Source organism: Variovorax paradoxus (assembly GCF_902712855.1).
GTDB classification, from domain to species: Bacteria; Pseudomonadota; Gammaproteobacteria; order Burkholderiales; family Burkholderiaceae_C; genus Variovorax; species Variovorax paradoxus_Q.
Genome location: NZ_LR743507.1, coordinates 2,146,559 through 2,201,017, shown reverse-complemented (window position 1 = coordinate 2,201,017; position 54,459 = coordinate 2,146,559). Strand labels below are relative to the sequence as shown.

Sequence of the window (54,459 nt, the reverse complement as noted above, 5' to 3'; positions counted from 1 at the left end):
CGCGCGCCAAGGACGACAAGGGCGTGGAAGACCTCGCCTTCACCTGGAGCGACTGGCAGCGCGGCATCGAGCCCTGGCGCTTCAACGTACCGACCAACCTGCAGGCCGAGCCCGACCGCATCGCCCACACCATCTTCGACCGCACGCTGCTGCGCGCCGGCGAGACCGTGTCGATGAAGAGCCTGATCCGCACGCAGACCAGCAAGGGTTTCGGCCTGCCCGAGAACCGCCCCGACACGCTCGTCATCACCCACACGGGCAGCGGCCAGCGCTTCACCCAGCCGCTGAACTGGCGCAAGACCGCCACCGGCGGCCTGAGCGCGGAGAACAGCTTTGCGATTCCGCCCGCTGCCAAGCTCGGCGTGTACGAGGTGATGCTGCGCACAGGCGGCGGCAAGGACGCCAACGGCGACAACGAAGGTGAAGGCGATGGCGACGAGGGCTACAGCCGCAGCTTCAGCACCGGCATGTTCCGCGTCGAGGAATTCCGCCTGCCCGTGCTCGAAGGCCGCATCTCGCCCACCGAGAAGAAGCCGCTGGTGGCCGCCACCAGCGTGCCCACCGACGTCCAGATCAACTATGTGGCCGGCGGCGGCGCAGCCAACCTGCCGGTGCGCGTGTCGGCCATGGTGCGCGGCAAGAGCCTGAACTTCTCCGACTACGACGCCTTCAGCTTCAACCCGCCGCGCGCCACGCAGGGCGACGGCACCGAGGCCGCCACCGCCGCGGGCGACACCGGCGCCGGCGAGGAAGACCTCAACAGCGTGAACGACACCCGCGTGATCGCCGACAAGCTGCCCGTCACGCTGAACAAGGACGGCGCCGGCAAGGTCACCCTCGACAAGGTGCCCAAGGTGAAGGCCGCGCGCGAACTGCTGCTCGAAGCCACCTACGCCGATCCGAACGGCGAGGTGCAGACCATCCGCAGCACGCAGACGCTGTGGCCGGCTTCCGTCATCGCCGGCATCAAGACCGAAGGCTGGGTCTCCACCAGCCAGAAGCTGAAGTTCCAGGCGCTCGCGCTCGACCTCACGGGCAAGCCCCAGGCCAACGTGACGCTCAACGTGCGCGCCGTGGCGCGCATCACCACCACCAGCCGCAAGCGCATGGTGGGCGGCTTCTACACCTACGACAACAAGACCGAGACCAAGGACATCGGCACCGTCTGCAGCGGCAAGAGCGACGCGCGCGGCCTGCTGCTGTGCGAGTCGGAGCTGAAGGAAGCCGGCGAAGTCGAACTCATCGCCAGCGCCACCGACAGCGACGGCCGCGACGCCAAGGCCGTGAGCTCGGTCTACGTGACCAAGCAGGGCGAGCTGTGGTTCGGCGGCGAGGACAACGACCGCATCGACGTGCTGCCCGAGAAGAAGAGCTACCAGCCCGGCGAGGTCGCCAAGTTCCAGGTGCGCAGCCCGTTCCGCTTCGCCACCGCGCTGGTCGCCGTGGAGCGCGAAGGCATCATCGAGACGCACGTGGTGCAGCTCGACGGCAAGGACCCGACCGTGACCCTGCAGGTCAAGCCCGAATGGGGCCCGAATGCCTACGTGAGCGTGCTCGCGTTGCGCGGACGCCTGCGCGAAGTGCCCTGGTACAGCTTCTTCACCTGGGGCTTCAAGTCGCCGCGCGAGTGGTGGACGGCCTTCTGGTACGAGGGCAAGGAATACGTGGCGCCGACCGCCATGGTCGACCTGAGCAAGCCCGCCTACCGCCTCGGCATGGCCGAGATCCGCGTGGGCACGCAGGCCCACCAGCTCGACGTGAAGGTGACCAGCGACAAGCCCAGCTACCCGATCCGCAGCAAGGCGCAGGTCACCATCAGTGCCAGGCTGCCCGATGGCAAGCCTGCCGCAGGCGCCGAAGTGGCGCTGGCCGCGGTCGACCAGGCGTTGCTGGAGCTGATGCCCAACGACAGCTGGAACCTGCTGAACGCCATGCTGCAACGCCGCAGCTGGGGCGTGAGCACCTCCACCGCGCAGATGGAAATCGTCGGGCGGCGCCACTACGGGCGCAAGGCCGTGCCCGCGGGCGGCGGCGGCGGCAAGGGCCAGACGCGCGAACTGCTCGAGACCCTGCTTGTGTGGAACCCGAAGGTGGTGCTCGACGCCAACGGCCAGGCCGTGGTGACGGTGCCGCTGAACGACGCGCTCACCACCTTCAAGATCGTGGCCGTGGCCGATTCGGGCACGAGCCTGTTCGGCACCGGCCAGACCAGCATCCAGGCCACGCAGGACCTGCAGATCATCAGCGGCCTGCCGCCGCTGGTGCGCGAGGAAGACCAGTTCCGCGCCCAGATCACGCTGCGCAACACCACGCAGAAGCCGATGAAGGTCGAGGCCACGCCACGCGCCACCCTGCTCACGCTGGAGCCGCAGACGGTGGACATCCCGGCCGGCGAAGCACGCGAAGTGGCCTGGACCGTGACCGCGCCTGCGCAGCTCGCGCAGACGCGCGCCGAAGCCATCCTGTGGGAAATCGAAGCCAAGGACACGCTCGGCGGCGCACGCGACGCGCTCAAGGTGCGCCAGCGCATCGTGCCCTCGGTGCCGCTCACGGTGCAGCAGGCCACGCTGGTGCAGGTCGACGGGCCCTTCACGCTCGACGTGGCACCGCCGGCCGACGCCCTGCCCGGCCGCGGCGGCCTGAAGATGTCGCTGCAGCCCAAGCTGGCCGAAGGCCTGCCGGGCGTGCGCGACTGGTTCGCCAACTACCCCTTCATCTGCCTCGAGCAGAAGACCAGCAAGTCGGTGGGCCTGCGCGACGCGAAGATGTGGCAGGGCGTGCTCGCCACGCTGCCGACCTATCTCGACAGCGACGGCCTGGCCAGCTACTTCCCGCCGCGCGACGGCGAAGCCAGCCGCGGCAGCGACATCCTCACGTCGTACCTGCTCGCGGCCACCCACGAGGCGGCCTCGCTCGACCCCGCCTTCGCGCTGGCCGACGACGTGCGCGCGCCCATGGAATCGGGCCTGATCGCCTTCGTCGAAGGCCGCATCACGCGCGAGTTCTGGAGCCCGCGCAAGGACCTGGACGTGCGCAAGCTCGCCGCGCTCGAGGCGCTCTCGCGCTACGGCAAGGCCAAGGGAAGCATGCTGGGCAGCATCACGATCGCGCCGAACCAGTGGCCCACCAGCGCGGTGATCGACTGGCTCAACATCCTCAAGCGCGTGAACGACGTGCCGCAGCGCCAGCAGCGCCTGGAGGAAGCCAACAACGTGCTGAAGGCACGGCTGTCGTACCAGGGCACGAAGCTGATCTTCAGCACCGAGCAGGACGACTACTGGTGGTGGCTGATGACCAACGGCGACGTCAACACCGCGCGCCTGCTGTTGAGCGTGATGGACGACCCGGCCTGGAAGGACGACATCGGCAAGCTCGCCAACGGTTTCATCGGCCGGCAGCAGAACGGCGCCTGGCACACCACCACCGCCAACCTGTGGGGCGGACTGGCGCTGGAGAAGTTCAGCAAGGTGTTCGAGAGCACGCCGGTCAGCGGCATCACGGCCGCGACCCTGGGTGCCGTGAAGGCGCAGGTCGACTGGAGCCGCGTCGAGCGCGTGAAGACCAGCGACGCCGCCGGCGCACCGAACCAGACGACCTTCTTCGGCGCCCCCGCCTCGCCGGGCAACCTGAAGAACAACACGATGTTCCTGCCGTGGGCATCGTCGCCGTCGGGTGCACCCGTGCGCGACACGCTGCTGGTGACGCAACAGGGCACCGGCAAGCCGTGGCTCACGCTGCAGTCGATCGCCGCCGTGCAGCTGAAGGCGCCGTTCGCCGCCGGCTATGCCATCAAGAAGACCATCACCCCGGTCGAGCAGGCCACCGCCGGCAAGTACACGCGCGGCGACGTGCTGCGCGTGAGCATCGAGGTGAACGCCAGCACCGACATGACGTGGGTGGTCATCAGCGACCCGATTCCGGGCGGCGCCACCATCCTGGGCAGCGGCCTGGGCCGCGACTCGCAGATCGCCACGCAGGGCGAGAAGAAGTCGGGCGCCGGCTGGCCGGCCTTCGAGGAGCGCAGCTTCGAGGCCTTCCGCAGCTACTACGAATACCTGCCGAAGGGTGTGGTGAAGATGGAATACACCGTGCGCCTGAACAACGTCGGCGACTTCGCGCTGCCGCCGAGCCGCGTGGAAGCGATGTACGCCCCCGAGATGTTCGGCGAAGCGCCGAATGCGCGGGTGAAGGTGGAGGCTGCGAAGTAAGCCGCCCGCTGTCGAAACAAGGAAGGAAAAATCCCCATGGGACTGGCCGTCAGTGTCGGCACGCTTGCCGACTTTCTGGAAAACGACCCCGAGGGCGCCGAGTGGTTCGAGGGCGACTTCGAGATCGTGAACGGCGTGCTGGCCTCCGCGGGCCTGCCGCCGCACATCGAGCCGCGCGAACTTCCGCGACTGGATTCGCGGGCATCGCTCGACGGGTTTCCCTACTCGTTCATCCACTACCTGCGCCGCGCCTACGCGCACAGCGTCGTGACGCCGGGCTGGAAGGCGATGCCGGTGGAAGGCGATTTCGATCCCTCGGAAGACCCCGTCATCCAGGCGGCGCTCGACGAGGCCGAAAGCCACCTCATCTGCCACTCGGACGCCGAGGGCTTCTACGTACCGGTCGAGTTCGACGACGTGCTGTTCTCCGACGCCGACTCCGAAGACGAAGCGCTGACGGGCGGCATGCTGGGTTCGTCCTACCGGCTGCGCGACGAGCTGGTGCAGGTCGCGCCCGCGCTGGGCATTGCGCTGGACGACGGACAGCTCTCGGACGAGGAAGCCGCGCGCATCGATGCGCTGGCGGAGAACGACGAAGGGCTGTACCGCGAGTACGCGTCGTGGCTGCTGCTGTACGAAATGGCGCGGCTGAGCATCGCGCACAAGACGGCGATCGTGTTTTCCTGAGCGCGGCCCGCTCCCTCATGAGCACCGCACCCGTCGCACGCCGGCTGGCCGCCGTCACGCTGCTCGTGCGGGACTACGACGAAGCCATCCGTTTCTTCACCGAGGCCTTGCGCTTCGAGCTCGTCGAAGACACGCCGCGCGGCCCCGGCAAGCGCTGGGTGGTGGTCGCGCCCTCCCCCGGCGCCGGCAACGCCGCGGCCGCGCTGCTGCTGGCCAAGGCCGTCACCGACGACCAGGAAGCAGCCGTCGGCAGGCAGGCCGGCGGCCGCGTGTTCATGTTCCTGCACACATCGGACTTCGCGGCCGACCATGCCCACATGGCGGCGCACGGCGTGCGCTTTCTCGAGGAACCGCGCCACGAGCCGCACGGCACGGTGGCCGTGTTCCAGGATCTCTGCGGAAACAGGTGGGACCTGATCCAGCCCGCCGCCACGCACACAGCACCATGAACCAGGACCGCATCTTCTTCACCGGCAACCCGTGGCCCGAGGGCCACCCCATCAAGGAATTCCGCTGGGCCGCCACGGTGCGCGACGGCCAGGTGCGCTTCGACCTGCACCTGCGCAGCGACGACTACGAGGCCGAGCGCGAAATCGAGGAATCCGAGGAATCCGAGGAAGACGACGAGACCGAAGACGGCGAGTACATCGGCGACTGGCAATCGGTCGGCGTGTGGACCAACTACCACCGCTGCACGCTCTCCTCCACGAACTGGGGCGCGGGCGACGGCCTCGCCGTGTGCGCGGTGGCCGACTACAGCCCCGAGAAGCTCGACGGCCTCGAGATCGTGGTGGACGACCCGCCGCCGGAGGACATCGAAGACAACTTCTTCCATATTTACCTGCTGGGCCACGACGCCGCGGCGGCGCACCGCATCCGCTTCGACCGCATCCCCGGCACCGGCCTCTTCAACATCACCTGGACCGGCCGGATCGCGCTGGCCTATGCAGGCGACAACGAATACAAGTACGAGTTCGCCGCGCACCTGTACGGCGTGGAGGCGCCTCGCCTTCCGGCATGAGCGTTCGAAGCTACGTCTCGCAAGCCTTCCGCTGGCAGCGCGGCCGCCAGGGCACCGGCTACGACAAGATGCTGCTGGCCACCGCACGCTGGCCGCTGCCGTTCGACAGCTACCTCATCCGCTACCCCGAAGGCTCGGAGATCCCGCCGCACACCGACCCGGTGCAGGCGGGGCGGCACTACCGGCTCAACATCGTGCTGAAGTCGCCGCGCTCGGGCGGCGACTTCGTATGCGCCACCCCGATCTTCGAGACGCGGCGCATCAAGCTGTTTCGCCCCGACGCCTGCGAGCACAGCGTGACGCGCGTGGTCGGCGGCAGCCGGTATGTTTTTTCGCTGGGCTGGGTGCGCGCCGCGAAGCTGCGTTGAACCACGGCGCGCTCCGCACAATCTCTGCCATGGCTTACCTGCTTCCCCTGCTTTTCCTGCTTCTGCTGGGTGCTCTCGTCTTCTTCGGCGGCTACCTGCTGCGTGCGATCCTGCCCCGGCACCACGCGCTGCAATCGCGGCTCACCGACGATGCCATCGCGAACGACGTCGGCTTCGCCATGAAGAACGTGAAGGGCATCCTCGGCGTGCTCCTGGTCATCTACTTTCTGGCAGTCGGCCTTCTCTATGGCTGACCGCGATGCAGGCAGTGTTGAACGCCCTCTGATCCGCGCATCGGTCTAGACTGCCTTCTCCTCTTCCTCAGGAGAAACCCCATGACCACGATGGAGATCGCGAACCAGCTTGTCGCGCTGTGCCGGCAAGGGAAGTTCGATGAAGCAAGAGCGCTCTACGCGGACGACGCGGTGAGCGTCGAGGCGGGCGCCCCGCCCGGCGGCCAGCGCGAGGCGGTCGGCCTGGCGGCCATCGAGGCCAAGGGCAAGTGGTGGACCGACAACCACGAGGTGCACTCGGCGAAGATCGCCGGCCCCTGGCCGCACGACGACCGCTTCATCGTCGGCTTCGAGTTCGACGTCACGCTCAAGCCCACCGGCCAGCGCTTCACGATGGAGGAAGCGGGCCTGTACACGGTGAAGGACGGCACCATCGTGCGCGAGGAGTTCTTCTACGCGATGGGCGGCTGAACCTGCAGCGTCCACGGCCACGGCCGCGAACAGGTTCACGGCCGGCCGCATGCTGCCGCAGCGGCTGGGCGCGCTGTGGCAGGGAGGGCAAAATGCCGCGCAGGTGCCCTCATGAACACAAGATTTGTAGAAGCCTTCCTCTGGGCCGCCCGGCTCGGCAGCTTTCGCGCGGCCAGCGACCGGCTCCACATCACGCAGGCGGCGGTGTCCAACCGCGTCGCCTCGCTCGAGGAAGACATCGGCGCGCGCCTGTTCGAGCGCGACGCGCGCGAGTTGCGGCTCACGCCGGTGGGCGTGCGGCTCATGGACTACGGCGAGCGGCTGCTCGAGCTGCGCCGCGAGATCGTCTCGCTCGGCCGCCCGCGCGAAGACCTGCTGGGGCTTGTGCGCATCGGCGCCATCGAGACCGTGGTCCATACCTGGCTGCTGGGCTTCCTTACCAACCTGCGCTCGACCTATCCGGGCATCGAGGTGCAGCTGACCTCCGAGACCACGCTGGCGCTGCACCGCGGCCTGCGCGAAGGCGCGCTCGACATCGCGTTGCAGACCGATCACATTGCCGGCGCGGGCATCGTGAGCACGCCCTGCCTGCCGATGCCGATGGGCTGGGTCGGCCAGATGAGCGCCGAGGGAACGCAGACCGTCGACCAGCTGCTGCGCCAGCCGGTGCTCACCATGAGCCCCGGCTCGCAGCCGCACGAGGCGCTGAAGAACCTGTACCGCGCGGCAGGCATCCCGCTGGGCAAGGTGCACTGCGTGAGTTCGATCTCGGCGCTCGCGCGGCTGGTGAAGGCGGGCTTCGGCAACGCGCTGGTGCCGCTGCCCCCGGTGTATGAATACGTGGCGGCCGGCGACGTGCGCATCATCGAATGCGATGCGCTCATCTCGCCGCAGCGGCTGGTGGTGAGCCACCTGGAGGCGGCCGACTCCGATGCCATCCGGCTCGTCGCGGAACTGGCCTGCCGCGCGTCCGACCAGTTCACCGCGTCTGCTGTCGCACCAACCTGGAGCGGAACTTCAGAGGGTTAACCCTCAGAATCAGGCATTTCCGCCCCAGGAAGGGGCCAGTAATTCTTGTGGCTGTCGCCCAGAAAAACTCGTTTGTGACAGCAGCACCCTGCGACGGAAGATCGCGCCTTCATTTTTCGAAGGCCCGCCCGATCCTCCGCCGCCATGACTTCTTCCAACGCACTCTCCCCTGCTGACACCGACGCCGTGGCCGTGAACGGCCTGCTGTTCGTCGCCTCCGATGTCGACGCCGCCGACGACGCCGATTTCAACCGCTGGTACGACCAGGAACATGTGGAAGAGCGCGTGCGCATTCCCGGCTTCCTGTCGGGCGCACGCTATTCGTCGCTCGAAGGCGGGCGCAAATACCTCGGCCTGTACCGCACCGAATCCCTGGACGTTTTCGGCACCGCCGGCTATCGCGCTGCGTTCGAAAAGCAGACGCCATGGTCCATCGCCAACCTGGACCGCATGCGCCAGCCGGTGCGCCGCGTGTGTGCCGTGCGCGCCGTGACCGGCTTCGGCAGCGGCAGCCATCTGGTCGTGCTGCCGCTGGCGGCCACGGCCGATGCCGAGGCGCTGGCCGTCCATGCCGCGCGGGTGGGCAAGGCGCTCGGCGAACAGGCAGGCTTCGTGCAGTCGTACCTGCTCGTGCCCGACACCGCGCTCAGCACGCCGCTGCCGCGCGAGTCCACCGAAGGCCGCGTGCTGCAGCCGATGCTGGTGGTGGAGTCCAGCAGCGCCCAGGCCGCCCGCACCGCGCGCGCCACGGCTGCTGCCGCCTTCGACACCGACCCCGCCACCGGCTGGCTGCTTGCGCTCGGCTGGAAGCTGAGCGCGGCCGAGCTGCGCTGAGCGCTTCCCCGATCTTCATGTCCTCCCCGAACAAAGGCATCCAATGACCGAACATGTTCTTCCGAAGGCCACGGCATCCGCCTCGGCCACGCCGGGCGCTACGCCCGCGCCCCACGCGCAGGGCCAGCCCAGGATGGGCCGCCTGGCCATGGCCAGCTCCATCGGGACCACACTCGAGTGGTACGACTTCACCGTCTACAACATCATGGCCGCGCTGGTCTTCAACGCGGTGTTCTTTCCGTCGTTCGACCCGCTGACCGGCACCATCCTGGCCTTCTCGACCTACGCGGTCGGCTACATCTCGCGTCCGCTCGGCGGCATGGTGTTCGGCCATCTCGGCGACCGGCTCGGCCGGCGCTTCGTGCTGGTGGCCACGCTGGTCATCATGGGCGTGTCCACGGGGCTGATGGGCCTGCTGCCCACCTATTCGACATGGGGTATCTGGGCGCCGGTCGCGCTGGTGGCACTGCGCTTCGTGCAGGGCGTGGCGCTCGGCGGCGAATGGGCCGGCGCGGTGCTGCTGTCGATGGAGCACGGCAAGCCCGACGAGCGCGGCCGCAACGCCTCGTTCACGCAGGTGGGCCCCTCGTGCGGCACGCTGATCGGCACCGGCTTCATCGCCGCCGTGTCGGCCTGGCTGACCCCGGAAGACTTCCAGAACTGGGGCTGGCGCATTCCCTTCATCTCCAGCGTGGCGCTGGTGCTGTTCGGCCTGTGGCTGCGCCGGGGCGTGGAAGAGACGCCCGTCTTCCGCGAGATGGAGGAAAAGAAGTCCACCGCCAAGACCCCGATCAAGGAAGTGTTCACGCAGCACTGGCGCCGCCTGCTGGTGGCCGGCGGCTCGCGCATCGGCTCCGACGTGCTCTACGCGCTGGTGGTGGTGTTCACGCTGACCTACGTGACCACCGTGCTGCACCTGTCGCGTCCGCTGGCCCTGACGGCGACGATGATCGGCGCGGCCTGCAACGCCATCGCAGTGCCCTACTTCGGCAGCCTCTCGGACCGCATCGGCCGCAAGCCCGTGTACATCGCCGGCGCCTTGCTGGGCATCCTGTGGGCGTTCGTGTTCTTCGTGCTGATGAACAGCGCCCAGCCGTTCGCGATCTGCGTGGCGGTGGTGGTCGGACTGATCATCCACGCCATCATGTACGGCCCGCAGGCCGCCTTCGTGACCGAGCAGTTCCCGAGCCGCGTGCGCTACGCCGGCTCGTCGCTGGCCTACACGCTCGCCGGCATCCTGGGCGGCGGCTTCGCGCCGCTGATCATCGCGAGCCTCTACAAGTCGTGGGGCAGCACGCTGGCCGTGTCGGCGTACGTGACGGGTGCGCTGTGCGTCACGCTGGTCGCGCTGCTGGTGGCGCGTGAAACCGCCAGGAAGCCGCTGGAAGACTGAGGAGACGCACATGCAACAACGACTGAACTTCGCCTGCGAGAGCGTGGCTGCCGACGGCACCCGCTCCACCGCGCTGCACACCGTGGCGCCCCGCGCGCTGGTGGTGGCCGGCTGGACCGGCCGCGACATCGCGGCCATCGAGCACCACATCGACGAACTCGCGGCGCTCGGCGTGCCGCGCCCGTCGAGCGTGCCGCTGTACTACCGCGTGGCCGCGCAGCTGCTCACGCAATCTCCCGCCATCGAGGCGCTGGGCGACCAGAGCTCCGGAGAGGCCGAGCCCGTGTTCTTCTTCTCTCGCGGGGAGTGGTGGCTCAGCGTGGCGTCGGACCACACCGACCGTCACGTCGAGAGCTACTCGGTGGCCGTGTCCAAGCAGATGTGCGCCAAGCCTGTGGCCGAGACCGCATGGCGCTGGACCGACGTGCAGGCGCACCAGGACCGGCTCGAGCTGCGCTCGCGCATCCTCGAGGACGGCCGCTGGATCGACTACCAGCGCGGCACGCTCGCATCGATCCGTCCGCTGGCCGCACTGCGTGACGGCATGCCCGGTGCCGATGACGCGCCCGAAGGCCTCTTCATGACCTGCGGCACGCTGGCCGCGCTGCCCAACGCGAAGGGCGAAGGCATCCGCCCTGCCGCGCAGATGGAGATCGAGCTGAGCGACCCCGTCCTGCAGCGCCGCATCGTGCACCGCTATGCGGTGGACACACTGCCGGTGGTGGCGTGATGAACGGCGACTTTCACATCGCCTCGCTGCGCGCGCGCATCGCGCGCGGCGAGCTGTCGCACGAGGCGCTGGTCGACCAGGTGCTCGACGCGGCCGCGCAGCCCGCGGCGCAGCACGTGTTCACGCGGCTGTACCCCGATGCCGCACGTGCCGCCGCACGCCATGCCGACGCCGCACGCAAGGCCGGTGTCGAACTCGGTCCGCTGGCCGGCCTGCCGGTGTCCGTGAAGGACCTGTACGACGTGGCCGGCGAAACCACGCTCGCGGGCTCCGCCGTGTGCGTGGGCGAACCCGCCGCGGCGCACGACGCGGTGGCCGTGGCGCGGCTGCGCACGCAGGGCGCGGCCATCGTCGGCAAGACCAACATGACGGAATTCGCGTTCTCGGGCGTGGGGATCAATCCGCACTACGGCACGCCGCGCAACCCGGCCGACGCGGCGGTGGCGCGCATCCCGGGCGGCTCGTCGTCGGGTGCGGCAGTCTCGGTGGCGCTCGGGCTCGCGGTCGCGGGCCTGGGCTCGGACACCGGCGGCTCGATCCGCATCCCGGCCGCGCTGTGCGGCATCGTCGGCTTCAAGAGCACGCAGTCGCGCGTGCCGCGCACCGGGGCCTTCGAACTCGCGCGCTCCCTCGACACGGTGTGCGCGATGGCCCACAGCGTGGAGGACTGCCTGGTGGCCGATGCCGCCATCGCCGACGCGCCGCTCGCCGTGCGCCGCCGTCCGCTGCAGGGCATGCGGCTGGCCGTGCCGCGCACGCTGATGTTCGACGGCATCGAACCCGCCGTGGCGAAGGCCTTCGACCGTGCGCTGCAGGCGCTGTCCGCAGCAGGCGCGCAGGTGATCGACATCACGCTCGCGGAGCTGGCCGAGATCGCAAGCGTCAACGCGCCCGGCGGCTTCTCGCCGGTCGAGGCCGCCGGCGTTCACCGCGAGCGCTTCGCCGCGAAGCGCGACGGCTTCGACGCCCGCGTCGCCGTGCGCATCGCCCTCGGTACCGAGGTGCGCGCCGCCGACTACATCGCCATGCAGGACCGCCGGCGCGATTGGATCGGCCGCGTCGAACGCGCCATCGAAGGCTTCGACGCGCTCGTGTGCCCGACCGTGCCGATCGTGGCGCCGCCCATTGCCGCGCTGGCGGAAGACGCGGCCTTCTTCAAGGCCAACGGCTTGCTGCTGCGCAACACCTTCGCGATCAACCTGCTCGACGGCTGCGCGTTCAGCCTGCCGTGCCACGCGCCGGACGAACTGCCGGTGGGGCTGATGCTGTCGTCGGTGCGCGGCGACGATGCGCGCCTGGCCGCGGTGGCGCTGGCGGCGCAGCCGGTGCTGCGTTTCGGCTGAGCGAAGCGGTGGCCGGGGGCGCCGGGGCGCCATCGGCTATCGTTTCGCCCATGCCTCTCGCGCAACCCTCGCTCACCGGCCCCCGTCTTCTCCTTCGTCCGCTGCGGGCCGCGGACGCGGCGGCACTGGTCGATGCCGCCGCCGACGGCGAACTCTGGAACCTGCCCTTCACCGTCGTTCCCTCGGCCTCGACGGTGGATGCCTACATCGGCAGCGCCCTGGCCGGCCAGGCAGCAGGCACGGTGATGCCCTTTGCCACCGTGCTGCTCGAAACCGGCCGGGTGATCGGCTCGACGCGCTTCTGGAAGATCGACCGCATCAACCGCAAGCTGGAAATCGGCAGCACCTGGATCGCGGCGTCCTGGCAGAAGACCTTCGTCAACACCGAGGCCAAGTTCCTGATGCTGCAGCATGCGTTCGAGCAACTGCAGTGCGTGCGCGTGCAGTTCACCACCGACGAGATCAACGCGAAGTCGCGCGCAGCCATCCTGCGGCTCGGCGCGAAGCAGGAAGGCATCGTGCGGCACGAGCGCATCATGCCGGACGGCCGCAAGCGCAACTCGGTGCGCTTCAGCATCATCGACGACGAGTGGCCGCAGGTGAAGGCGCAGCTCGAGGCAAGGCTTCGCGCATCGACGCAGGAACCCACCGCATGAGCGACGAGGTCGTTGCAACGGATGCATCGCATTTCGAGAGCCTGCATCGCGCCCTCGACATCGTCGCGCGCGAGCACAGGTACCTGGCGCTGCTGCAGGCGCCACCGCTGGAGCAGTCGGTCGCGTTCTATCAGGGCCTGATCGACGGCGGCTTTCCGCACTTCGTGGCGCTCGGCGACGACGCGCGGGTGATCGGCTGGTGCGACGTGTCGCCGGTGTTCGGCCAGTCGCGCGCGCACATCGGCGTGCTGGGCATCGCGCTGCTGCCGCAGGCGCGCGGCCGGGGGCTGGGCGCGAGGCTGCTGCAGGCGGCGATCGACAGGGCATGGGCCCGCGGGTTGACGCGCATCGAACTGTCGGTGCGCGCCGACAACCTGCAGGCCAGGGTGCTGTACGAACGCTTCGGCTTCGCGCATGAGGGCTTGCAGCGCCGCGCCGTGTTCGTCGAAGGCACGTACCACGATGCACACGCGATGGCCCTGCTTCGCTAGACTGGGCATCGGATCGTCATCGAACGGAGAGTGCCCATGTGCCGCAGCATCAAGACCCTCTACAACTTCGAACCGCCCGCCACCGAGCAGGAGATCCGTTCGGCGGCCCTGCAGTTCGTGCGCAAGCTCAGCGGCTTCAGCGTGCCTTCGCGCGCCAACGAGGAAGCCTTCGAGCGCGCGGTGGAAGAAGTGACTGCAAGCGCCTCGAGGCTGCTCGAATCGCTGGTCACCACCGCCGCGCCGCGCGACCGCGAGGTCGAGGCGGAGCGTGCCAGGGCACGCAACGCCGTCCGCTTCGGCAGCGCCCTGACCCAAGAGGAATGATCGAAGTCAGCTTCAACGGCAGGCCGCAGGCCATTGCCACGGCGCAGGCATTTCGCGCCGCGCTCGCTCGCTTCGATGCCGATGCAACGCGCTACGAACTCTGGCTTTCCGTGCCCGACGGCCCTTCGCTGTGCATGCTGCGCAGCGAGGCGGATGCGTGGCTCATGTACCTGCGGCACCCTGGAGACCACGGCTTTTCCTCCGAAGGCGATGCCTCACGCGAGGGCGTCGCGCTGTACACGCTGTCCAACGGACAGGTCGACGAATACCCGCTCGCGTGGTGCATCGCCCTGCCGCAGTGCCACGAGGCCGCCGTGCACTTCTTCGCCAGCGCCGGCCAGAGGTTCGAAGGCATCGCATGGCGCGAAGGCTGAGCGTCCGTCGGCCGGCGTTGACCGCGGCAGGCAGCCAGGCCCCGGCTTTGCTATGGTGCGTTCCGGCAACGGCCGGCATCTGGCCGCCGGCCGAAACGCGGCTTCCCTGAACATCTCTTCGAACAACCCACAGGAGACACCACCATGCCCATCGAACTCTGGCTCGCCTTCGTCGCGGCCTCCACGCTGATGCTGATCATTCCGGGACCGACCATCCTCACGGTGATCAGCTATTCGATGTCGCACGGGCGCCGCGCCAACGTGCCGCTGGTGGCCGCGGTGGCACTCGGCGACTCGACCGCGCTGGTGGTGTCGCTGCTGGGCCTGGGTGCGCTGCTCGCCACCTCGGCCTTCTGGTTCACGGTCGTGAAGTGGATCGGCGGGCTCTACCTGCTGTATTTGGGCATCAGGATGCTGCGCGCCGGCGTCTCGCCCGCGGAGATCGCGAAACCGGCCGCGCCCGTGTCGCGCTGGCGGCTGTTTGCCAACACCTACCTGGTGACCGCGCTGAACCCCAAGGGCATCGTGTTCTTCGTGGCGTTCCTGCCGCAGTTCATCAGCCCGGCGGCGGACGTGACGCGCCAGCTCTGGATGCTGGCCGTGACCTTCGTGGTGCTGGCCGCGACCAATGCCACGATGTATGCCGTGTTCGCCGGTTCCGCGCGCAGGCTGCTCGCGTCGCCGCGCGCGCAGAAGCGCTTCAACCTCGCGGGCGGCTCGCTGCTGAGCGCAGCGGGCGTGTGGGCGCTGATGGCGCGCCGCCCCGGCTGACACGATCCGACGCAAAAAAGGCCGCGAAGCTTCTGGCTTCGCGGCCTTTTTTTCAACCTTCGCTCAATTGCGGTACGGGTTGTTCGGAGCGCGGTCGTAGCGGTTGGGCACGCCGTCGTTGTCGCGGTCGCGGTCGTAGCGGTTCGGCACGCCGTCGCGGTCGCGATCGCCGTAGTGCGGACGCGGCGGCGGCGGACGGTCGTACGGGGCCACCACGCAGCCCGCCAGGATGGCCGATGCGGCCAGCAGGATCGCCAAAGTCTTCGTCATGTGAGTTCTCCTTGGAGTGTTTGTGTCAAAGCCGGGGTCGCCTCCTGCGAGCCGGTACTGCATTGAAGGCGACGCCGGTACGCATCAGGTTTCGCAATGAACACTGCCGCGTGAAGATCGTTACCGGATGTCGGCCCTGGGAGAAACTTTGGCTCGGCCTGCGAACGCGGCGGGGCGGTCGGAGGCGCATGTGCGGGTAGGCGCGCTTCCCGTGGTGCTTCGCAGAGAATGTCACCGGCACACACTTCCGGATACGAAGCTTCTTCCTTCCCGACTCCTCTCGATGCAGCTCGCGCCCCTCACTCCCTCCCGCAAGACTTTCGCCGCCGCCCTGCTCGCCGCGGCCTGCGTGCATCCGGCCTGGGCGCTCGCCAGCTTCGAGGACGTGAAGCGGGACTTCCGCTCGTCGGACACCGCGGTGCTCGACCGCAACGGCGAACTGCTGCAACGCGTGCGCACCGACCCCACGGTGCGGCGCGGCCAGTGGATCGCGCTGGCCGACGTTTCGCCCGCGCTGCGCACGGCCATGGTGCTGAGCGAGGACCGGCGCTTCTACGAGCACAGCGGCATCGACTGGCGCGCCGTGTCGGCGGCCGCGTGGGGCAACCTGTGGAACACGCGCACGCGCGGCGCGTCGACCATCACGATGCAGCTGTCGGGCCTGCTCGACGACGACCTGCGCCGCAGCTCGGGCGGGCGCAGCTTCACCCAGAAGATCGGCCAGACCGTGGCGGCCGCGCAGCTGGAGCGCAACTGGCGCAAGGACCAGATTCTCGAGGCCTACCTCAACACCGTGCCGTTTCGCGGCGAGATCGTGGGCATCGACGCGCTCTCGCGAACGCTGTTCGGCAAGGCGCCGAGCGGGCTCGATGCGCGCGAGGCCGCCGTGGCATCGGCCCTGGTGCGCGCGCCGAACGCCAAGCCGAACGTGGTCGCGCAGCGCGCCTGCGAGGTGCTGCGCGCGATGGAGCCGCAGCAGAAGACCGACTGCGAAGCGCTCGACATGTTCACCAGCGCCGCTGTGCAGCGGCGGGCGTTCGAGGCGAACGAAGGCATCGCGCCGCATGCGGCACGGCGCGTGTTGCGCGAACTGCGAGATGCGGATGCGGGTGCGAGTGCCGATGCGGGCGCCGCCGCCCCGCCTCCCCCCCGGAAAGGAACGGGGAAGGACAAGGACGCCGGTGTCAGGACGACGCTGCGCGCGCCGCTGCAGCGCTTCGCACTCGACACGCTGCAGCGCCACCTGCGCGAACTGCGCGACCGGCACGTGGAAGACGGCGCACTGGTGGTGCTCGACAACGCGACCGGCGAGGTGCTCGCCTGGGTCGGCTCGTCGGGCCCGCTGAGCCAGGCGGCCGAGGTCGATGGCGTGACCGCGCTGCGCCAGCCGGGCTCCACGCTCAAGCCGCTGCTCTACGGGCAGGCCATCGCGGAGCGGCGCATCACGGCCGCCTCGCTGATCGAGGACTCGTCGGCGCAGATCAGCACGGCGAGCGGCCTCTACATTCCGCAGAATTACGACCGCCGCTTCAAGGGGCCGGTGTCGGCGCGCACCGCGCTGGCCGCCTCGCTCAACGTGCCGGCCGTGCGCACGCTGGTGATGGTGTCGCCCGAGTCGTTCGCGCGCGAGCTGCGTGCCGCCGGGCTGCCGCTGCGCGAGAGCGGCGACTACTACGGCTACAGCCTCGCGCTCGGCAGCGCCGAGGTGTCGCTGCTGTCGCTCACCAATGCCTACCGCATGCTGGCCAATGGCGGGCGCTACGGCACCACCACGATGACGGTGCGGCCAGCGGAAAGGCCGAAGGCCACCGCGCAGCCAGCCTCGCCGCCGCCGCTGCTCGACCCGCGCGCCGCCTTCATCGTCGGCGACATCCTTTCCGATCCGAACGCGCGCACGCGCACCTTCGGTCTCGACAGCATCCTGTCGACCCGCTTCTGGACCGCGGTGAAGACGGGCACCAGCAAGGACATGCGCGACAACTGGGCGGTGGGCTGGTCGCAGCGCTACACGGTGGGCGTGTGGGTCGGCAATGCGAGCGGCGAATCGATGTGGGACGTGAGCGGCACGAGCGGCGCGGCGCCGGTCTGGGCCGAGGTGATGCGCTTCCTGCATGCGCGCGAACCGAGCCGCCCGCCCGCGCCGCCGCCGGGCCTGGTCGAGGCGCGCGTCGAATTCGGCCCCGGTCCGGACGGCAATGCGCTCGAGGCGGCGCGCAGCGAATGGTTCCTGCAAGGCACCGAGCAGCCGCTGTTCGCGCTCGACACCGGCATGGCGAACGACATCGGCTTCGCGCGCATTACCTCGCCGTCGGACGGCACCATCATCGCGGTCGACCCCGACATTCCGCCGCTGCGCCAGCGCGTGCGCTTCGAATCCGAAGGGCGCAACGTGCAGTGGCGCATCGACGGCAAGTTCTTCGCGCGCGGCAACAGCGCGCAATGGCTGCCCTGGCCCGGCCGGCACGTGATCGAACTGGTGGACGGCGCCGGCAAGGTGGTGGACCAGCGCCGCATCGAGGTGCGCGGCGCAGGCGTGGTGACGAAGAGCGCGCGGCGCTGAAACAACAACAGGCCGGCAGGCTGGAAGGGAGTCAGGGATGGATGCTCGCCGATGGCCGGCAACGGCGGTGGTGTGGATGTGCGTGTGCCTGGTGCTGGCGGCGTTATCGCTGCCCGCGCAGTCGAAGCCGGTGCCGGTGCCCGCCATGCAGTCGCGCGTGGTGGACCTCACGAAGACGCTAGATGCCGGCGAGGCCGACGCGCTGCGCAGCGACATCGCCGAACTCGAGTCGCAGACGCAGGCGCAGGTCGCGGTGCTGATGGTGCCGACCACGGGCGAGGACTCCATCGAGCAGTACGCCACCCGGGTGTTCGCGCAATGGAAGCTCGGCCGCAAGGAAGAAGACGACGGCGTGCTGGTGCTGGTGGCGCTGAAGGACCGGCGCATGCGCATCGAGGTCGGCCGCGGGCTGGAAGCAACGATCACCGACATCCAGGCGGCCGAGATCATCGACCGCGAGATGAAGCCGCGTTTTCGCGACGGCGATTTCGCGGGCGGCGTGCGGGCTGCGGTGCAGGCGGTGTCGCGGCTGATTGCCGGTCCGCCGGCAGTCGCCGGGGACGCACAGGTGTCGGAGGCAGTATCGGAAGCCGAGCCGGAACCGGACCGGCAGGGCATGCACATCACGAGCGAGGGCTGGACCTTCCTGGGCCTGCTGCTGTGGAGCTTCGTCGTGGGCGGCTGGTACGGGCGAGGCGTTGCCGGCAATGCCAGCGAGCGCGCGGCGGTGCAGCGATCGGGCCGCAGGCGCAAGGGCAGGAACAAGGCAGGCAACAAGGGCAAGGCCCGGGTCGCGCGGCCCGAGCCCTGGGCTGCCGCCCTGGCGGCCATCGAGCCCCCGGCCTCCGATGCGCCGGCGACGCCGCGGCGCAAGCCCAACTGGCGCGTCGCTCTGGGTATGGCGAGCGCGGGACCGGCGGCTGCAGCCGTGGCGCTGCTGAATCCGCTCATGGTGCTTGTCATGGCGGGACCGGCCGCGGTGGTCTATGGCATCGGCTACGCCAGCGGGCGTTCGCGCACGGTGCGCTACGTGGTGGGCGGCATCGCGCTGTTCATCGCGGCGCTGGTCGCCGTCGGCTTCGCGGTGGGCGAAGAACGTTTCTGGTGGGGCTTCCTGTGGGCCATGGGGATCGGCGGTGTGTGCCTGTTCGTCACGGCCATCTTCTTCTGCATGCGGCTGTGCTGGCGCAAGAGCGAACTCGGCTTCCTGCTGCGCTCGGCCGTGGTGGCGGGCATCATCGGCTGGGTGATCTGGACGGTACAGCCGGTGCTGCCGATCGACGAGTCGTGGATCCCGGTGGTGCTGGTGACCTTCCTGGCGTTGCTCTTCGGCTACCTGCCGTACGGCGAAGGCAGCGGCGGCGATGGCGACGACGACAGCGGCTGGAGCAGCAGCTCCTCGTCTTCAAGCAGCTCGTCGTCTTCCTCTTCTTCTTCCTCCTCGTCGTCCGGCGGCGGCTCCAGCGCGGGCGGCGGCGCTTCCGGAAGCTGGTGACCCCGGCCGTGTTCAGGACGCCCGGAACACGCCCAGCATGTAGTCGACGAAGGTCTTGATCTTGGGCGAATTGCGACGCGCAGGCAGGTAGACCAGGTTGATCTCCTGAGGCTTGAGTTTCAGCGCCGGCAGCACCGGCAACAGCAGACCGGCATCGACCCGGGGTTGCGCGAGCGACACCGGCAGCAGCGCGATGCCGCGACCCGACAGCGCGAGCTGCAGGATCAGTTCGAGGTCGTCCGACTGGCAGACACTGTCCACCCGGACGCGGTGCGTCTTCTCGACCGTCGCCAGCTGGATCTCGCGCTTGCGGCCTTCGGCATCCGCCGTGAGGAACGCATGCGTCTCGAGGTCGGAAAGGCCTTGCAGCGGTGGATGCGGCGCGAGGTAGCCAGGGGCGGCACACAGCATCAGCGGTTCGCTCTTGAGGTGGCGGGCGACCAGCTCGTCGCAGCCTTCGCGCCCGCGGCGGATCGCCACGTCGGTCTCGTCGCGGAACAGGTCGACGCGGTCGCGGCCCGTCTCGACCACTACGTCGAGCTGCGGGTAGGTTTCCATGAAATCGGGCAGGTGGCTCGTCAGCAGCTCGCGGCCGTAGTAATGCGGCACGGCGATGCGCAGCCGGCCGGTGACGGTGCCGTCAGCCGAGGAAAGATTGAGCATGACGTCGTCGAGGATCGTCAACACATGCTGGGCGGCCACCAGGAACTCGCGCCCCTCGTCGGTCAACGCGAAGCGTGCGGAGCCGCGGTGCAGCAACTGGTGGCCGACCGTGGCTTCCAGCCGCTGCAGCTGGCGCGAGGCGGATGCCTTGGGCACGTTCAGTACATCGGCAGCCGGAGTCAGTCCCCCGAGCTGGGCGGCCTTGGTGAAAAGCCGCACGTCCGACAAAGAAAAGTCCTTCATTTCAAGTTCGGCGCGATCCGTTTCCTGTTGTTTTCTTCTCCCCCGTTACTCCACGAAAACGGCCGGAGGGAGTGTCGGACCGCGGAGTCAGGAACACTTATGGATTCATTAGTGACCTTTAGTTTCATTTTCGGCCAGCGGTTCACGTTCTGTTGACAATGCTTGAAAGCATTTCGAAATGCCGGAAAAAGTTCACTTTTTTCGCACAAATTTGCGAAACCGACTTGCACACGACGACGAACCAAGTACTGCGGCCTGTGTGGCGCCGACGCATCGGTCAACCACCTCACCGGCGTCCCGGGCTTTCCATCGGCCGCAGAATTCGTCCAATCATTGAATGAATAGGCTTTCTTGATGCTTGCCCAGGCCCCCCGCACCTCATTGGCCGACAGCGCCGCCGACGCCATCCGCGCTGAAATCTCCGCGGGCCGCTGGCCGGTCGGCTCGCGCATCCCGATCGAGCCGCAGCTCGCCCAGTTGCTCGGCGTGAGCCGCGGCACAGTGCGCGAGGCGGTCAAGACACTGGTGTCGCGCGGCCTGCTCGAGGTTCGCCAGGGCTCCGGCACCTATGTGCGCTCGGGCTTCGACCCCTCTTCCAGCCTGCAGAAGATGCGCCTGGCCAGCCTGCGCGACCAGTTCGAGGTGCGCCGCGCGCTCGAGGTCGAGGCCGCCCGGCTGGCCGCCGTGCGCCACACGGCGCGCGACCTGCGCCGCCTGCACACGCTGCTGGACAAACGCGGCGTGCCCGACGCCAGCGACGCAGGTGCCTCCTTCATCGAGCGCGACCTGGCCTTCCACCTGGCCATCGTCGACGTGTCCGGCAACCTCGCGCTGGCCGAGACCTGCAGGTTCATCACCGGCTACATCAAGGAAACCATCGCGAGCACGATGGGCACCGTGCTGCCCGAACCCGACGATGCCGCGCACCGCGCCATCGTCGAAGGCATTGCCAGCCGCAACCCAGACGCGGCGGCCGAAGCGGTGCGCGCCTTCATGGCGCCGATGATCAACGCGCTCGCCCTGGGCTCGCCAGGCACACCATGAATTCAGCAACCCTCCAGACCTCCTCTTCCGCCGTTGCAGCGACGCCGCACGGCCCGCGCGGCCTCGCGCGCCGCATCCTGCTCGGCGCCAGCGTGGTGCTGATCGCGTTCAACCTGCGTCCGGTGTTCGCCAGCCTGTCGGTGGTGCTGCCGGAGATCATCAAGGCCACGGGCCTGTCTGCCACCGCGGCCAGCCTCTTGACCACGCTGCCGATCGTCTGCCTCGGCGTGTTCGCGCCGCTGGCGCCGGGGCTGGGGCGGCGCTTCGGCACCGAGCGCACCCTGCTCGGCTGCATGGTGCTGATCGGGGTGGGCACGGTGCTGCGCGGCACCGGCAACATTCCGCTTCTGTTCCTGGCCTCCGCCATCGCGGGGAGCGGCATTGCGGTGTCGAACGTGCTGCTGTCGGGGCTGGTGAAGCGCGACTTCGCCGGCCAGGCCGCGCTGATGATGGGCCTCTACACCATGGCCGTGTGCGGCGGCGCCGCGAGCGCGGCCGGCTTCACGGTGCCGATCGAGCACGCGCTGGGCGGCGGCTGGACCCTGGCGCTGGCCATGTGGGCCGTGCCGGCCGCACTGGTCACCCTGATCTGGGCACCGCAGGCCCTGCCGCGCAAGCCGGTGGCCAGCGAGTCGGGCTTCACGGTGCGCGGCCTGTGGCGCGACCAGCTGGCCTGGCAGGTCACCTTCTTCATGGGGCTGCAGTCAGCCCTCGCCTACATCGTGATGGGCTGGCTCGCGCCCATCCTGCGCGAGCGCGGCCTCGGCAGCGAGACCGCGGGCTACGTGGTGTCGCTGTCGGTCATGACGCAGGTGGTCACCTGCCTCGTGGTGCCGGCGCTGGCCGTGAAGCTGCGCAACCAGCGCGGGCTCGCGGTGGTTCTGGCGGCCATGACGGTCGCCGCCATGCTGGCGATGCTGTTCGCCCCTCTCGGCGGAGTATGGGCCTGGGCCGTGCTGCTGGGCATCGCGCAGGGCGGCACCTTCGCACTGGCGCTCACGATGATCGTGCTGCGCTCGCCCGACTCGCACGTGGCCGCGCACCTGTCGGGCATGGCGCAGGGCGTGGGCTACATGGTGGCGGCCTTCGGCCCGCTGGTGGCCGGCCTGCTGCACGGCTGGACGGGGAGCTTCCGCGCCTCGTCGTGGCTTTTCATCGGGCTGGGCGTGGCGCTGGTGCTCGCGGGCCTGGGCGCGGGCCGCACGATGCACGTGGGCACGACGACCGTGCCCCGCCACTGAAGAAGCGCACCGCCAGGCGGGCTTCAGGTGGCACCGCCGCAGGACCTACTGCGGCCCGCCGCAGAAGCCTGCGCGCTCGGTCGTCTTCGCGGTGAAGCGGATGCGGGTGGTGACGGCGGCGCTCTTCGGTTCGTTCTGCGGCCACTCGGTCTGCAGCCATGTGTACTGCCAGTCGTACGGACCGCCGGGTTTCGCGGCGGCGCCATAGACGATGCGCAGGCTGCCGTTGCTCTCGTCGTGGCAGTGCTTCGACGTCTTGTAGTCCTTCTCGCTGAAGCAGGCGCGGATCATCTTGTAGCAGGAGAAGGGGATGTCCTCGTGCACTGCCTTGCCGTCTTCGAGCGGCACGAAGTCGGCGGTGTCGAACGAGGCGCCGCCGCCCGAGTACATCTCCGACGCGGTCTGCAGCACGGCCACCGCCCACTTGCCGTCCGCCAGCGGATAGAGCGCGGGCGCCAGCGACAGACGGGTGTCCTGCGCGGCTGCGCCTTCCTCCTTCCCGTCCTTGCGCATCGCGTCGAGGTAGACCGGGAACTGGTGGACGCGGTCGAGCTGCCAGCCCCTGGCACCGGTCGTGCGCCTGACGCGGGCCATGGCCAGCGGCTCGGCCGAGAGCGCGATGTACTCGCCGGCCGCCGCGCCGCGCGGGCGGTACAGGCCGAGCTGCTGCACGTCGCACGGCTGCGGCAGCAAGGCGCACAGCCGTGCGCGCCATTGCGCATCGACGGACTCGGGCTTCGGGACAGCGTCGAACACCTGTGCCGACGGCGCGGCCAGCGCGGGACCGGCGAGCAGCGATGCGAGGAGTCCGGCAATGAGCAAGTTTGTCATGGGGCCGAATGGTAGCCATGGCCGGCGGTTTTGCGCACAGCGGCTGCAGCGGCCTGCTTGATACAGTCGGCCGCGACCATGAACCCATCCAACCCCATCCTCCAGGTCGACGCGCTCGGCTTCGCCTACCCTGGCCAGCCACCGATCGCCTCGGACTGGAACGCCTCCATCGGCCCCGGCGTGACGCTGCTGTACGGCGACACCGGCGCGGGCAAGTCGGCCCTTTTGCAGGCCATCGCGGGCGCCCTGCCCGCCACCGGCCGGTTGACCGTGGCGGGCGCGAGCCTGGCGGCGTCGCCGGAGGCCTACCGGCGCAACGTCTTCTTCGTCGACCCCTCAACCGACCGCTTCGACCAGGCCACCGTCCACCAGTGCACCGCCACGCTGCGCGAAGGCGACGCCGGCTTCAGCGACGCGCGCTGGCAGGCGCTGGTCGAAGGCTTCTCGCTGGTGCCGCACCTCGAGAAATCGATGTTCATGCTGTCGACCGGCTCCAGGCGCAAGGTCTGGCTGGCCGCCGCGCTGGCCTCCGGACGCCCGCTGGTGCTGCTCGACGAACCGGCCGCGGCGCTGGACGCCGGCTCGGTGCGCTGCCTGTGGCGTTCGCTCAGCGAACTCTCGAGGTCCGGCGAGGCGCGGGCCTTCCTCGTGGCCAGCGCCGAGCGCATCGACAGCGTGCCGCTGGCGGGCACCATCGAACTGCCGCTGCGCTGAAAAAGCCGCGCCACGGCATTGACAGAGCCTCTCGTGGGGCTGATCGCGCATCGGGCGGGCCGAACCGGCCGCCGACGCGCGACAATCACCGGTTCCGGCGGTTTGATCCCGCCTGGAGTTTTCCAGCCAACCCGACACAACCAGGATCTACGGAAGCAAGCGCATGAGCTCGAAGCAACCCACCATCGTCTACACCCTCACCGACGAGGCGCCCCTGCTGGCGACCTACGCGTTTCTGCCCATCATCCGCGCGTTCACCAACCCGGCCGGCATCGAGGTCACCACGAGCGACATCTCCGTGGCAGCCCGCATCCTGGGCGAATTCCCCGAACTGCTGAGCGACGCGCAGAAGGTGCCCGACAACCTCACCGCGCTCGGCAAGCTCACGCTCCAGGCTGACGCCAACATCATCAAGCTGCCCAACATCAGCGCCTCGGTGTCGCAGCTCAAGGCGGCCATCAAGGAACTGCAGGGCAAGGGCTACAAGATCCCCGACTATCCCGAGAACCCGACCACGGACGAGGAAAAGGACATCCGCGCGCGCTACAACAAGTGCACCGGCAGCGCGGTGAACCCGGTGCTGCGCGAGGGCAACTCCGACCGCCGCGCGCCCAAGGCGGTCAAGGAATACGCACGCAAGAACCCGCACAGCATGGCCGAGTGGAGCCAGGCCTCGCGCTCGCACGTGTCGCACATGCACGGCGGCGACTTCTATCACGGCGAGAAGTCGATGACGCTGGACCGCGCGCGCAACGTCAAGATGGAGCTCATCACCAAGAGCGGCAAGACCATCGTGCTCAAGCCCAAGGTCGCGCTGCTCGACCGCGAAGTGATCGACTCCATGTTCATGAGCAAGAAGGCGCTGCTGGCCTTCTACGAAAAGGAAATCGAGGACGCGCACAAGACCGGCGTCATGTTCTCGCTGCACGTCAAGGCCACCATGATGAAGGTCTCGCACCCCATCGTGTTCGGCCACTGCGTGAAGATCTTCTACAAGGACGCCTTCGAGAAACACGGCAAGCTGTTCGACGAGCTGGGCATCAACGTCAACAACGGCATGGTCGATCTCTACACCAAGATCGCCTCGCTGCCGCAGAGCACGCAGGACGAGATCAAGCGCGACCTGCACGCCTGCCATGAGAACCGCCCCGAACTGGCCATGGTCGACTCGGCCAAGGGCATCACCAACTTCCACTCGCCCAACGACGTCATCGTGGACGCCTCGATGCCCGCGATGATCCGCAACGGCGGCAAGATGTGGGGCGCCGACGGCCGCCTGAAGGACGTGAAGGCCGTGATGCCCGAATCGACCTTCGCCCGCATCTACCAGGAGATCATCAACTTCTGCAAGTGGCACGGCGCCTTCGATCCCAAGACCATGGGCACGGTGCCCAACGTGGGCCTCATGGCCCAGAAGGCCGAGGAATACGGCTCGCACGACAAGACCTTCGAGATCCCGGAAGACGGCGTTGCGAACATCACCGACCTGGACAGCGGCGAAGTGCTGATGAGCGAGGACGTGGAGCAAGGCGACATCTGGCGCATGTGCCAGGTCAAGGACGCCGCGATCCGCGACTGGGTCAAGCTGGCCGTCACTCGCGCGCGCAACTCGGGCATGCCGGTGGTGTTCTGGCTGGACGCCTACCGCCCGCACGAGGCGCAGCTGATCACCAAGGTCAAGATGTACCTGCACGAGCACAACACCTCGGGCCTGGACATCCAGATCATGAGCCAGGTGCGCGCCATGCGCTACACGCTGGAGCGCGTGGTCCGCGGCCTGGACACCATCAGCGCCACCGGCAACATCCTGCGCGACTACCTGACCGACCTGTTCCCCATCATGGAACTGGGCACGTCGGCCAAGATGCTCTCCATCGTGCCGCTGATGGCCGGCGGCGGCCTGTACGAAACGGGCGCGGGCGGCTCGGCCCCCAAGCACGTGCAGCAGCTGGTCGAGGAAAACCACCTGCGCTGGGACTCGCTGGGTGAGTTCCTGGCGCTGGCCGTGAGCCTGGAAGACCTGGGCCTGAAGACCGGCAACAAGCAGGCGGCCATCCTGGCCAAGACGCTCGACACCGCCACCGGCAAGCTGCTGGACAACAACAAGAACCCGTCGCCCAAGACCGGCCAGCTCGACAACCGCGGCAGCCAGTTCTACCTGGCTATGTACTGGGCCCAGGAACTGGCCGCCCAGACCGACGACAAGGAACTGCAGGCCAAGTTCAAGAAGCTGGCCGAGACGCTCACTGCCAACGAGCAGAAGATCGTCGACGAGCTCGCAGCCGTGCAGGGCAAGCCCGTGGACATCGGCGGCTACTACCTGGCCGACCCCGAGAAGTTCTCGACCGTGATGCGTCCGAGCGCAACGCTCAACGCGGCCCTGGCGTCGGCACAAGCCTGACGTCGCAACGAGCCACGGGACGGCAGCCATTGCCGCTCCCGGGCTCTTCCTCCTCCAGCGGGTGCGGGACTAGACTCACGTCCCCCATCCGCTGGCAAGGCAGGCCCCCCATGAAAACCTGGCTGATTTCCGCCGCGCTGGCCGTTGCCGGCGCTGCCGCCCATGGCGCCCAGAGTTGCGACGACCTGCGCGCCCAGATCGAATCGAAGATCGCCGCTGCCGGCGTGACGCGATTCACCGTCACCGTGGTCGATGCCAACGCAACCGCCGCTGGACAGGTCGTGGGCAGCTGCGAACTGGGCAGCAGGAAGGTCGTCTACGAGAAAGGCGCCGGCGAGCCTAGGCCGGCGCCCGCCGCGCCGGCGTCTTCGTCGCGCGAGCCGATGCTGACGGAATGCAAGGACGGCACCGTGTCCGTCGGCGGCGACTGCCGCAAACCGTAGCAGCCGCCAGGCGCGGCGCTAGCGGTCTGCCTGGTTGCGGGCCTCGGGGCTGAGCAGGCCCCGCTGCATCGCCTCGCGCACCGCCTGTGCGCGCGTCTTCACCGCCAGCTTGCGGTAGATGTTCTTCACCTGCGCGTCGACCGTGTGCAGCGAGCGGTAGCTCGTCTCGGCGATCTCGCGGTTGCTCTGGCCCTGCGAAATCATCCGCAGCACGTTCAGTTCGCGCGGCGACAGCGGGCCGCGACCTCGCTCCGGGCCTGCCGGAGCCGCCGGGGCCACGGCTCGCGTGCGCCTCGAACGGGGCGGCGGCGGTGCTTCCGCCGCCTGCTCCGGTGCATGCGCGCCAGCGCGCTTCGCATCGACGATGCGCCGCGCGATGCGCGAAGCGGTGGCCGTATCGCCTTCGGCGATCAGGCGCATCAGGAAGGCCAGCTCCACCTCGTTCGCTTCCGAGAACAGCGATCCGACGGCGCTCGCCGCCGACGCGGAATCCGCCGGCAGCACGTCGTCCTCGAGCGCGCATGCCACCGGCACGCCGCATTCCCACTTCGGCGCCCGGCCGCGCATGGCAACGTGCGGCGGCGCGGTCCAATGGCCCGGGCCCATCGAGCGGGCGGGCCGGTAGGGCTGCGCTCCCTGCGGCGCGATGGTGTTGTTGGCGCGAAAGATGTCCGGCTTCAGCAGTGCGGGAGACATGGGCATGCGCGGGCTTGCCGAGCCCACGGCGGCGCTCGCGCGGCTTGCGCCGTCGCCCGGGTACATCGCGCCGAGCACGCAAAGCTGGTCGATCAGTCGCGAACGCTCGCGAAGCGCCACCATCCGAGCCCGCGCGCCCCAGCGCTTCACCCCCAGGCTGCGCCGCAGGATCTTGCCGCTGCCCGCGACGCCACGGGCCAGCCAGCGCAGAGGGCGCCCGTCTGCCCCTGCGCTCATGCGAGCGCCGAAGCGATAACTGCTTGCCAGCCGCGCCGCGGCTTGTCTCATCGTGTTCTTCGCCATGTCCGCTTCGCCCGATCGCTCGAAGTTGATATGTGGAGCTGCGCGCCGACCGGGCCCCCGCCCGAGGAAACCGCGCGTGCCTTGGGCTCGAAGCCCCGGCAGCGCGGAGATTGCGGGCAGGCGCCCAGCGGGCTTGACCGTGCGTCTCAGTTCTTGAGAGAATCCGCGCGATTTGCGGGATTTTTTGGCACTTTCGTCTTATTTGTAGATTTTTTAACGGCTTCGACGCCGTTTTCCGGACAACTTTGATGGACTCGCGCGACCTCGAAACCGGTGTCCGCTCCACGCTCCCCAGCGGTCTTGCCTGCAGCCGCTTCAGCGTCCAGGCCGAGCCTCCCGCCCGTCGGCTGCAGTCCTGGCGGGAACGCGTGGGCCACGTCATGGACGTGCATCCCGTCCCCGAACACACCGACGGCTCGTTCCATGCCGCCATCGACCGCTACGACATCGGCGACGTGGTCTTCACCGACTGCCGTTCCGCCGCCATGCGGCTCGAACGCTCGCTTGCGCGCATTTCCACCGACAAGGTGCGCAACCACGCCCTGCATGTCTTCCTCGAGGGCGGCGTCGAGGACGTCAGCGTGCGCTCGCTGGCCCGGCAGAAGGAGGCGCCGCCTTCGGCCAGGGTGATCGCGCTCGACATGAGCCAGCCCGTGCGCATGCGGCGCAACGACTGCCGGGTGCTGACCTTCTTCGTGCCTGCATCGCTCGTGAACGATGTCTTTCCCGACCCCGACGCCATCCACGGCCGCGTGATGCAGCCGGACACGCCCATCGCGCGGCTGGCCTTGGGCCAGGCCGCGACGCTGGGCCGCGACATCGCGCGCATGAGCGCGCCCGACGCCGAAGCCGCCGTGCGCGCCAGTGCGCAACTGCTGATCGCCGGCTTCGGCAAGGAAGCCCGCCTGAGCGGCGGTGCGCGCGCCGCGGCACGCGCGGCCATGTTCGGCCATGTTCGGCGCTACATCCAGGCCAACCTGCACCGCGCCGACCTGTCGCCCGAACTGGTGCTCGCCGCGTTGCACATGCCGCGCCCTACGCTCTACCGGCTGTTCCAGCACGAAGGCGGCCTGGGTGCCTACATCCGCCATCTGCGGCTGCGGCACGCGGCGCACGACCTTGCGCGCTACCCGCACATGCTGGTGACCGACGTGGCGTACGGCGTGGGCTTCAAGAGCCCGTCGGATTTCACGCGGGCGTTTCGCCGGGCGTACGACGTGTCGCCGCAGGAGTTCAGGGCGTCGTCGGCCAGGGCTGCCTGAGCCGAAGCCTTGGCTGGAAGCGGCACGCGGCCTACAGCCTCAGGATGCTGCCGCGCGCCATGCCTGCCCTCCTGCTCGCGATCCTTTGCGAGTCCGGCGCGCACGCGCAGCAACTGCCTGCCGACGCGCCGCCGAGCCAGGAAAACACCATCGGCTATGCCTCGCCGGAAGATGCCTTGAAGGCCTTGCAGGCCAAGCCGGGCGTGAACATCCGCGAGGAGAACGACTGGTTCGTGATCGACGACGCCAGCGAGAAGACCCTGTGGTCCATCGCAACGCCCCGCCACGCCGTGTACCCCACCGCCGTCAAGCGGACCCTGGTGCAGGAAAAGGAAAAGGAAAAGATCGACATCCGGATGCAGGTGCTCTGCGGTGCGGACAAGGCGCTTTGCGACGACCTGGTCGAGCAGTTCCGGAAGGTGAACGCGGGCCTCGCAGAGTCGCTGAACCGGAAGCGTTGAACCGGAGGCGCTGAGGCGCGCGCTCCGATGCCCGGCGCTGCGTCCGGGCCTCGCACCGTCCTGAAACTATTTCGCCGCCACCACCCGCGCGATCCACGCCAGCAGTACCGCCTCAACCTCGTCGCGGTTGATCTCGTTCAGCGTCTCGTGGCGCGCTCCACCGAACACGTGGCACGACACGTCGCGCAGCCCCGCCTCGCGGTAGCGCCGCACCAGCGGATGGAACCACTCGGCCTTGTTGCTGACCGGGTCCTCGTCGCCGACGAACAGGTACAGAGGCAGGTCCGGCCGCAGGTGCTTGCGCATCGCATCGGGCGCCAGGTCGGCGAGGTTCGCGAACATCGAGCCCATGCCCTCGGCCGAGACCGTGAAGCCGCACAGCGGATCGGCAATGTAGGCATCGACCTGCGCCGGGTCGCGGCTGAGCCAGTCGAAGGGCGTGCGCACGTCGGGCAGCGCGGCGTTCATGTCCTCGAGCTTGAAGCCGCTCTGCAGCGCGGCGCCCAGCAGGTCGAGCGCCGAGGTGCCCGACATCACCGCGCCCGACAGCAGTTCGCCATGCCTCACAAGGTAGTACTGCGTGGCGAACGAGCCCATGCTGTGGCCGATCAGGATCAGCGGCAGGCCCGGATGCACGCCGCGCACGTGGCGGCTCAGCAGCGCCATGTCGTCCACCAGCCCGGCGAAGCCGCGCGGGCCGAACTCGCCCAGTTCGCCGCGCGCCGACGCACCCTGGCCATGGCCGCGGTGCTCGTTCGAATACACGACATAGCCGGCACGCACCAGCGATTCGGCCAGATGCCGGTAGCGCAGCGAATGCTCGCCCATGCCGTGCGCAAGCTGGACGATGGCCCGCTGCGTCGAGCCTTGCCAGCGATGGACCTCCACCGCGACGCCGTCGTTGGCGCTCAGCTCGAAGTGCGTCTCGGTGATCTGCATGCGGTGCTCCAGAGAAAAAGGGACTGTCATTCTGTGCGCTGCGGCCCGGTACGGAAGTCAGGGGTTGCCTGCGGTGGTTGCACGGCGTGCGGCCAGCAGACCGGCCATCTTCTTCAACGCCGCTTCGGGCGTCGGCTCGATGTGGATCGAGCAGGCCAGCATCAGGTTGAGCTGCTGGCCGAAGTCCTCGACCGCGATGCCCGTGGCGCTTTCGCGCAGCACGCCGTTCGCATCCTTCGCGCACTTCAGCGCCGCCTGCGCGCGGTCCGCGTAACTGCCGTCGGGCACGCCGTAGGCGACCACGGGAATGCCCAGCGCGATGGCGGCACCGACCTCGAACACTGTGCCGGAATCGGGCTCGAGGCCCCTGAACGAAGCGAGGTTCGCCACCACGCCGTCTGCGCCGCGAAGGCGTTGCATGTTGGCTTCGTAGATGCGCTTCTCCAGCGCGTCGGGCGATGGCTCCTCTTCGCCATCGGCAGGCAGCAGCGCCGCAAGGTCTAGCGCATCGCACGCCCTCTTGAGCCGCACGAAATGGTCCCTGGCATCCGGGCGGAAAACGTCCGGGCCCGCAAGATAGATCCGGGGATGCGTCGGGATGTCAGTAGGCTCATTCATCGCAACAGCTTCGTCGATTCCGGGCCCCAACTCAATATGCGACGAAGAACTGCATCCGGCACATCACGGCACGCCACCGAACAGGTGTCGCGAGGAACAGGCAAGAACTCCGACGTTGCAAAGGCCCCTTACAGTCACGCGAACCCACGAAAGGTCCGAATGCCCCGCCCCATCCTAGAAGAAGCCCGCATCCACCCCGCCATCCGCACCAAGGTGGCCGAAAGCCGCCAGACCATCGTCCGCGAGGTCATGGCCGCGGTCGCAGCCAACGATGTGGTTGTGGTGGGCATGGGCATCAATCCGCATCCGAAGAAGGCGCGCAAGGTGCTCGATGCGATCGGGCAGCCGTACAAGTACCTCGAATACGGCAACTACCTGAGCCAATGGCGCGACCGCAACGCGCTCAAGATGTGGACCGGCTGGCCGACCTTTCCGATGGTGTTCGTGAAGGGCACGCTGGTTGGCGGGGCGACGGATTTGCAGAAGCTCATCGACGGCGGCGAATTGAAAAGCCTTCTCGGCTGATCGATCGCGCCGGTCAATGCGTTTCGGCCATCTCCTCGCATCGGCTTTCGATGTCGGCGTGCAACATGCCAAGTGAAGCGATCACGAATCGCTGAAGCGATGCGCGATCGGCCACACTGAGCAGTGCCTCGGGGCCATTCGTTGAACGCGCTTCGTCGCGTCGGTCTTCATCCCACGCAAGCAACGCCATCAATGTGTGCGCGCCCTGCACCACGTCGCGCGCATCGTTGAGGAACAAGGCGTATTGCCGCTCTTTGGGGTCGAGTCCCTGCAAGGGATTCCACACAAAGGGTTTGAACTCCGCACTGTCACGCGCAGTGAATGATGACTCGGCCATGTCGGCCCTCCCAATCGGTTCGGCTTTGCTACAACCGCTGCATTCGCTGTCAACCGAAGGCGGCGGCTCGAACGGGTTGACAGACCGGGAACCGCTAGGCGAAACCGGCAGGGCGCGAGCCCTCCCATCCGAGCCGCCTAAAAGGAAGCCGGAATGGCAAAAGCCGCAAACCATTGCGGGGAAGCGGCTTTCACCGCGGTTCTTTCAGGCTGTCAAACCCGGCCTCGTTCATCACGAGGCGACTGGAATGTAGCGGCGGGGTCTGCTTGCGTCAATCGATCCTCGGTATCCCCTGAGATATGCGCCAACAAGCGCACGACTCCCGCATCGCGTTTTGCAGGATCAGGCAAAAACCCCGTTCGATCCGGATACCGCTCGACGGCCCTGGCGCGAGACACTTCTTTCCATGCCCGGTGCACCCTCTTCTGTGTGCGCCCCACGGCAACCGACCAGCATGAGGAGTTTTCAAATGAGCGCAATCCAGGAAAAAGTCGTTCTCATCACCGGCGCGAGCAGCGGCATCGGCGAAGCGACCGCGCGGCTGCTTGCGCGGCGCGGCGCGAAGGTGGTACTGGGTGCACGGCGCACCGACCGCCTCGCGGCGCTGGTGGCCGAGATCGAAGCCACCGGCGGCACCGCGAGCTTCCAGCGGCTCGACGTGACGCACCGCCCTGACATGGAAGCCTTTGCCGAGTTCGCCCTCGAGACGCACGAGCAGATCGACGTGCTGGTGAACGCGGCGGGCGTGATGCCGATGTCGCCGCTGTGGAACCGCAAGATCGAGGAATGGGAACTCATGATCGACGTGAACCTGCGCGGCGTGCTGCTCGGCATCGCGGCCGTGCTGCCGACGATGCAGGAGCAGGGCTGGGGCCACATCGTGAACGTGGCACCGGTGGCCATGCAGGGCTTGCTGCCCAGTTCGGCCGTTTACCACGGCACGCAATACGCGGTGAACGCGATCTCCGAGGGCCTGCGCCAGGAGCATGCCGGCCGGCTGCACGTGACGGTGGTGAGCCCCGACGTGAACGGTCCGAGCGATCCGCTGGCCGAGCGCATCGCGGCCAGCTACTGCGCGCAGCGCATGCGCACCAACCGGCGCCTCGCGATGCCCGTGGAGGCGGTGGCCCGCTCGATCGCCGGGGCCATCGAGGGCTACGGCATCACCGCCGGTGCGATGCGCGCTTCGCCGCGGCACCGGCCGCATCCGGCCGAGTACGTTCAGTAGGTCTTGTAGGGCAGGAACTTGCCCGACAGCACCACGTTGACGCGGTCGCCCTTGGGGTCGGCCTGGCGCTGGATGTCCATGCTGAAGTCGATGGCGCTCATGATGCCGTCGCCGAACTCTTCATGGATCAGTTCCTTGATGGTGGTGCCGTACACGCTCACCACCTCGTACCAGCGGTAGATGAGCGGGTCGGTCGGCACGGGCGTGGGCAGCGAGCCCTTGTAGGGCACCACCTGCAGCCACTTCTGCTCTTCGGCGGTGAGGCCGAAGATCCTGCCGACGACCTTGGCCTGCTTCTCGTCGAGCGTCATCTGGCCCAGGCAGGCGGCGGTGGTCCACTCCTTCGAGAGGCCGACCTTCCTGGCCACGTCGGCCCACTGGATGCCCTTGCTCACCTTGACGGTGATGATCTTCTCGGTGACGTCGTTGCGGTTCATGTCGCTTGGCTCCTGGGTTTGAAAGGGATGCGCCATGACAAGCAACACACATGCCCGTTGTCTTGTGCGCACTTCCACAAGCAGGCGAGACGACAGGACCGGTCAGCGCTCCCAGCGGAACTTGCGCTCCGACTCCGCAATCGGCTGGTCGTTGATGCTCGCGAAGCGCCGCTGCATCAGGCCGTTCTCGGCGAACTCCCAGTTCTCGTTGCCATGGCTGCGATACCACTGGCCTGCGTCGTCGTGCCATTCGTATTCGAAGCGCACCGCGATGCGGTTGTCCATGAAGGCCCACAGTTGCTTCTTGAGCCGGTAGTCGAGCTCGCGCACCCACTTGCGCGAGAGGAACTCGACCACCTGCTCGCGGCCGTTGACGAAGTCGGCGCGGTTTCGCCATTCGGTGTCGGGCGTGTAGGCCAGGCTCACGCGCACGGGATCGCGCGTGTTCCAGGCGTCTTCGGCAGCCTGGACTTTCTTGAGTGCCGATTCGAGGGTGAAGGGCGGCAGCGGCGGACGGGATTCCATGAGGTTCTTTCGGTGAAGTGATGCAGGGATGTCGAGAGGGAATGCGCCGCAATGTGCCACACGTAGACAAGTCTGTCTACATGCCTACAATCGCGGCATGGACATCTCCACCCTGCCCGCGCGCGAGCGCATCCTGCTCACCGCGCACGACCTCTTCTATGCCGACGGCATCCGCGCGACCGGCGTCGACCGCGTCATCGCGGCCTCGGGCGTCACCAAGGTCACGTTCTATCGGCACTTCCCGTCGAAGGACGACCTGGTGCGGGCCTTCCTCGATCACCGCCACGGCCTGTGGATGGCATGGTTCGTCGATGCGCTGGGCCGCCGCGGCGCGCAGCAGCGCATCGGCGACGCGCAGGCCCTGCTGGTGGTCGCCGACGCCATGGCCGAGTGGTTTGCCGACCCTGCATTCCGCGGCTGCGCCTTCATCAACTCGGTGGTGGAAGTGGGCGCGAGCGTGGCCGGCGCGAGCGACATCGCGCGCGAGCACAAGCGCGAGATGGTCGAGGTGATTGCCGGCCTGTTGCCCGAAGGGCCCTGGCGCATGGCTGTCGCGCAGGCCGCCGCCCTGGGCGTGGACGGCGCCATCGTCAAGGCGCAGATGGGCGGCGCCGCGCAGGCACAGGAGGCCGTCGACGACCTGCGCCGGCTGCTTCAGGCGCTGGGCGCGGCGCCGTGAGTCACTTCACCACCATCAGCGTGAACGGCCACACATAGGCCTGCAAGGTCACGTAGAAGCCCACGAGGCAGGCCAGCGCGATCGAGTGGAAGAACACGTAGCGCAGGATCTCGCCCTCGTGGTTGAACCAGCGCGTGGCGGTGGAGGCCACCACGATCGACTGCGCATCGATCATCTTGCCCATCACGCCGCCCGAGCTGTTGGCGGCGCCCATGAGGTTGGGGCTCAGGCCGAGCTGGTCGGCCGCCACCTTCTGCATGCCGCCGAAGAGCACGTTCGACGCCGTGTCGGAGCCGGTGAGCGCCACGCCCAGCCAGCCCATCAGCGTGCCGAAGAACGGGTAGAGCACGCCCGTGTTGGCGAAGGCCAGCCCCAGCGTGGTGTCGAGCCCCGAGTAGCGCGTGAGCGTGCCGAGCGCGAGCATCAGCATGATGGTGAGCAGCGAGAACTTCACCAGCCACAACGTGCGGCCGTAGGCGGCCACGAGCTGGACCGGGTTGTACTTCATCACCAGCCCGCCCACGATCGCCGACGCCAGGATGCCGGTGCCCGTGGCGGAGAGCAGCAGCAGTTGGTACACCGCGCCCTCCTTCGTCGGCTTGGGCACCACCGGCGCCACCTTCTCGATCATGTTGTGCAGCCCCTCGATCGGGAAGTTGGGCGCGAAGATGCCGTTGAGCCAGGTCTTCACCGCTGGCAGTCCCCAGATGAAGACGAACACGGTGAGGATGAGCCACGGCGTCCAGGCGCGGATGACGGCCGCGCTCGGATGCTTCGTAGGCATGGTGGCCGGGCCGGCCTGTCCGCCGTCGGTCTCATGCCCCTTGAGCGACACCGAGGTCCAGATGGTCTTGGGCCGCCACACGCGCAGGAACAGCACCAGGCACACCATCGACACGATGGCCGCGATGATGTCCACCAGCTCCGGCCCGATGTAGTTCGACACCAGGAACTGGGGAATCGCGAAGGACACGCCCGTCACCAGGATGGCCGGCCACACCTCCATCATTCCCTTGCGGCCCGCGAAGGCCCAGATGAGCCAGAACGGCACCAGCAGCGAGAAGAACGGCAGTTGCCGTCCGATCATCGCGGTGACCGCCATCAGGTCGTAGCCGTGCACCTTGGCCAGCGTGATCACCGGCGTGCCCAGCGCGCCGAAGGCCACCGGCGCGGTGTTGGCGATCAGCGAGAGCCCCGAGGCCGCGAGCGGCGAGAAGCCCAGCCCGATGAGGATCGCCGCCGTGACCGCCACCGGCGTGCCGAAGCCCGCGGCGCCCTCGAAGAAGGCGCCGAAGGCGAACGCGATGAGCAGCAGCTGCAGGCGCCGGTCTTCCGTGATGCCGGCGATGGAGTCCTGCAGCACCTGGAAGCTGCCGTTCTGCTGCGTGAGCTGCTGCAGGAAGATGATGTTCAGCACGATCCAGCCGATGGGCAGCAGGCCGGTGATGCCGCCGAGGAAGGCCGCCTTGCCCGCCATGTCGGCCGGCATGCCGAACGCGAACACCGCGATGAGCACCGCGCTGAGCAGGCCGAGCCCTGCCGCATAGTGCGCCTTGACGTGAAGCAGACCCAGGGACACCAGCATCACGACCACCGGTATCGCGGCCAGGGCCGTCGATACGATCATGTTGCCGAACGGGTTGTAAACCTGTTGCCAGACCATGCGCTTGTCTCCTCTTTGTTGGAATCTTTTTGAGCCGGTGACCCGAGGCGCCGAAGAGTCCGCCACGAGAGACCGAGAGCGTTCGTTACCATCGTACGCCGCTACTTTCGCCAACAACAGATGGTTTCTCCGCGTCTTCCCTCGACCCAGGGCCTGCAGGCCTTCGAGGCCGTCGCGCGGCTGCGCAGCGTGAATCTGGCCGCCGAGGAGCTCAGCGTGACGCCCAGCGCGGTGAGCCACCGCATCCGCCAGCTCGAGCTGCTGCTGGGCCTGAAGTTCTTCGCGGGCAGCGACTTCAGCCTGAGCGCGGACGGCATGGCGTACCTGGCGCGCGTGCGCGAGGCCATTGCGGCACTGCAGCAGGTGCCGGGGCGCGAGCCGGCCTCGCAGGTGCGGCGGCTGCGCGTGGCGGTCACGCCCACCTTCTCGCGGCAGATGCTGCTGCCACGGCTCGCGCGCTTTCGCGACGCCTATCCCAACATCGAGCTGATGCTGCAGGTCACCGCACCGGTGCGCAACACCACGGTGGAAGAAGCCGACATCGAGCTGCGCTTCGGCACCGGTCCGTTTCACGACCGCGAGTTCTTCCAGCTGCTGGCCGACGAAGTCTCGCCGGTGTGCAGCCCGGCCTACCTCGAGCGGCACGGGCCGTTCGACGGGTTCGCGAGCGACGCCGAAGTGTCGCGCGCGCAGTTGCTGCGCACGCCGCTGGAGTCGTGGCGCACCTGGTTCAAGGCTTGCGGCGTGGGCCTGCCCGAGCCGGCCACGGGGCACCAGTTCAACGACCTTGGGCTGGCGCTCGACGCGGCCGCCGAAGACTTCGGCGTGGTGCTGATGCACCTGCGCCTGGGCAGTGCATGGCTCGACAGCGGCCGGCTGGTGCGGCTGTCGGCGCGCAGCGTGCCCTCGCCCAACGCCTACTTCCTGTGCTGGCGGCCGGGCGCCATGGAGCGCTGGGAATGCGCCACCTTCGTCGAATGGCTGCGCGAGGCGCTGCGGCAGTGAGCTGAATTCTTTTCAGTTCCGGGCCCGGCTTTTTTCAGATGGACCGTTGGGGCGGCTGCCGATAATGGCGGGTTCGCCCCCGTTTTTTCACAAAGTCCAGCCAGGAGACAAGCCCGTGTCCGACCTTTCCAAGATCACCAGCATCGAAGACCTGCGGGTGATTGCCAAGCGCCGCGTGCCCAAGATGTTCTACGACTACGCCGACTCCGGGGCCTGGACCGAGGGCACCTACCGCGCCAACGAGAGCGACTTCCAGAAGATCAAGCTGCGCCAGCGCGTGGCCGTGAACATGGAAGGCCGCTCGCTGCGCACCACCATGGTCGGCCAGGAAGCCGCGATGCCCGTGGCCATCGCGCCCACCGGCCTCACCGGCATGCAGCATGCCGACGGCGAGATCCTCGGCGCCCGCGCGGCCAAGGCCTTCGGCATCCCGTTCACGCTGTCGACCATGAGCATCTGCTCGCTCGAGGACATCGCCGAGAACACCGACCGCCATCCGTTCTGGTTCCAGCTCTACGTGATGAAGGACCGCGATTTCATCGAGCGCCTGATCGAGCGCGCCAAGGCCGCCAACGTGACCGCGCTGCAGCTCACGCTCGACCTGCAGATCCTGGGCCAGCGCCACAAGGACATCAAGAACGGCCTCACCGCGCCGCCCAAGCCGACGATCAAGAACCTCATCAACCTGGCCACCAAGCCGCGCTGGTGCATGGGCATGCTGGGCACCAAGCGCCGCACCTTCGGCAACATCGCGGGCCACGCCAAGGGCGTGAAAGACCTGTCGTCGCTGTCGTCGTGGACCGCCGAGCAGTTCGACCCCGCGCTGAGCTGGGCCGACGTGGAATGGATCAAGAAGCTTTGGGGCGGCAAGCTCATCCTGAAGGGCGTGATGGACGTGGAAGACGCGCGGCTTGCGGCCTCCAGCGGCGCCGACGCGCTCATCGTGTCGAACCACGGCGGCCGCCAGCTCGACGGCGCGCCCTCCTCCATCGCTGCGCTGCCGGCCATCGTCGATGCGGTAGGCACCGAGATCGAGGTGTGGATGGACGGCGGCATCCGCAGCGGCCAGGACGTGCTCAAGGCCCGCGCGCTGGGCGCACGCGGCACGCTCATCGGCCGCAGCTTCCTGTACGGACTGGGCGCCCACGGGCAGGAAGGCGTGACGCGCGCGCTCGAGATCATCCGCAAGGAACTCGACATCACCATGGCCTTCTGCGGCCGCACGAACATCGACGAGGTCGACTCGAGCATCCTGCTGCCGGGCACCTTCTGACCGGCTGGCGAAGGCCCCTTCGGGGGTAGGCTGATGCGGTGCCGGCTGACACGCCGCACCCTCCCTGCGGCGCAGAATGTTCTGGAAACAACAACATTGCCTGCACGGCACAAGAAGGCACCATGAGCGCAGTCACGCCTACTCCGGGAGGCCCAGCGGCCTCTTCGTCCTTGCCACAGTCGGCCCCCCACTACACGGCCGAAGAAAAGCGCCACCGCGTCTTCGCGATCATGGCGGCCTCGTCGGGCAACCTCGTCGAGTGGTTCGACTTCTACGTCTACGCGTTCTCCGCGCTCTACTTCGCGCCAGCCTTCTTTCCCAAGTCGGACCCCACCGCGCAGTTGCTGAACACAGCGGGCGTGTTCGCGGCGGGCTTCCTCATGCGGCCCATCGGCGGCTGGCTGTTCGGGCGCGTGGCCGACCGGCTCGGGCGCAAGACCTCGATGCTGATCTCGGTCACCATGATGTGCGGCGGCTCGCTCGTCATCGCGGCCCTGCCCACCTATGCGCAGATCGGCGCCTGGGCGCCCTTCCTGCTGCTGGTCTGCCGGCTGTTCCAGGGCCTGTCGGTGGGCGGCGAATACGGCACCACCGCCACCTACATGAGCGAGGTGGCGCTGCGCGGCCAGCGCGGCTTCTTCTCGTCGTTCCAGTACGTCACGCTCATCGGCGGACAACTGCTCGCGGTGCTGGTGATCGTGGTGCTCGAACAGCTCCTGACCGAGCCCGAGCTCAAGGCCTGGGGCTGGCGCATTCCTTTCGTCATCGGTGCCATCGCCGCCGTGGTGGCGCTGCTGCTGCGCCGCACGCTGCATGAAACCCAGACCGCGGAGGCCAAGGCCAACAAGGAAGCCGGCAGCATGGCCGGCCTCTTCAAACACCACACGCCCGCGTTCCTGACCGTGCTGGGCTACACCGCCGGCGGTTCGCTGATCTTCTACACCTTCACCACCTACATGCAGAAGTACCTGGTGAACACCGTGCACCTGCCGATCAAGACCGCCAGCTATGTGATGACCGGCGCGCTGTTCGTCTACATGTGCATGCAGCCGGTGTTCGGCGCACTGTCCGACCGCATCGGCCGGCGCAACAACATGCTGCTGTTCGGCGGCCTCGGCGCGCTGGGCACGGTGCCCATCCTCACGGCCCTGCAGCACACCACCAGCCCGGTGATGGCTTTCGTGCTCATCATCGTCGCGCTGGCCATCGTGAGCTTCTACACCTCGATCAGCGGCATCGTGAAGGCCGAGATGTTCCCCCCCGAAGTGCGCGCGCTGGGCGTCGGGCTGGCCTACGCGGTGGCCAACGCCATCTTCGGCGGCTCGGCCGAATACGTGGCGCTGGGGCTCAAGTCGCTGGGCCACGAGTCGGCGTTCTTCTGGTACGTGAGCGCGATGATGGTCATCGCGTTCCTCGTCAGCCTGCGGCTGCCGCGGCAGGCGAGCTACCTGCATCACGATCACTGAGCCTGTTTCGCCCCTCTGTTCGGGCAATTCGAACGCCGCGCCGTCGCAGATACTTCCGGCCTCAAAGGGAACGAGGCATGAAGTCAAAGCTGGAAAGCGCGGCGGTGCATGGCGCCGCCGTACTCATCTGCGGCGCGTTGATCGGCATCTTTGCGGCCTACCCGCCGGCCACGCCCGGCGACTGGGCCGCATGGACGCAGGCCTTCGGCTCGATCGCCGCGATCGGCCTGGGGCTGTGGGTCGTGCAGCGGTTGCATCGGCAGGAAATCGGGCGCCGCGTCGCGTCGGCTTCCGCGGCGCAGCAGTCGCAGCAACGAAGCGCGCTGCTTCTGATCGATGCGGTCTACAAGATGGCGGAGAAGGTCAGGTCGCACGCCGACGAGAGCGCGCTCGACCTGCTGCACCTTTCCCTGGAGGCCGAAGGCATCGTGTCGGCGCTGGCATCGGCCGATCACCTGAAGTTCGATTCCCCGTGCGCGATCGATGCGCTGCTGATGGCACAGGCCTCGTCGAGAAAGCTTCTTGCGCACCTGCAACGGGCCTACGACCTGTCGCTCGATGGACGCGGCCACAAGTGGGCACCCGTCAAGGAGTTTGCCGAGCAGGTGAGCGCTGCAGTGAAGGGGCCGATGGAGGCGTTCCGCGCAGAATTCATGAGTAACCAGTAAGCAGCGGTCTCGGCTCGAACCTGCCACTGCGCGAACACAGCAACACCCGACTCGCTGGCTTGCCAGGCATTCCCTCCGACGCCGAACGCCCGGGTCTGCGCAAAAACACGTTTCCAATTTTCATCAACGCCATTTCCAGTGCCGCCCCATGCCAAATCTCCCTGCCTATGACCTTCTTGCACTGAAGCAGATTCATGAATGGAAGCATCCCTCGGTCGGCTGGTTGGGCAAGAAACTGCAGTTGCTCAATCGGCCACTGGACAAGGCGGGAGACCTCCTGCTCGACACACCGGGCGTCGGCACGGTCATCAAGAAGTCCGTCGAAGGATTGACCTCGATCTGCAATGATGCCGCCCAGTGGAGCGTTCGGCCGGAGGCCATTTTCGAAGAGTTCCGCAAGGCCGGCCACGAGAACGTCAAGTCGCATGCGGATATCGTCGATCTGCCGCTGGAAGAGGTCGACAAGGTCGTCGGTTGGCTCGCAGCAAAGTACAAGGGCATCGCCGCCGCCGAAGGTGCAGGCGCGGGAGCGGCAGGTGCGCTGGGTCTGGTCGTCGATATCCCGGCGCTGATCGCACTCAATCTGCGAGCAGTCGGTGAATATGCAGCGTATTACGGGTTCGACACGACGCGCCAGGAAGAACGTCTGTTTGCATTGAACACGTTAGGACTTGCTTCTTCGCCGACCGATGCATCCAAAGCCCTGGCAATGTCTCAATTGGTCCGGCTGGCCCAGGACGTGGCAAAGAAAGTCACGTGGAATGAACTGGAGAAGAACGTCTTCGTGAAACTGGTTCAGGAGATCGCCAAAGCGCTCGGCATCCGCTTGACCAAGGCGAAACTCGCACAGGCCATCCCCATGGTCGGCGCCGCTGTTGGCGGCGGTTTCAATGCGTACTTCACTTCAAAGGTATGCGACGCGGCCTACCAGCTCTATCGCGAACGCTTCCTCGCCCAGAAGCACGGCGCAAATGTCATCGATGCTGCGGTGAAGCCGGCGGCAACATTCGATGCCGAATTCCCCGACGTGGACCTGAAAAAGGCACTGTAGCCATATCGTGTGGCTTGCAAATGGGCTGGCGCGAAAGCAGGCATCTGGAATTGGCGAAAGAGCTGATCCATTTCCTGAAGCGTCCACGCCAGCAAGTCGCGCGACCAGCCACAGGGCGCAGCTTATTCAGCCCCCAACCGCTGCGCCACTTCGACCTTGCCGAGACCGCGCACCGAAGCCAGGCTCTCCAATTGCGCAGCCCTCGGCCGCGCCTTGCCCTGTTCCCAGTGGTAGATCGTCTGGCCGGACACGCCCACGAGCTTGCCGTAGGACGCAGCGGAAATACCCAGCTTCGTGCGGTGCGAAGCCAACCGGCCCGCGCTGAAGCGTCGCTTCGTCGGTTCTTCGTCGGACGCTTCGGCGGCGCTCGAGGCGCGTGCGCTACGGGCGCTGCCCTTGGCTGCCTTGCGCAATTCCTTCTCGAGCGCACTCACTTGCCTGCGCAATGCGGCAATGGCCGCGCGGTGATGCACCGAGGCTTTCTTGAGGGTTTCGATTTCAGCGCGCACTTCCTTGCGGGCGACGCGCGAGATCTCGGACTTAAGGATGGACGCAATGTTTGGCATGCGAGGCATTGTGCCCAGCTAATGTAAACATCCGAAAAGAAATCAAACTTTTTCCAGTCGTCCAAACTTGAATCTTTTGATTACAAATAGCCGGCAATTAGCGCCTGGCCTATTGAATGAGGCCCGCGCGCGAACTGCCGGCAATGGCGACGGAATTCAGTCGGCGTACACGCCGGCCGCCTTGATGATGGGCGTCCATTTGGCGATCTCGTCGATCACGAACTTCTTGTGGCCGGCGGGCTCGATGCGGCCATCGGTCGCCACCACGGCACCGAGCAGTTCCTCGCGATGGATGAAGTCCGGGTCCTTCAGCGCGGCCTTCATTGCATCGTTGAGCTTCTTCAGCACCGGCGCGGGCGTGCCCTTGGGCGCATAGAGGCCGTGCCAGATCGTCACCTGGAAGTTCTTCAGGCCGGCCTCGTCGAGCGTGGGCAGGTCCTTGAGCATCGGCAGCGCGAGGCGTTGCGGCGTGGTCACCGCGAAGGCCTTCACTTTCTTCGCCTGGATCTGCGGCGTCGTGTTGGTGGTCTGGTCGCACAGCAGGTCGATCTGTCCGCCGATCAGGTCGGTGATGGCAGGCGCGGTGCCCTTGTAGGGCACGGGCGTCATCTCGGTCTTGGTGGCGCTCTGGTACAGCAGGCCGCACAGGTGCGAGGCCGAGCCCACGCCCGCGTTGCCGATGTTGATCTTGCCCTTGTTGGCTGCGATCCAGCCGGTCAGCTCCTTGTAGTTGTTGGCCGGGATGCTGGGCTTGGAGATGAGCGTCATCGGCACGTCGTTGACGATGCCGAGATATTCGAAATCGGTCTCGACCTTGAACGGCACGTTGCGCACCAGGCTCGGCACGGTGGCCATCGCGATGTGGTTGAGCAGCAGCGTGTAGCCGTCGGGCGCGGCGCGTGCCACCTTGGCCGCGCCGATGGAGCTGCCCGCGCCGGGCACGTTGTCGATGATCACCGTGTTGCCGCCGAGCGGCTTGCGCAGCGCCTCGGCCAGGTCGCGGGCGACGCGGTCGGTCGGGCCGCCGGCGGCGAACGGCACGACGATGGTGATGGGCTTGCTGCCCGGGAAATCCTGGGCCTGCGCGCCGGTGGCGCCCACGACGGCAGCGGCGACGGCTGCGAGGGCGAACAATGTCTTCATGGAGTCTCCGTGAGGTTGAAAGCGGTAAAAAAGGAATCAGGGTGCGCGCGAAGGCACGCGGCTCTCGAGCGCGGGCGGTTGCCACCCTGGCTTGAAGTGGCAGCCGTTCTTGCCGTCGGTGTCGTAGGTCGGCATCAGCGTCGTGCAACGCTGCGCGAAGCCTTCGGGCGTAGGTTTCTCGCCCTTGTCGATCCAGTCGAGCAGCGCGGCGAAGAGCGCGGGGTACTCCGAGTCGCTCAGGTAGCTGTGCTCGCGCTCGGTGCTGAAGCTCTGCACCAGCAGGTCGCCGGTGCCCGCGGCATCGCGGATGCGGCGGTAGGAGTTCTCGAGTTCGACGAACGCCGTCGGATCGTCGATGGCATGCAGGCCCACCGTGGGCAGCGCGGTGCGGCCGGTGGGCTGGCTGTCGGCCGCGAGCGCGCCCTTGGCCTGCGGGTCGGCGGCGTAGCGAAGCACGCCGGCATTGAGCGCCGCGTCGTCGGCAGACCCGCTGTACACCACGCCGATGTTGCCGAAGGGGTTGCGCCCGCCCAGGCGCTTCTGCACCAGGTCCTGGAACAGCCAGGTGCCCCATGCGAGGTGGCCGACCAGCGAGCGCTCCTGGATCTTCACGACCGACAGGATGGTCTTCAGGTGCGCAGCCTGCTCGGGCGTGCGCTGAGCGGCGGGCAGGCCGACGCCGGTGCACGCCTTCACGCGTGCGGCCAGGTCGGCGCGCGTGAGCTTCGAATCGAGCGGCAGACCCATCCACAGCGGGTACTGCGGCTCGTCGGGGCGCGGATGGTTGCGGCACACGTACTGGTACACCACGCGCAGGTCGAGCCGGAAGTCGTAGTTGCTGTTGCCGCCGCCGATCACGCCGCTGGTGAGCATCAGGCCGTCGTACGGGCTCTTCGCCGATCCGGCCGGCGCATACAGCTCGGCTGCCTTCGCAGCGACGCCGCCGCCGTAGCTCTGGCCGTGCAACAAGGTGCGGCGCGGCTGGCCGAAGTAGCGCACGAAGATCTGGCGCAGGCGCTCGGTGTCTTCCGCGGCCATGGTCACGCCATAGCCGCCGCGCCTGTAGGTCGAGCCGGCCCAGGCGTAGCCCGCCTTCACGGTGACGGCCCAGCGCTTGAGGTCTTCCTCGCTGCGCTCGAGCTTGGGCGGCCCGGTCTCGGGACCGCCGTGGGCATGCATGACGAGCACGCCATGGTTCCAGTCCTTCGGGATCGCGATCCAGTAGAGCGCGCCGGTGCCGTCCTCACCGGTGTAGCAGCGCGCTGCTTCGGGCACCGGCGAGGGGCAGGCAGCGGCCCTGGGCGCGGCCTGCGCACCCGGCGCCGCCTGCGCGGACAGCACCGGCGCCATGCCGATCAGGGAGAAGGCGACGAGGCCGCACAGTCTTTTTTTCAATGTCGTACTCCGAGTTCCAGCGCCGCGTTCGCTCCCGGATTGGAGACGAAGGCGAGGATGCCGCTGTTGAAGATGAAATTGCCCGGGCGGCCGGCATCGGACTGCGCCACGCCCAGCACGGGTGTGTCGTAGCTCAGCGCCGCGGCCGCACCGCCCAGATTGAAACCGCTGCCGGCCACGGTGGCATCGTGGTTCTCACCCATGACGCTGACCATGGCGTAGCTGCCGTCGGAGGTGCCGGGCGTCAGGCTCTGCTGCAGGCCGAACACGCGCAGCCCCATGTTGGCCGCCGACTCGCGCACCAGGTGCAGCGGCACGGCCACCCCGTTGACCAGGCCGATCACCATCGAGCCGGTGAGCGTGCCGCCGGTGGTCACGGCGCCGCCCGTGGGGGATGTGGTGAACACGTCGAACGAACCGCGCGTGGTGTTGTACGCGGCGTAGCCCTTCTCCGTCTGCGTGCAGGCGGCGTCGTAGACCATGAAGCTGCCGGACACCGTGTCGCGGCAGTACTGGAAGGTGCCCGCGTTGCGCAGGCGCACCGCCATCGACTGGGCGCCGGTGCCGCCCGTGCCCTGCTGCACGCCCACCGCATTGAAGATGTTCGCCACCGACTTGAAGTCGCCCGACACGGGTGCCGCCGAGAAGGTGTTCTGGAACGCCACCAGCGGCGCGAAGCCACCGCCGCTGGGCGCGTTCACGCCGCCTGTCACCACGCCGCCGGACGCGAAGGTGAACACGGCGCCGCTCTCGGCGCTGCTGTAGGTGCAGTTCGCCTCGGAAACGAGCGATCCGGTGCGCGTGGTGCCGGCGGCGCGCTGCAGGCTGGCGTCGATGGCCACGGTGTAGGCCATGGTGGCGGGGTCGATCTGCACGCGCAGTTCCTCGCCGAAGCTGTTGCCGCCCTTGTAGGTGGTGACGGAGGCAGGCAGGTTCGGGCAGGCCAGCGGATCGCCCACTTCGGTCACGCAGCTGTAGTTGACGGCGGCGTCCAGGCTGCCGCTGCCGCGGTACTTCGGCCAAGCCGGGAAGCGGCACAGCGGGCGCGTGCGGCCGTAGGTGCCTGCCACCGCGTCCACCGCCACCCCGGTGGCGGGCGCAAGGCCGCCCTCGACCCAGCCTTCGAGCGCGGCGAGCGAGTCCCAGTTGGGAATGAAGCTGCCGGTGCCGTGGCCCATGCCGGGCACGGTGTAGAAGCGCATGCCCTTGTCCACCGCCGCCTGGCCCAGCGTGGCGACGACCTGCTTGTAGTAGTCGATCGTCGAGTTGTTGCTGATCACCTCGTCGGCCAGGCCGTGCAGCATGATGAGCCGGCCGCCATGGTCGAAGAACGGCGCAAGGTCGGGATTGGTCGCATCGGTGAGCATCGACACCTCGGTCACGCGCGCGGTGTAGGCGCCCGGGTCGAGCGGGTCCAGGGTGACCGAATCGAAGCTGCTGTTGCGCGTCACGAAGTACTTCGCCCACTGGTCGCCGGTGACGAACACGTTGGCGTCGCGCGCGGCCGCTGTCGTGCCGAGGTCGCGCGTGGTGAACGGACCGGCCACCAGCGTGCCTTCGAGGATGTTGTAGCCGCCCGCACGCTTCACGCCGTTGGCCAGCGAGTAGGTCGTGAAGTTCAGCGGGTTCTCGATGGCGCGCACGGTGTCGAGCTGCGCGTCCGACAGGCAGTTGTTGCCCGTGTCCGCGCCGCCGGTGCAGCGCAGCGAGGCCAGGATCTGCGTGTTCAGCTGGCGGCAGCTTTCCACGTTGCTCACGATCCGGTCGGCCGCGCCGTCGAGCTTGTCGCAGGCATCCATGGCGGCCTTCTGGACCAGCAGCGTCTTCGTCAGGCTCAGCCAGCCGGCGGCGCCGTTTCCGTAGAGCGCGCGACCCACAGCGACGTTGGACAGCCGCGTGCCGGTGTAGTTGAGCGCGGGCTCGTTGGCGATCACGCCGTCGTAGTCCAGCGGCCAGCGCTGGATGTAGCTGAGCGCGTCGCGGCCGCCGGTCGACGTGCCGAGGAAATATGCATGCACCGGCTTCACGCCGTAGCGCGCGAGCACCAGTGCCAGCGCCACGTCGCGCGTCTTCTTGAGCGACAGGCCGCCGTAGTTGGCGAGCTGTTCGTCGTTGGCCGCGAACCTGCCGTCGGTGATGCTGCTCGACTGGTGGCCGGAGTCGTCGCCGTAGGTCGCATAGCCGAGCGCCAGCGGCGCGGGCTTGCCCGCTGGCCCGAAGCGGACGAGTTCGGTGCCGTCGATGACCACGCCGTCGAAGCCGCCGCCACCGAAATGGATGGTCTTGCGGTTCCACTGCTCGGGCAGGTTCACCGCGAAGTTGATCGCCTGCGCCGCAGGGTCGACCGGCTGGATGGTGCCGCGCACGCGGCAGTAGTCGCCCAGCGTGTTGCCCACGTCGCCCGCGGCCACCGGCGTGGCGCTGGTGACGGTGGCACCCTGCGTCGGCAGGCTGATCAGCGAGGCCAGCAGGCTCCTGCCCGCGAGGTCCGCGCAGGACACCAAGGGCACCACGGGCGGAGGAGGCGGATTGTCGGGAGGGTCCTGCGCAGCGTCGCCCGCAGGAGGATTGCTGCCGCTGGCAGGTGGCGTGGCCGGCAGGAAGAAGCCTGCGCCTCCTCCACCTCCCCCGCCACCCCTCCGCCGCCGCAGGCGGACAGGACCAGCGAGACGCCGATCAGCGAAAGAACGGCACGAAACTTCGATGCGGGGCGCTGGATGCGCATGGATTTGTCTCCGGCATGCGGCCTCGATGGGCCGCTTTTTGAATGGGCGGCCGGACGATAGATGCCGGGTGACATAGGGTCAAATAAAATAAAAAGGTAGTTTTCATACGAAAAAAATATGGACATACGCGCGCTGCGCTACTTCGCTGCCGTTGCGGAGACAGGCCACATGACACACGCGGCGGAGCAGCTGGGCATCCAGCAGCCGCCGCTGAGCCAGCAGATCAAGGCGCTCGAGCGCGAGCTCGGCACGCTGCTGTTCCGCCGCCATCCGCGCGGCGTCGCACTCACGGATGCAGGCCGCCTGTTCCAGGTCGAGGCGCTGCGCATGCTGCAGGACATGGACGCCATGAAGCAGCGCATGGCGCGCGTGGCAACGGGCCAGGCCGGCACGCTGGCGGTGGGCTTCACCAGTTCGGCCGCGGCGCACCGCTTCATGCCCGAGGCGCTGCGCGCCTTCCGCCGCGCCTACCCTGCCGTCGAGCTTCAGCTGCGCGAGGACAACGCGGCCGAACTCACCGAAGCACTGGCCGCGGGCCGGCTGCATTGCGGCCTGCTGCGCGTGCCGGTGGCGCGGCCCGAGGGGCTGGTGTTCGAGACGCTGCTGCGCGAGCCGGTGTGGGTGGCCATGCCCAGCGACCATCGCCTTGCCCTTGCGCGCACCAAGGCCTCGCGTCCTCTGCCGCTGGCGAAGTTGTGCGAGGAAGGCATCATCCTGGTGCGCCGTCCGGGCGCGCCCGGCCTCTACGCCGATCTGCTCGCGCTGTGCCACGCCAAGGGCCTGCGCCCGCGCGTGGTGGCCGAAGTCGATCGCATGATGACCAACCTGAATCTCGTGGCCGCGGGTGTCGGACTGTCGGTGGTGCCGGCGTCCATGACCGGCGTGCATGCGCACGCCATCGCCTACGCGCGGCTGGCCGACGGCGGGCAGCTCGACGCGCCGCTCACGCTGGTCTCGCGTTCACACGAAGACAACCTGCCCGCGCAGCACTTCGCGACGCTGCTGCGCCGGCTGGCCGACGGGGAGCCGGTGTCATGAGCCTGCTCCGGCGCCGGCCCTTCCTCCAGCTCGCGGCCGCCGGCGCGGCGCCGCAGTGGCTGCAGGCTGCGCCCGTGGCGTGGCCGAGCCGGCCGCTGCGCCTGTTCGTGGTGTACCCGCCCGGCGGCGTGAGCGACGGCATGGCGCGGGTGCTGGCAGACCCGCTGGCACAGGCGCTCGGCGTGCCGGTGCTCATCGAGAACCGCCCCGGCGCGGGCGGCAGCCTGGGCATCGACGCGCTCTCTCGAGCGGCACCCGACGGCCACACGCTGGCCTTTTCCGCCATCAGCCCGCTCACGCTGCACCCGCTGATCGCGAGCGTGGCCTACGACCCGATGCGCGCAGTGGTGCCGGTGGCCAGCGTGATGCGCACGCCCGTGCTGGTGGTGGGCACGCCGGCCTTCACCGGGCGCGACTTCGGCGAAATGATCGCGCAGGCGCGGCGGCAGCCGGGCACGGTGCGCTGGGCGACCTCGGGCGTGGCCACCATCGGCCACATGGTGCTCGCCCAAGTGCGCATGCAGAGCCGCACCGACATCACGCACATCCCCTACCAGGGCGGCGGCCCGCAGCTCAACGACGCGCTGAGCGGGCAGTTCGAGGTGCTGTCGACCAACGTGGCGGCACAGCAGCTGCAGTACATCGAAGGCAGGCGCTTCCAGGCGCTGGCGGTGGGTGCGCCCGAGCGCATCGAGGCCCTGCCTGCAGTACCCACGCTGGCCGAGCTCGGGTTCGAGAAGGCAAACCGCGACTCGCTGTTCGGCATCTTCGCGCCGGCCCGTACACCCGCAGCGGTGGTGCAGCGGCTCAACGCGGAGATCAACCGCGTGTTGCACAGCGACACGGTGCGCGAACGGTTGCGAGCGGCCTACAACCTGCCCGCCGGTGGCAGCACCGACGACTTCACGCACGAGATCGCGGTGGACCGGCGACGCAACCGCGAGCTGGTGGCGGGCGGGCGGGCGCAGTTCGACTGAGCTTTACGCAGGCCCCCGCGCCGTGTCGCGCCGGGTTGCAGCCTAGGTTTCCGCGACCCAGAGCCGCGGGTAGTCGCTGACGAAGCCATCGTCGGTCACAGCCAGCGTGGCTGCATAGTCGAAACGCCTGGCCTCGTAGGCGTACTCGTTGTCGCCGCGCCGTTCGTAGCGCTGCATCAGCTCGCTCAGCACGCCCCCGCCCTCGAGATCGACCCACGCGGCCGGCGCATCGGCGGCCTCGCCCTTCGACAGCTTGAGCCGGCGCAGCTGCAGCAGGTTGGTGGCGGGCGTGAACCCCAGGTCGAGATCGACGCAGTGCGACAGGTCGGGCACAGCTTCGTCGTTGAGCTTCCAGCGGCCGTGCGCGTCGCGTGCGATCGACAGGTCGACCGCCTCGCCGCCGAGCCAGCCGCGCACCGTGCCCCACTGCGTGTGCCACAGCAGGTCGCAGCGCACGCGGTAGTGCAGCTGGGCGATCCGGCCGCCGTCCATGCGGAAAACGGCCGCGCCGTCGAGTTGCCAGGCCGAGGCGTTGCGTTCGAGACGGCAGGCATCGTGACCCGGTGCATCGAGCCTGCGCCAGAGGATGGAGGCGACGGTTTGCATGGCGCGCATGATGGCACCGCCACGCTGCCGTGTGCAAGCAATGACCCGCCGGCCCTGCTGGCGGCAGTCAGGCCGGTGCAAGGGACGATCCGCCCGCACGATGCACGGCGGCGCGGCCGGGGCGGCCTGCGCCGCGAGGCGTGCAGCACAATGCCCGCCACATGATCTTCACGCCCCGTCCGGCCTTCGCACTCGCCCTCGCCCTCGCGGCGGCACTGTCTGCCGCCCTCCTCGTCCCCGCCGCACATGCGGCTCCGGCACTGAAGGACGGCGACATCGTCTTCCATACCTCGCGCTCGGCCCAGAGCCTCGCGGTGCAGCGCGCCACGGGCTCGCGGTACAGCCACATGGGCATCGTGCTGCTGCGCGACGGCAAGCCCTACGTGTTCGAGGCGGTGCAGACGGTGCGCTACACGCCGCTGGCGCAATGGGCCGCACGCGGCAACGGCGGGCACTACGTGGCGAAGCGGCTGCGCAATGCCGACACGCTGCTGACACCCGGCGCGGTGGCCAGGCTGCGCGCGGGCACCTCGGACTTCGAAGGACGCCCCTACGACCTGACCTTCGAGTGGTCGGACCGGCGCATCTACTGTTCCGAGCTGGTGTGGAAGCTCTACCAGCGCGCGCTGGGCGTGCGCATCGGCGAGCTGCAGAAGATCCGCGAATTCAACCTGGGCGATCCGGCCGTGCGCGCCAAGATGCGCGAGCGCTACGGCGACAGGGTGCCCATGGACGAGCCGGTGATCTCGCCGGTCGCGATGTTCGACTCGCCGCTGCTCAGGACCGTCGAGACGCGCTGAACGAAGGCCCCCGGGCAGGCGAAGGCGGCCCACCCGGGAGACAATTGTGGCCGTGAGTTCCCCGAAGCCGCCTTCCCCGACACCGCCGATCCGGCGCATCGCGCACCTCGACATGGACGCCTTCTACGGCTCGGTCGAGCTGCTGCGCTATCCGCAGCTCAAGGGCCTGCCGGTGGTGATCGGCGGCGGCCGGCGGCGCGTGGACGAGGCGATCCGCGACCTGCCGGAAGGCGGCACGCTGGCCGACATCCCGGTCGACGCGTTTCCGCGCCTGAAGGACTACGCCGGCCGCGGCGTGATCACCACCGCCACCTACCCGGCGCGCCAGTTCGGCGTGGGCTCGGCCATGGGCCTCATGAAGGCCGCGAAGCTTTGCCCGCAGGCGATCATCCTGCCGGTGGACTTCGACGAATACCGGCGCTATTCGCGGGCCTTCAAGCAGGTGATCCTGGAGGTGGCGCCGCTCATGGAAGACCGCGGCGTGGACGAGGTCTACATCGATTTCACCGACGTGCCCGGCGGCCAGCGCGACGGCGGGCGGTCGCTGGCGCGGCTGCTGCAGAAGGCCATCTTCGACGCAACCGGCCTGACCTGCTCGATCGGCGTGGCGCCCAACAAGCTCATCGCCAAGATGGCCAGCGAGTTCGAGAAGCCCAACGGCATCTCGGTGGTGTACGAAGACGACCTCGAGACGCGCATCTGGCCGCTGCCCTGCCGCAAGGTGAACGGCATCGGCCCCAAGGCCGACGAGAAGCTCAAGCGCTTCGGCATCGAGACCGTGGGCCAGCTGGCGGCGCGCGACCGCGACTGGCTCGTTGCCAACTTCGGCAAGGCCACCGGCGCGTGGATGCACGAGGTGTCCTGGGGCCGCGACAACCGGCCGGTCGTGACCGAGAGCGAGCCGGTGTCGATGAGCCGCGAGACCACCTTCGACCGCGACCTGCACGCGGTGCGCGACCGCGCCGAGCTGGGCGCGATCTTCACGCAGCTGTGCGAGAAGGTCGCCGAGGACCTGCAGCGCAAGGGCTACGTGGGCAAGACCATCGGCATCAAGCTGCGCTACGACGACTTCAGGATCGCCACGCGCGACCAGACGATCGACCGCTTCACCGCCGACGCGAAGACCATCCGGCAGACCGGCGGCCAGTGCCTGAAGCGCGTGCCGCTCGAGCGGCCGCTGCGGCTGCTGGGCGTGCGGGTGGGCGCACTGGCGAAGGCGGGCAGCCCCGAGGCGCTCGCGCCCGTGGGTTCGCCGCGCGCCGCGCCGGAGCCGGTGGCGACCACCGCTTCGCTGTTCTGATGCGCATGCTGAAACGCTGGCTCCTGCGCCTTGCGTTCGCACTGCTGGGGCTGGTCGCACTGGTCGGGCTCTACGTCGCCACGGCCTTCGCGCTGGTGATGTGGCCGGCCAACGCCGAACCCGGGCACGCGCCAGACAAGGTGGCCGAGGTGCAGGCCTGGGTGCTGAGCAACGGCGTGCACACCGACTACGTGTTCCCCATCCGCTCGGCCACGGTCGACTGGCTGCAGGTGTTCCCGCTGAGCGACTTCCGCGCCCCGCCGCCCGATGCCGAGTTCGTCGCCATCGGCTGGGGCGACCGCGAGTTCTACCTGAACACCCCGACCTGGGGCGACCTGACCGCCGCACGCGCGTTCGGTGCGCTGTCGGGCGGCAACCGCGCGCTGGTGCACGTGAGCTACCTGCGGCGCGCCCAGCTGGCGCGCGGCGCCTACCGGTTGCCGCTGTCTGAGGCGCAATACGCCCGGCTTGTGGACTACGTGCGCGCCTCGCTGCCGCAGGGCCGCGCCACCGCCATCGCCGGTGCGCACTACGACAGCCAGGATGCCTTCTACGAGGCGAACGGCGGCTACAACCTGTTCGAGACCTGCAACACCTGGAGCGGCCGCGGCCTGCGCCTGGCCGGCGTGCCCATGAGCCGCTGGACACCGTTCGACTTCACGGTGACCTGGCACCTGGCGCCAGGCCACCCCTGAGCGGGGCTCAGGACTTGGGCACGCCCGCCGACCACTTCGGCCAGTTGGCGACGATGTGGTCCACCACGCGCGAGCCGACCCGCTCGATGTTCTCCACCGTCTCGGCGAAGCCGCCGGCCGTCTCGCCCGGTGCCGGGTCGAGGTGCTGCAGCGTGGTTTCCCTGGGGCTGCCCTGGTCGAAGTTGACCGCGCCGCGCAGGCTCATCACGCGGTCGGTGCCATGCGTGCGCTTGATGACGAGGGTGATGGCCGCCGCCTCCATCTCGGTGATCACGTAGTCGTCGGCATCGTAGAGCTTGGCGATGTACTGCGCCTGCTTCGACATGCCGGGCCCGTGGAAGAAGGTGTCGCCGGTCATGTGCGTGCCGGTGCCGACGAAGGGGGCGCGCCGCGCCGCGGCGTCGGGGTAGCGCAGGCGGTACTTGCGCGCGGAGTCGGCGTCCTTCAGCGGCGTGTCGGCCGACAGCCTCATGGCCCAGCTCACGAGGTCGGGGTTGAGTTTGAAGCGGCGGTACTCCTCGTAGCCCTTGCGCGGCATGAAGGTCGGCTCGCCGGCCTTGTTCTCCTCGGGAGCCCAGCGGTGGCCCAGGTCGTAGTCGACCAGCCAGGTGGCCCAGTTCACCTCGCCGATGGTGCCTCGCGAAGGCGGCGTGCCGGCCACGCCGGAGATGACGTAGTAGCTCTGCGAGAAGTCGAACTGCGGGTTCAGCAGGATCGCCTGCATCGACGACGACGAGTTGACCTTGCCCATGCCGAGCACCGCGCCGCACACGCCGTCGGCGTTGCAGTACACGGGCTGCAGTGCGCCCGGCACCGCGATGGGCCTGGCGCCCTTCCAGTAACGCTCGTACCAGTGCTGGAACTCGCCGGCGCGGTCGCCGGTGTTCTGGCCGATCTCGAACATGGCGGCCACGAACACCTTGACCTTCACCGGCGCGGCGGGGGCCGATGCGGCGGGTGCAGGAGCGGTGGAGGTGGTGGACGCGCACGCGGTGAAGAGCAGCGCGGCGGCGGGCACCGCGAGCCAGCGGGCCGCGGGAAGGGAAAGTCTGGAGGCAGTCATCGTGGAGTTCGATCGGAAAGGAAAAGACACACGGCCGAGCAACAAGCGCGCCCGGCGCACCGGCGACGCTTGCGGCGTCCTACAACCCGCGATTGTCGGCGCTGGCAAAAGCGCGTTGTAACGCCAACGCAACCCCCAGTACGCCACCCACGCCACCCACGCCATGCCGGCTTCCA

The 54,459-nt window shown here is 68.3% G+C and carries 56 protein-coding genes (2 of these 56 only partly in view); 40 read left to right on the top strand and 16 right to left on the bottom strand.

Annotated features, from left to right (window positions below):
- The 17 genes from AACL56_RS09870 to AACL56_RS09790 all read left to right on the top strand — a co-directional run.
- Positions 1 to 4,208, top strand: partial view of an alpha-2-macroglobulin family protein gene (locus AACL56_RS09870; protein ID WP_425337055.1) — the 3' portion only. 1,774 nt of this gene lie to the left of the window's left edge; only the last 4,208 of its 5,982 coding nucleotides appear in the window; its start codon lies off the left edge, out of view; the stop codon is at positions 4,206 to 4,208.
- A 36-nt stretch (positions 4,209 to 4,244) separates the two neighbouring features.
- Entirely contained in the window at positions 4,245 to 4,895 is a 651-nt protein-coding gene (locus tag AACL56_RS09865) for a hypothetical protein (protein ID WP_339089667.1), read from the top strand.
- 17 nt (positions 4,896 to 4,912) lie between these two features.
- Positions 4,913 to 5,344 carry a VOC family protein gene (locus tag AACL56_RS09860; protein ID WP_339089666.1) on the top strand — a complete coding sequence of 144 codons (432 nt, stop codon included), beginning with the start codon at positions 4,913 to 4,915 and terminating at the stop codon, positions 5,342 to 5,344.
- On the top strand, positions 5,341 to 5,916 hold the full coding sequence (locus AACL56_RS09855; protein ID WP_339089665.1) for a hypothetical protein: 576 nt from the start codon (positions 5,341 to 5,343) through the stop codon (positions 5,914 to 5,916). The genes AACL56_RS09860 and AACL56_RS09855 overlap by 4 nt, the downstream gene beginning before the upstream one ends.
- Positions 5,913 to 6,284, top strand: a complete 372-nt coding sequence (locus tag AACL56_RS09850) for a 2OG-Fe(II) oxygenase (protein ID WP_339089664.1) — start codon at positions 5,913 to 5,915, stop codon at positions 6,282 to 6,284. Before AACL56_RS09855 ends, AACL56_RS09850 begins: the two co-directional genes overlap by 4 nt.
- 29 nt (positions 6,285 to 6,313) lie before the next feature.
- Positions 6,314 to 6,538, top strand: a complete 225-nt coding sequence (locus tag AACL56_RS09845; RefSeq protein ID WP_339089663.1) for a hypothetical protein — start codon at positions 6,314 to 6,316, stop codon at positions 6,536 to 6,538.
- A gap of 81 nt (positions 6,539 to 6,619) precedes the next feature.
- Positions 6,620 to 6,988 (top strand): nuclear transport factor 2 family protein, encoded by a 369-nt coding sequence (locus AACL56_RS09840; RefSeq protein ID WP_339089662.1) that lies wholly within the window; start codon positions 6,620 to 6,622, stop codon positions 6,986 to 6,988.
- 111 nt (positions 6,989 to 7,099) lie between these two features.
- Complete coding sequence (locus AACL56_RS09835) at positions 7,100 to 8,017, top strand: LysR family transcriptional regulator (RefSeq protein WP_339089661.1); 918 nt, start codon at positions 7,100 to 7,102, stop codon at positions 8,015 to 8,017.
- A 144-nt stretch (positions 8,018 to 8,161) separates the two neighbouring features.
- Entirely contained in the window at positions 8,162 to 8,851 is a 690-nt protein-coding gene (locus tag AACL56_RS09830) for a hypothetical protein (protein ID WP_339089660.1), read from the top strand.
- A 43-nt stretch (positions 8,852 to 8,894) separates the two neighbouring features.
- Positions 8,895 to 10,244, top strand: coding sequence for an MFS transporter (locus tag AACL56_RS09825; protein ID WP_339089659.1), 1,350 nt, complete (start codon positions 8,895 to 8,897; stop codon positions 10,242 to 10,244).
- Between the two features lie 10 nt (positions 10,245 to 10,254).
- The gene (locus AACL56_RS09820; protein WP_339089658.1) at positions 10,255 to 10,974 is read left to right on the top strand and encodes a DUF2848 domain-containing protein; all 720 of its coding nucleotides are present in this window, start codon (positions 10,255 to 10,257) and stop codon (positions 10,972 to 10,974) included.
- Positions 10,974 to 12,317 (top strand): amidase, encoded by a 1,344-nt coding sequence (locus AACL56_RS09815; RefSeq protein ID WP_339089657.1) that lies wholly within the window; start codon positions 10,974 to 10,976, stop codon positions 12,315 to 12,317. Before AACL56_RS09820 ends, AACL56_RS09815 begins: the two co-directional genes overlap by 1 nt.
- 50 nt (positions 12,318 to 12,367) lie before the next feature.
- Positions 12,368 to 12,973 carry a GNAT family N-acetyltransferase gene (locus AACL56_RS09810; protein ID WP_339089656.1) on the top strand — a complete coding sequence of 202 codons (606 nt, stop codon included), beginning with the start codon at positions 12,368 to 12,370 and terminating at the stop codon, positions 12,971 to 12,973.
- Positions 12,970 to 13,464, top strand: coding sequence for a GNAT family N-acetyltransferase (locus tag AACL56_RS09805; RefSeq protein WP_339089655.1), 495 nt, complete (start codon positions 12,970 to 12,972; stop codon positions 13,462 to 13,464). Before AACL56_RS09810 ends, AACL56_RS09805 begins: the two co-directional genes overlap by 4 nt.
- A 36-nt stretch (positions 13,465 to 13,500) precedes the next feature.
- A complete protein-coding gene (locus AACL56_RS09800; RefSeq protein WP_339089654.1) occupies positions 13,501 to 13,788 on the top strand; it encodes a DUF2277 domain-containing protein in 288 nt (95 codons plus the stop codon).
- Positions 13,785 to 14,162 (top strand): Imm1 family immunity protein, encoded by a 378-nt coding sequence (locus AACL56_RS09795; RefSeq protein ID WP_339089653.1) that lies wholly within the window; start codon positions 13,785 to 13,787, stop codon positions 14,160 to 14,162. The genes AACL56_RS09800 and AACL56_RS09795 overlap by 4 nt, the downstream gene beginning before the upstream one ends.
- A 144-nt stretch (positions 14,163 to 14,306) precedes the next feature.
- Positions 14,307 to 14,933: a LysE family translocator gene (locus AACL56_RS09790; RefSeq protein WP_339089652.1), complete on the top strand. Its 627-nt coding sequence runs from the start codon at positions 14,307 to 14,309 to the stop codon at positions 14,931 to 14,933.
- A 63-nt stretch (positions 14,934 to 14,996) separates the two neighbouring features.
- Here AACL56_RS09790 and AACL56_RS09785 read toward each other — a convergent pair whose 3' ends face one another.
- On the bottom strand, positions 14,997 to 15,203 hold the full coding sequence (locus AACL56_RS09785; RefSeq protein ID WP_339089651.1) for a thrombospondin type 3 repeat-containing protein: 207 nt from the start codon (positions 15,201 to 15,203) through the stop codon (positions 14,997 to 14,999).
- Positions 15,204 to 15,486: 283 nt separating this feature from the next.
- Between AACL56_RS09785 and pbpC the strand changes: the two genes are divergently transcribed.
- A complete protein-coding gene (gene pbpC / locus AACL56_RS09780; protein WP_339089650.1) occupies positions 15,487 to 17,763 on the top strand; it encodes a penicillin-binding protein 1C in 2,277 nt (758 codons plus the stop codon).
- 37 nt (positions 17,764 to 17,800) lie between these two features.
- Positions 17,801 to 19,258 (top strand): TPM domain-containing protein, encoded by a 1,458-nt coding sequence (locus tag AACL56_RS09775; protein WP_339089649.1) that lies wholly within the window; start codon positions 17,801 to 17,803, stop codon positions 19,256 to 19,258.
- A gap of 12 nt (positions 19,259 to 19,270) precedes the next feature.
- Here the strand turns inward: AACL56_RS09775 and AACL56_RS09770 are convergent, their stop codons facing one another.
- The gene (locus AACL56_RS09770) at positions 19,271 to 20,164 is read right to left on the bottom strand and encodes a LysR family transcriptional regulator (RefSeq protein WP_339089648.1); all 894 of its coding nucleotides are present in this window, start codon (positions 20,162 to 20,164) and stop codon (positions 19,271 to 19,273) included.
- Positions 20,165 to 20,518: 354 nt separating this feature from the next.
- On the opposite strand from AACL56_RS09770, the gene AACL56_RS09765 reads away from it, so the two are divergent.
- The gene (locus AACL56_RS09765) at positions 20,519 to 21,208 is read left to right on the top strand and encodes a FadR/GntR family transcriptional regulator (protein WP_339089647.1); all 690 of its coding nucleotides are present in this window, start codon (positions 20,519 to 20,521) and stop codon (positions 21,206 to 21,208) included.
- Positions 21,205 to 22,449: a CynX/NimT family MFS transporter gene (locus AACL56_RS09760; RefSeq protein ID WP_339089646.1), complete on the top strand. Its 1,245-nt coding sequence runs from the start codon at positions 21,205 to 21,207 to the stop codon at positions 22,447 to 22,449. The genes AACL56_RS09765 and AACL56_RS09760 overlap by 4 nt, the downstream gene beginning before the upstream one ends.
- 45 nt (positions 22,450 to 22,494) lie before the next feature.
- Here the strand turns inward: AACL56_RS09760 and AACL56_RS09755 are convergent, their stop codons facing one another.
- The gene (locus tag AACL56_RS09755) at positions 22,495 to 23,280 is read right to left on the bottom strand and encodes a hypothetical protein (protein WP_339089645.1); all 786 of its coding nucleotides are present in this window, start codon (positions 23,278 to 23,280) and stop codon (positions 22,495 to 22,497) included.
- A 78-nt stretch (positions 23,281 to 23,358) separates the two neighbouring features.
- Here AACL56_RS09755 and AACL56_RS09750 point away from each other — a divergent pair, with 78 nt between their 5' ends.
- The 3 genes from AACL56_RS09750 to AACL56_RS09740 all read left to right on the top strand — a co-directional run bounded on the left by AACL56_RS09750 (position 23,359) and on the right by AACL56_RS09740 (position 26,838).
- Positions 23,359 to 23,994 carry an ABC transporter ATP-binding protein gene (locus AACL56_RS09750; protein ID WP_339089644.1) on the top strand — a complete coding sequence of 212 codons (636 nt, stop codon included), beginning with the start codon at positions 23,359 to 23,361 and terminating at the stop codon, positions 23,992 to 23,994.
- 163 nt (positions 23,995 to 24,157) lie between these two features.
- Positions 24,158 to 26,395 (top strand): NADP-dependent isocitrate dehydrogenase, encoded by a 2,238-nt coding sequence (locus tag AACL56_RS09745; protein WP_339089643.1) that lies wholly within the window; start codon positions 24,158 to 24,160, stop codon positions 26,393 to 26,395.
- Positions 26,396 to 26,505: 110 nt separating this feature from the next.
- Entirely contained in the window at positions 26,506 to 26,838 is a 333-nt protein-coding gene (locus AACL56_RS09740; RefSeq protein ID WP_339089642.1) for a DUF1161 domain-containing protein, read from the top strand.
- 18 nt (positions 26,839 to 26,856) lie between these two features.
- On the opposite strand, the gene AACL56_RS09735 is transcribed toward AACL56_RS09740, so the two are convergent.
- A complete protein-coding gene (locus AACL56_RS09735) occupies positions 26,857 to 27,771 on the bottom strand; it encodes a response regulator transcription factor (protein WP_339089641.1) in 915 nt (304 codons plus the stop codon).
- A gap of 314 nt (positions 27,772 to 28,085) precedes the next feature.
- Here AACL56_RS09735 and AACL56_RS09730 point away from each other — a divergent pair, with 314 nt between their 5' ends.
- Both AACL56_RS09730 and AACL56_RS09725 read left to right on the top strand, forming a co-directional pair.
- Positions 28,086 to 29,099, top strand: a complete 1,014-nt coding sequence (locus AACL56_RS09730) for an AraC family transcriptional regulator (protein ID WP_339089640.1) — start codon at positions 28,086 to 28,088, stop codon at positions 29,097 to 29,099.
- Positions 29,100 to 29,158: 59 nt separating this feature from the next.
- Complete coding sequence (locus AACL56_RS09725; RefSeq protein ID WP_339089639.1) at positions 29,159 to 29,560, top strand: hypothetical protein; 402 nt, start codon at positions 29,159 to 29,161, stop codon at positions 29,558 to 29,560.
- Positions 29,561 to 29,626: 66 nt separating this feature from the next.
- Here the strand turns inward: AACL56_RS09725 and AACL56_RS09720 are convergent, their stop codons facing one another.
- The gene (locus tag AACL56_RS09720; RefSeq protein ID WP_339089638.1) at positions 29,627 to 30,499 is read right to left on the bottom strand and encodes an alpha/beta fold hydrolase; all 873 of its coding nucleotides are present in this window, start codon (positions 30,497 to 30,499) and stop codon (positions 29,627 to 29,629) included.
- A 57-nt stretch (positions 30,500 to 30,556) separates the two neighbouring features.
- The gene (locus AACL56_RS09715) at positions 30,557 to 31,117 is read right to left on the bottom strand and encodes a nucleoside 2-deoxyribosyltransferase (RefSeq protein ID WP_339089637.1); all 561 of its coding nucleotides are present in this window, start codon (positions 31,115 to 31,117) and stop codon (positions 30,557 to 30,559) included.
- Positions 31,118 to 31,276: 159 nt separating this feature from the next.
- Here AACL56_RS09715 and AACL56_RS09710 point away from each other — a divergent pair, with 159 nt between their 5' ends.
- Positions 31,277 to 31,642 (top strand): glutaredoxin domain-containing protein, encoded by a 366-nt coding sequence (locus tag AACL56_RS09710; RefSeq protein ID WP_339089636.1) that lies wholly within the window; start codon positions 31,277 to 31,279, stop codon positions 31,640 to 31,642.
- A gap of 13 nt (positions 31,643 to 31,655) precedes the next feature.
- Here AACL56_RS09710 and AACL56_RS09705 read toward each other — a convergent pair whose 3' ends face one another.
- On the bottom strand, positions 31,656 to 31,979 hold the full coding sequence (locus AACL56_RS09705) for a hypothetical protein (RefSeq protein ID WP_339089635.1): 324 nt from the start codon (positions 31,977 to 31,979) through the stop codon (positions 31,656 to 31,658).
- Between the two features lie 469 nt (positions 31,980 to 32,448).
- On the opposite strand from AACL56_RS09705, the gene AACL56_RS09700 reads away from it, so the two are divergent.
- The gene (locus tag AACL56_RS09700) at positions 32,449 to 33,207 is read left to right on the top strand and encodes an SDR family oxidoreductase (RefSeq protein WP_339089634.1); all 759 of its coding nucleotides are present in this window, start codon (positions 32,449 to 32,451) and stop codon (positions 33,205 to 33,207) included.
- Here the strand turns inward: AACL56_RS09700 and cynS are convergent.
- Both cynS and AACL56_RS09690 read right to left on the bottom strand, forming a co-directional pair.
- Entirely contained in the window at positions 33,201 to 33,644 is a 444-nt protein-coding gene (gene cynS / locus AACL56_RS09695; protein WP_339089633.1) for a cyanase, read from the bottom strand. The genes AACL56_RS09700 and cynS overlap by 7 nt on opposite strands.
- A gap of 102 nt (positions 33,645 to 33,746) precedes the next feature.
- Positions 33,747 to 34,169: a nuclear transport factor 2 family protein gene (locus AACL56_RS09690; RefSeq protein WP_339089632.1), complete on the bottom strand. Its 423-nt coding sequence runs from the start codon at positions 34,167 to 34,169 to the stop codon at positions 33,747 to 33,749.
- A 97-nt stretch (positions 34,170 to 34,266) separates the two neighbouring features.
- Between AACL56_RS09690 and AACL56_RS09685 the strand changes: the two genes are divergently transcribed.
- Positions 34,267 to 34,848 (top strand): TetR/AcrR family transcriptional regulator, encoded by a 582-nt coding sequence (locus AACL56_RS09685; RefSeq protein ID WP_339089631.1) that lies wholly within the window; start codon positions 34,267 to 34,269, stop codon positions 34,846 to 34,848.
- A 1-nt stretch (position 34,849) separates the two neighbouring features.
- Here AACL56_RS09685 and AACL56_RS09680 read toward each other — a convergent pair whose 3' ends face one another.
- Complete coding sequence (locus tag AACL56_RS09680; RefSeq protein WP_339089630.1) at positions 34,850 to 36,511, bottom strand: L-lactate permease; 1,662 nt, start codon at positions 36,509 to 36,511, stop codon at positions 34,850 to 34,852.
- Positions 36,512 to 36,631: 120 nt separating this feature from the next.
- Between AACL56_RS09680 and AACL56_RS09675 the strand changes: the two genes are divergently transcribed.
- The 5 genes from AACL56_RS09675 (at position 36,632) to AACL56_RS09655 (ending at position 41,974) form a co-directional block, all read left to right on the top strand.
- Entirely contained in the window at positions 36,632 to 37,516 is an 885-nt protein-coding gene (locus AACL56_RS09675) for a LysR substrate-binding domain-containing protein (RefSeq protein WP_339089629.1), read from the top strand.
- Between the two features lie 115 nt (positions 37,517 to 37,631).
- Positions 37,632 to 38,789 carry an alpha-hydroxy acid oxidase gene (locus AACL56_RS09670; RefSeq protein ID WP_339089628.1) on the top strand — a complete coding sequence of 386 codons (1,158 nt, stop codon included), beginning with the start codon at positions 37,632 to 37,634 and terminating at the stop codon, positions 38,787 to 38,789.
- A gap of 122 nt (positions 38,790 to 38,911) precedes the next feature.
- The gene (locus AACL56_RS09665) at positions 38,912 to 40,255 is read left to right on the top strand and encodes an MFS family transporter (RefSeq protein ID WP_339089627.1); all 1,344 of its coding nucleotides are present in this window, start codon (positions 38,912 to 38,914) and stop codon (positions 40,253 to 40,255) included.
- A gap of 77 nt (positions 40,256 to 40,332) precedes the next feature.
- On the top strand, positions 40,333 to 40,923 hold the full coding sequence (locus AACL56_RS09660) for a hypothetical protein (RefSeq protein ID WP_339089626.1): 591 nt from the start codon (positions 40,333 to 40,335) through the stop codon (positions 40,921 to 40,923).
- Positions 40,924 to 41,071: 148 nt separating this feature from the next.
- Entirely contained in the window at positions 41,072 to 41,974 is a 903-nt protein-coding gene (locus AACL56_RS09655) for an EcsC family protein (RefSeq protein ID WP_339089625.1), read from the top strand.
- Between the two features lie 122 nt (positions 41,975 to 42,096).
- Here AACL56_RS09655 and AACL56_RS09650 read toward each other — a convergent pair whose 3' ends face one another.
- From AACL56_RS09650 to AACL56_RS09635, 4 genes are all read right to left on the bottom strand, one after another.
- A complete protein-coding gene (locus AACL56_RS09650; RefSeq protein ID WP_339089624.1) occupies positions 42,097 to 42,540 on the bottom strand; it encodes a helix-turn-helix domain-containing protein in 444 nt (147 codons plus the stop codon).
- Positions 42,541 to 42,696: 156 nt separating this feature from the next.
- Positions 42,697 to 43,683: a tripartite tricarboxylate transporter substrate-binding protein gene (locus AACL56_RS09645; RefSeq protein ID WP_339089623.1), complete on the bottom strand. Its 987-nt coding sequence runs from the start codon at positions 43,681 to 43,683 to the stop codon at positions 42,697 to 42,699.
- A gap of 36 nt (positions 43,684 to 43,719) precedes the next feature.
- A complete protein-coding gene (locus AACL56_RS09640) occupies positions 43,720 to 45,033 on the bottom strand; it encodes an alpha/beta hydrolase family protein (protein WP_425337054.1) in 1,314 nt (437 codons plus the stop codon).
- A 41-nt stretch (positions 45,034 to 45,074) separates the two neighbouring features.
- Positions 45,075 to 47,588 carry a tannase/feruloyl esterase family alpha/beta hydrolase gene (locus AACL56_RS09635; protein WP_339089621.1) on the bottom strand — a complete coding sequence of 838 codons (2,514 nt, stop codon included), beginning with the start codon at positions 47,586 to 47,588 and terminating at the stop codon, positions 45,075 to 45,077.
- 333 nt (positions 47,589 to 47,921) lie between these two features.
- On the opposite strand from AACL56_RS09635, the gene AACL56_RS09630 reads away from it, so the two are divergent.
- Both AACL56_RS09630 and AACL56_RS09625 read left to right on the top strand, forming a co-directional pair.
- A complete protein-coding gene (locus AACL56_RS09630; RefSeq protein WP_339089620.1) occupies positions 47,922 to 48,842 on the top strand; it encodes a LysR family transcriptional regulator in 921 nt (306 codons plus the stop codon).
- Entirely contained in the window at positions 48,839 to 49,819 is a 981-nt protein-coding gene (locus tag AACL56_RS09625) for a Bug family tripartite tricarboxylate transporter substrate binding protein (RefSeq protein ID WP_339089619.1), read from the top strand. The genes AACL56_RS09630 and AACL56_RS09625 overlap by 4 nt, the downstream gene beginning before the upstream one ends.
- 42 nt (positions 49,820 to 49,861) lie before the next feature.
- On the opposite strand, the gene AACL56_RS09620 is transcribed toward AACL56_RS09625, so the two are convergent.
- Positions 49,862 to 50,434: a putative glycolipid-binding domain-containing protein gene (locus AACL56_RS09620; RefSeq protein ID WP_339089618.1), complete on the bottom strand. Its 573-nt coding sequence runs from the start codon at positions 50,432 to 50,434 to the stop codon at positions 49,862 to 49,864.
- A 152-nt stretch (positions 50,435 to 50,586) separates the two neighbouring features.
- Between AACL56_RS09620 and AACL56_RS09615 the strand changes: the two genes are divergently transcribed.
- The 3 genes from AACL56_RS09615 to AACL56_RS09605 all read left to right on the top strand — a co-directional run bounded on the left by AACL56_RS09615 (position 50,587) and on the right by AACL56_RS09605 (position 53,220).
- Positions 50,587 to 51,225, top strand: coding sequence for a YiiX family permuted papain-like enzyme (locus tag AACL56_RS09615; protein ID WP_339089617.1), 639 nt, complete (start codon positions 50,587 to 50,589; stop codon positions 51,223 to 51,225).
- Positions 51,226 to 51,337: 112 nt separating this feature from the next.
- On the top strand, positions 51,338 to 52,525 hold the full coding sequence (locus AACL56_RS09610; RefSeq protein ID WP_339092839.1) for a Y-family DNA polymerase: 1,188 nt from the start codon (positions 51,338 to 51,340) through the stop codon (positions 52,523 to 52,525).
- Positions 52,525 to 53,220: a TIGR02117 family protein gene (locus AACL56_RS09605; protein ID WP_339089616.1), complete on the top strand. Its 696-nt coding sequence runs from the start codon at positions 52,525 to 52,527 to the stop codon at positions 53,218 to 53,220. The genes AACL56_RS09610 and AACL56_RS09605 overlap by 1 nt, the downstream gene beginning before the upstream one ends.
- 7 nt (positions 53,221 to 53,227) lie before the next feature.
- Here the strand turns inward: AACL56_RS09605 and AACL56_RS09600 are convergent, their stop codons facing one another.
- Complete coding sequence (locus tag AACL56_RS09600; RefSeq protein WP_339089615.1) at positions 53,228 to 54,283, bottom strand: purine-nucleoside phosphorylase; 1,056 nt, start codon at positions 54,281 to 54,283, stop codon at positions 53,228 to 53,230.
- A 163-nt stretch (positions 54,284 to 54,446) separates the two neighbouring features.
- Between AACL56_RS09600 and AACL56_RS09595 the strand changes: the two genes are divergently transcribed.
- Positions 54,447 to 54,459, top strand: the start of a protein-coding gene (locus tag AACL56_RS09595) for a DNA topoisomerase IB (protein WP_339089614.1). Its footprint extends 1,214 nt past the window's final position; the window shows 13 of its 1,227 coding nt (coding positions 1-13); its start codon is at positions 54,447 to 54,449; its stop codon lies beyond the right edge, outside the window.

Coding starts and splice junctions, on each gene's coding strand:
- AACL56_RS09775 (WP_339089649.1), top strand. CDS start 17,801: ATGGATGCTCGCCGATGGCCGGCAACGGCGGTGGTGTGGATGTGCGTG.
- AACL56_RS09790 (WP_339089652.1), top strand. CDS start 14,307: ATGCCCATCGAACTCTGGCTCGCCTTCGTCGCGGCCTCCACGCTGATG.
- AACL56_RS09625 (WP_339089619.1), top strand. CDS start 48,839: ATGAGCCTGCTCCGGCGCCGGCCCTTCCTCCAGCTCGCGGCCGCCGGC.
- AACL56_RS09660 (WP_339089626.1), top strand. CDS start 40,333: ATGAAGTCAAAGCTGGAAAGCGCGGCGGTGCATGGCGCCGCCGTACTC.
- AACL56_RS09785 (WP_339089651.1), bottom strand. CDS start 15,203: ATGACGAAGACTTTGGCGATCCTGCTGGCCGCATCGGCCATCCTGGCG.
- AACL56_RS09715 (WP_339089637.1), bottom strand. CDS start 31,117: ATGAATGAGCCTACTGACATCCCGACGCATCCCCGGATCTATCTTGCG.
- AACL56_RS09640 (WP_425337054.1), bottom strand. CDS start 45,033: ATGGCGCCGGTGCTGTCCGCGCAGGCGGCGCCGGGTGCGCAGGCCGCG.
- AACL56_RS09770 (WP_339089648.1), bottom strand. CDS start 20,164: ATGAAGGACTTTTCTTTGTCGGACGTGCGGCTTTTCACCAAGGCCGCC.
- AACL56_RS09605 (WP_339089616.1), top strand. CDS start 52,525: ATGCGCATGCTGAAACGCTGGCTCCTGCGCCTTGCGTTCGCACTGCTG.
- AACL56_RS09865 (WP_339089667.1), top strand. CDS start 4,245: ATGGGACTGGCCGTCAGTGTCGGCACGCTTGCCGACTTTCTGGAAAAC.
- AACL56_RS09630 (WP_339089620.1), top strand. CDS start 47,922: ATGGACATACGCGCGCTGCGCTACTTCGCTGCCGTTGCGGAGACAGGC.
- AACL56_RS09610 (WP_339092839.1), top strand. CDS start 51,338: ATGGACGCCTTCTACGGCTCGGTCGAGCTGCTGCGCTATCCGCAGCTC.
- AACL56_RS09815 (WP_339089657.1), top strand. CDS start 10,974: ATGAACGGCGACTTTCACATCGCCTCGCTGCGCGCGCGCATCGCGCGC.
- AACL56_RS09680 (WP_339089630.1), bottom strand. CDS start 36,511: ATGGTCTGGCAACAGGTTTACAACCCGTTCGGCAACATGATCGTATCG.
- AACL56_RS09655 (WP_339089625.1), top strand. CDS start 41,072: ATGCCAAATCTCCCTGCCTATGACCTTCTTGCACTGAAGCAGATTCAT.
- AACL56_RS09825 (WP_339089659.1), top strand. CDS start 8,895: ATGACCGAACATGTTCTTCCGAAGGCCACGGCATCCGCCTCGGCCACG.
- pbpC (WP_339089650.1), top strand. CDS start 15,487: ATGCAGCTCGCGCCCCTCACTCCCTCCCGCAAGACTTTCGCCGCCGCC.
- AACL56_RS09760 (WP_339089646.1), top strand. CDS start 21,205: ATGAATTCAGCAACCCTCCAGACCTCCTCTTCCGCCGTTGCAGCGACG.
- cynS (WP_339089633.1), bottom strand. CDS start 33,644: ATGAACCGCAACGACGTCACCGAGAAGATCATCACCGTCAAGGTGAGC.
- AACL56_RS09645 (WP_339089623.1), bottom strand. CDS start 43,683: ATGAAGACATTGTTCGCCCTCGCAGCCGTCGCCGCTGCCGTCGTGGGC.
- AACL56_RS09615 (WP_339089617.1), top strand. CDS start 50,587: ATGATCTTCACGCCCCGTCCGGCCTTCGCACTCGCCCTCGCCCTCGCG.
- AACL56_RS09690 (WP_339089632.1), bottom strand. CDS start 34,169: ATGGAATCCCGTCCGCCGCTGCCGCCCTTCACCCTCGAATCGGCACTC.
- AACL56_RS09810 (WP_339089656.1), top strand. CDS start 12,368: ATGCCTCTCGCGCAACCCTCGCTCACCGGCCCCCGTCTTCTCCTTCGT.
- AACL56_RS09620 (WP_339089618.1), bottom strand. CDS start 50,434: ATGCGCGCCATGCAAACCGTCGCCTCCATCCTCTGGCGCAGGCTCGAT.
- AACL56_RS09735 (WP_339089641.1), bottom strand. CDS start 27,771: ATGAGCGCAGGGGCAGACGGGCGCCCTCTGCGCTGGCTGGCCCGTGGC.
- AACL56_RS09855 (WP_339089665.1), top strand. CDS start 5,341: ATGAACCAGGACCGCATCTTCTTCACCGGCAACCCGTGGCCCGAGGGC.
- AACL56_RS09830 (WP_339089660.1), top strand. CDS start 8,162: ATGACTTCTTCCAACGCACTCTCCCCTGCTGACACCGACGCCGTGGCC.
- AACL56_RS09745 (WP_339089643.1), top strand. CDS start 24,158: ATGAGCTCGAAGCAACCCACCATCGTCTACACCCTCACCGACGAGGCG.
- AACL56_RS09765 (WP_339089647.1), top strand. CDS start 20,519: ATGCTTGCCCAGGCCCCCCGCACCTCATTGGCCGACAGCGCCGCCGAC.
- AACL56_RS09800 (WP_339089654.1), top strand. CDS start 13,501: ATGTGCCGCAGCATCAAGACCCTCTACAACTTCGAACCGCCCGCCACC.
- AACL56_RS09750 (WP_339089644.1), top strand. CDS start 23,359: ATGAACCCATCCAACCCCATCCTCCAGGTCGACGCGCTCGGCTTCGCC.
- AACL56_RS09820 (WP_339089658.1), top strand. CDS start 10,255: ATGCAACAACGACTGAACTTCGCCTGCGAGAGCGTGGCTGCCGACGGC.
- AACL56_RS09720 (WP_339089638.1), bottom strand. CDS start 30,499: ATGCAGATCACCGAGACGCACTTCGAGCTGAGCGCCAACGACGGCGTC.
- AACL56_RS09700 (WP_339089634.1), top strand. CDS start 32,449: ATGAGCGCAATCCAGGAAAAAGTCGTTCTCATCACCGGCGCGAGCAGC.
- AACL56_RS09705 (WP_339089635.1), bottom strand. CDS start 31,979: ATGGCCGAGTCATCATTCACTGCGCGTGACAGTGCGGAGTTCAAACCC.
- AACL56_RS09860 (WP_339089666.1), top strand. CDS start 4,913: ATGAGCACCGCACCCGTCGCACGCCGGCTGGCCGCCGTCACGCTGCTC.
- AACL56_RS09850 (WP_339089664.1), top strand. CDS start 5,913: ATGAGCGTTCGAAGCTACGTCTCGCAAGCCTTCCGCTGGCAGCGCGGC.
- AACL56_RS09840 (WP_339089662.1), top strand. CDS start 6,620: ATGACCACGATGGAGATCGCGAACCAGCTTGTCGCGCTGTGCCGGCAA.
- AACL56_RS09675 (WP_339089629.1), top strand. CDS start 36,632: ATGGTTTCTCCGCGTCTTCCCTCGACCCAGGGCCTGCAGGCCTTCGAG.
- AACL56_RS09685 (WP_339089631.1), top strand. CDS start 34,267: ATGGACATCTCCACCCTGCCCGCGCGCGAGCGCATCCTGCTCACCGCG.
- AACL56_RS09730 (WP_339089640.1), top strand. CDS start 28,086: ATGGACTCGCGCGACCTCGAAACCGGTGTCCGCTCCACGCTCCCCAGC.
- AACL56_RS09835 (WP_339089661.1), top strand. CDS start 7,100: ATGAACACAAGATTTGTAGAAGCCTTCCTCTGGGCCGCCCGGCTCGGC.
- AACL56_RS09755 (WP_339089645.1), bottom strand. CDS start 23,280: ATGACAAACTTGCTCATTGCCGGACTCCTCGCATCGCTGCTCGCCGGT.
- AACL56_RS09795 (WP_339089653.1), top strand. CDS start 13,785: ATGATCGAAGTCAGCTTCAACGGCAGGCCGCAGGCCATTGCCACGGCG.
- AACL56_RS09710 (WP_339089636.1), top strand. CDS start 31,277: ATGCCCCGCCCCATCCTAGAAGAAGCCCGCATCCACCCCGCCATCCGC.
- AACL56_RS09845 (WP_339089663.1), top strand. CDS start 6,314: ATGGCTTACCTGCTTCCCCTGCTTTTCCTGCTTCTGCTGGGTGCTCTC.
- AACL56_RS09725 (WP_339089639.1), top strand. CDS start 29,159: ATGCCTGCCCTCCTGCTCGCGATCCTTTGCGAGTCCGGCGCGCACGCG.
- AACL56_RS09740 (WP_339089642.1), top strand. CDS start 26,506: ATGAAAACCTGGCTGATTTCCGCCGCGCTGGCCGTTGCCGGCGCTGCC.
- AACL56_RS09665 (WP_339089627.1), top strand. CDS start 38,912: ATGAGCGCAGTCACGCCTACTCCGGGAGGCCCAGCGGCCTCTTCGTCC.
- AACL56_RS09600 (WP_339089615.1), bottom strand. CDS start 54,283: ATGACTGCCTCCAGACTTTCCCTTCCCGCGGCCCGCTGGCTCGCGGTG.
- AACL56_RS09650 (WP_339089624.1), bottom strand. CDS start 42,540: ATGCCAAACATTGCGTCCATCCTTAAGTCCGAGATCTCGCGCGTCGCC.
- AACL56_RS09805 (WP_339089655.1), top strand. CDS start 12,970: ATGAGCGACGAGGTCGTTGCAACGGATGCATCGCATTTCGAGAGCCTG.